Source organism: Acinetobacter sp. TY1 (assembly GCF_048551395.1).
Classification (GTDB): Bacteria; Pseudomonadota; Gammaproteobacteria; order Pseudomonadales; family Moraxellaceae; genus Acinetobacter.
In genome coordinates this window covers 115343-173013 of record NZ_JBLYZK010000004.1, presented here as the reverse complement: position 1 = coordinate 173013, position 57671 = coordinate 115343, and the positions used below count along the sequence as shown (strand labels likewise).

Annotated in this window: 59 protein-coding genes (1 of these 59 cut by a window edge); 30 read left to right on the top strand and 29 right to left on the bottom strand. The window is 38.0% G+C overall.

Going from position 1 to position 57671, the window contains the following annotated elements:
* Positions 1 to 188: 188 nt before the first annotated feature.
* From ahr to ACK2M2_RS04380, 8 genes are all read right to left on the bottom strand, one after another.
* Positions 189 to 1211: an NADPH-dependent aldehyde reductase Ahr gene (gene ahr, locus ACK2M2_RS04415; RefSeq protein ID WP_409510614.1), complete on the bottom strand. Its 1023-nt coding sequence runs from the start codon at positions 1209 to 1211 to the stop codon at positions 189 to 191.
* Positions 1212 to 1259: 48 nt separating this feature from the next.
* The gene (locus tag ACK2M2_RS04410; RefSeq protein WP_409510615.1) at positions 1260 to 1814 is read right to left on the bottom strand and encodes a DNA-3-methyladenine glycosylase I; all 555 of its coding nucleotides are present in this window, start codon (positions 1812 to 1814) and stop codon (positions 1260 to 1262) included.
* A gap of 33 nt (positions 1815 to 1847) precedes the next feature.
* Positions 1848 to 2093, bottom strand: a complete 246-nt coding sequence (locus tag ACK2M2_RS04405; RefSeq protein ID WP_409510616.1) for a hypothetical protein — start codon at positions 2091 to 2093, stop codon at positions 1848 to 1850.
* Between the two features lie 26 nt (positions 2094 to 2119).
* Complete coding sequence (locus ACK2M2_RS04400) at positions 2120 to 2662, bottom strand: M23 family metallopeptidase (RefSeq protein ID WP_419346252.1); 543 nt, start codon at positions 2660 to 2662, stop codon at positions 2120 to 2122.
* A gap of 92 nt (positions 2663 to 2754) precedes the next feature.
* Entirely contained in the window at positions 2755 to 3789 is a 1035-nt protein-coding gene (gene mutY / locus ACK2M2_RS04395) for an A/G-specific adenine glycosylase (RefSeq protein WP_419346250.1), read from the bottom strand.
* A gap of 127 nt (positions 3790 to 3916) precedes the next feature.
* On the bottom strand, positions 3917 to 4279 hold the full coding sequence (locus ACK2M2_RS04390) for an HIT family protein (RefSeq protein ID WP_409510619.1): 363 nt from the start codon (positions 4277 to 4279) through the stop codon (positions 3917 to 3919).
* A gap of 87 nt (positions 4280 to 4366) precedes the next feature.
* Positions 4367 to 5104 carry a dienelactone hydrolase family protein gene (locus ACK2M2_RS04385; protein ID WP_419346248.1) on the bottom strand — a complete coding sequence of 246 codons (738 nt, stop codon included), beginning with the start codon at positions 5102 to 5104 and terminating at the stop codon, positions 4367 to 4369.
* Between the two features lie 218 nt (positions 5105 to 5322).
* Positions 5323 to 5481, bottom strand: a complete 159-nt coding sequence (locus ACK2M2_RS04380) for a DUF1328 domain-containing protein (RefSeq protein WP_409510621.1) — start codon at positions 5479 to 5481, stop codon at positions 5323 to 5325.
* A 192-nt stretch (positions 5482 to 5673) separates the two neighbouring features.
* On the opposite strand from ACK2M2_RS04380, the gene ACK2M2_RS04375 reads away from it, so the two are divergent.
* The 3 genes from ACK2M2_RS04375 (at position 5674) to ACK2M2_RS04365 (ending at position 10017) form a co-directional block, all read left to right on the top strand.
* Positions 5674 to 6126 (top strand): YcgN family cysteine cluster protein, encoded by a 453-nt coding sequence (locus ACK2M2_RS04375; protein WP_419346246.1) that lies wholly within the window; start codon positions 5674 to 5676, stop codon positions 6124 to 6126.
* Positions 6127 to 6231: 105 nt separating this feature from the next.
* Positions 6232 to 7506 carry a replication-associated recombination protein A gene (locus tag ACK2M2_RS04370; protein ID WP_419346244.1) on the top strand — a complete coding sequence of 425 codons (1275 nt, stop codon included), beginning with the start codon at positions 6232 to 6234 and terminating at the stop codon, positions 7504 to 7506.
* A gap of 138 nt (positions 7507 to 7644) precedes the next feature.
* A complete protein-coding gene (locus tag ACK2M2_RS04365; RefSeq protein ID WP_419346242.1) occupies positions 7645 to 10017 on the top strand; it encodes a glycerophosphodiester phosphodiesterase family protein in 2373 nt (790 codons plus the stop codon).
* 74 nt (positions 10018 to 10091) lie between these two features.
* Here the strand turns inward: ACK2M2_RS04365 and purC are convergent, their stop codons facing one another.
* From purC to dapA, 3 genes are read right to left on the bottom strand one after another with little or no spacing between them, the layout of a single operon-like run.
* Positions 10092 to 10811, bottom strand: coding sequence for a phosphoribosylaminoimidazolesuccinocarboxamide synthase (gene purC, locus ACK2M2_RS04360; RefSeq protein ID WP_409510625.1), 720 nt, complete (start codon positions 10809 to 10811; stop codon positions 10092 to 10094).
* Positions 10812 to 10847: 36 nt separating this feature from the next.
* Entirely contained in the window at positions 10848 to 11453 is a 606-nt protein-coding gene (locus ACK2M2_RS04355; RefSeq protein WP_409510626.1) for a lipoprotein-34 precursor (NlpB), read from the bottom strand.
* Between the two features lie 15 nt (positions 11454 to 11468).
* On the bottom strand, positions 11469 to 12365 hold the full coding sequence (dapA, locus tag ACK2M2_RS04350) for a 4-hydroxy-tetrahydrodipicolinate synthase (protein WP_409510627.1): 897 nt from the start codon (positions 12363 to 12365) through the stop codon (positions 11469 to 11471).
* Positions 12366 to 13059: 694 nt separating this feature from the next.
* On the opposite strand from dapA, the gene mhpT reads away from it, so the two are divergent.
* From mhpT to ACK2M2_RS04330, 4 genes are all read left to right on the top strand, one after another.
* Positions 13060 to 14271 carry a 3-(3-hydroxy-phenyl)propionate transporter MhpT gene (gene mhpT, locus ACK2M2_RS04345; RefSeq protein WP_419346290.1) on the top strand — a complete coding sequence of 404 codons (1212 nt, stop codon included), beginning with the start codon at positions 13060 to 13062 and terminating at the stop codon, positions 14269 to 14271.
* Between the two features lie 465 nt (positions 14272 to 14736).
* Positions 14737 to 15369: a bifunctional nicotinamidase/pyrazinamidase gene (gene pncA, locus ACK2M2_RS04340; protein ID WP_409510628.1), complete on the top strand. Its 633-nt coding sequence runs from the start codon at positions 14737 to 14739 to the stop codon at positions 15367 to 15369.
* Positions 15369 to 16322: a bile acid:sodium symporter family protein gene (locus tag ACK2M2_RS04335; RefSeq protein WP_419346240.1), complete on the top strand. Its 954-nt coding sequence runs from the start codon at positions 15369 to 15371 to the stop codon at positions 16320 to 16322. Before pncA ends, ACK2M2_RS04335 begins: the two co-directional genes overlap by 1 nt.
* 144 nt (positions 16323 to 16466) lie before the next feature.
* On the top strand, positions 16467 to 16748 hold the full coding sequence (locus tag ACK2M2_RS04330; protein WP_409510630.1) for a DUF4031 domain-containing protein: 282 nt from the start codon (positions 16467 to 16469) through the stop codon (positions 16746 to 16748).
* A gap of 92 nt (positions 16749 to 16840) precedes the next feature.
* Here the strand turns inward: ACK2M2_RS04330 and glmS are convergent, their stop codons facing one another.
* The 8 genes from glmS to ACK2M2_RS04290 form a co-directional block, all read right to left on the bottom strand.
* Positions 16841 to 18679 (bottom strand): glutamine--fructose-6-phosphate transaminase (isomerizing), encoded by a 1839-nt coding sequence (gene glmS, locus ACK2M2_RS04325; protein ID WP_419346238.1) that lies wholly within the window; start codon positions 18677 to 18679, stop codon positions 16841 to 16843.
* Between the two features lie 12 nt (positions 18680 to 18691).
* Entirely contained in the window at positions 18692 to 20056 is a 1365-nt protein-coding gene (gene glmU, locus ACK2M2_RS04320) for a bifunctional UDP-N-acetylglucosamine diphosphorylase/glucosamine-1-phosphate N-acetyltransferase GlmU (RefSeq protein WP_419346236.1), read from the bottom strand.
* A gap of 21 nt (positions 20057 to 20077) precedes the next feature.
* Entirely contained in the window at positions 20078 to 20599 is a 522-nt protein-coding gene (locus tag ACK2M2_RS04315; RefSeq protein WP_409510633.1) for a phosphatidylglycerophosphatase A, read from the bottom strand.
* On the bottom strand, positions 20577 to 21494 hold the full coding sequence (gene thiL / locus ACK2M2_RS04310) for a thiamine-phosphate kinase (RefSeq protein ID WP_409510634.1): 918 nt from the start codon (positions 21492 to 21494) through the stop codon (positions 20577 to 20579). The genes ACK2M2_RS04315 and thiL overlap by 23 nt, the downstream gene beginning before the upstream one ends.
* Positions 21495 to 21512: 18 nt before the next feature.
* Entirely contained in the window at positions 21513 to 21962 is a 450-nt protein-coding gene (nusB, locus tag ACK2M2_RS04305) for a transcription antitermination factor NusB (RefSeq protein WP_409510635.1), read from the bottom strand.
* Between the two features lie 3 nt (positions 21963 to 21965).
* Complete coding sequence (gene ribE / locus ACK2M2_RS04300; protein ID WP_409510636.1) at positions 21966 to 22436, bottom strand: 6,7-dimethyl-8-ribityllumazine synthase; 471 nt, start codon at positions 22434 to 22436, stop codon at positions 21966 to 21968.
* A 119-nt stretch (positions 22437 to 22555) separates the two neighbouring features.
* On the bottom strand, positions 22556 to 23674 hold the full coding sequence (gene ribBA / locus ACK2M2_RS04295; RefSeq protein ID WP_419346234.1) for a bifunctional 3,4-dihydroxy-2-butanone-4-phosphate synthase/GTP cyclohydrolase II: 1119 nt from the start codon (positions 23672 to 23674) through the stop codon (positions 22556 to 22558).
* A gap of 302 nt (positions 23675 to 23976) precedes the next feature.
* Positions 23977 to 25266 (bottom strand): hypothetical protein, encoded by a 1290-nt coding sequence (locus ACK2M2_RS04290; protein WP_419346288.1) that lies wholly within the window; start codon positions 25264 to 25266, stop codon positions 23977 to 23979.
* 53 nt (positions 25267 to 25319) lie between these two features.
* Between ACK2M2_RS04290 and serB the strand changes: the two genes are divergently transcribed.
* The 3 genes from serB to ACK2M2_RS04275 all read left to right on the top strand — a co-directional run bounded on the left by serB (position 25320) and on the right by ACK2M2_RS04275 (position 28013).
* Positions 25320 to 26540, top strand: coding sequence for a phosphoserine phosphatase SerB (gene serB / locus ACK2M2_RS04285; protein WP_409510639.1), 1221 nt, complete (start codon positions 25320 to 25322; stop codon positions 26538 to 26540).
* 415 nt (positions 26541 to 26955) lie between these two features.
* Positions 26956 to 27270, top strand: a complete 315-nt coding sequence (gene aciT / locus ACK2M2_RS04280) for an AciT family ciprofloxacin tolerance protein (protein ID WP_409510640.1) — start codon at positions 26956 to 26958, stop codon at positions 27268 to 27270.
* Positions 27271 to 27533: 263 nt separating this feature from the next.
* Positions 27534 to 28013, top strand: coding sequence for an SCP-2 sterol transfer family protein (locus tag ACK2M2_RS04275; protein ID WP_409510641.1), 480 nt, complete (start codon positions 27534 to 27536; stop codon positions 28011 to 28013).
* A gap of 63 nt (positions 28014 to 28076) precedes the next feature.
* On the opposite strand, the gene dtd is transcribed toward ACK2M2_RS04275, so the two are convergent.
* Complete coding sequence (gene dtd / locus ACK2M2_RS04270) at positions 28077 to 28517, bottom strand: D-aminoacyl-tRNA deacylase (RefSeq protein ID WP_419346231.1); 441 nt, start codon at positions 28515 to 28517, stop codon at positions 28077 to 28079.
* Between the two features lie 325 nt (positions 28518 to 28842).
* Between dtd and ACK2M2_RS04265 the strand changes: the two genes are divergently transcribed.
* Positions 28843 to 29022, top strand: a complete 180-nt coding sequence (locus ACK2M2_RS04265) for a CopG family transcriptional regulator (RefSeq protein ID WP_409510643.1) — start codon at positions 28843 to 28845, stop codon at positions 29020 to 29022.
* 90 nt (positions 29023 to 29112) lie between these two features.
* Here ACK2M2_RS04265 and ACK2M2_RS04260 read toward each other — a convergent pair whose 3' ends face one another.
* Positions 29113 to 29469, bottom strand: coding sequence for a roadblock/LC7 domain-containing protein (locus tag ACK2M2_RS04260; RefSeq protein ID WP_409510644.1), 357 nt, complete (start codon positions 29467 to 29469; stop codon positions 29113 to 29115).
* A gap of 355 nt (positions 29470 to 29824) precedes the next feature.
* On the opposite strand from ACK2M2_RS04260, the gene pncB reads away from it, so the two are divergent.
* The 3 genes from pncB (at position 29825) to asd (ending at position 32868) form a co-directional block, all read left to right on the top strand.
* Entirely contained in the window at positions 29825 to 31039 is a 1215-nt protein-coding gene (gene pncB / locus ACK2M2_RS04255; RefSeq protein ID WP_409510645.1) for a nicotinate phosphoribosyltransferase, read from the top strand.
* A gap of 126 nt (positions 31040 to 31165) precedes the next feature.
* Positions 31166 to 32014: a sulfurtransferase gene (locus tag ACK2M2_RS04250; RefSeq protein WP_419346229.1), complete on the top strand. Its 849-nt coding sequence runs from the start codon at positions 31166 to 31168 to the stop codon at positions 32012 to 32014.
* Positions 32011 to 32868 (top strand): archaetidylserine decarboxylase, encoded by an 858-nt coding sequence (asd, locus tag ACK2M2_RS04245; protein WP_409510647.1) that lies wholly within the window; start codon positions 32011 to 32013, stop codon positions 32866 to 32868. Before ACK2M2_RS04250 ends, asd begins: the two co-directional genes overlap by 4 nt.
* A gap of 88 nt (positions 32869 to 32956) precedes the next feature.
* Here the strand turns inward: asd and phoR are convergent, their stop codons facing one another.
* The 3 genes from phoR to ACK2M2_RS04230 form a co-directional block, all read right to left on the bottom strand.
* A complete protein-coding gene (gene phoR, locus ACK2M2_RS04240; RefSeq protein WP_409510648.1) occupies positions 32957 to 34315 on the bottom strand; it encodes a phosphate regulon sensor histidine kinase PhoR in 1359 nt (452 codons plus the stop codon).
* Between the two features lie 25 nt (positions 34316 to 34340).
* Positions 34341 to 35051, bottom strand: a complete 711-nt coding sequence (phoB, locus tag ACK2M2_RS04235) for a phosphate regulon transcriptional regulator PhoB (RefSeq protein WP_409510649.1) — start codon at positions 35049 to 35051, stop codon at positions 34341 to 34343.
* Between the two features lie 232 nt (positions 35052 to 35283).
* Positions 35284 to 35979: a TetR/AcrR family transcriptional regulator gene (locus tag ACK2M2_RS04230; protein WP_409510650.1), complete on the bottom strand. Its 696-nt coding sequence runs from the start codon at positions 35977 to 35979 to the stop codon at positions 35284 to 35286.
* Positions 35980 to 36175: 196 nt separating this feature from the next.
* Between ACK2M2_RS04230 and ACK2M2_RS04225 the strand changes: the two genes are divergently transcribed.
* The 9 genes from ACK2M2_RS04225 (at position 36176) to ACK2M2_RS04185 (ending at position 44451) form a co-directional block, all read left to right on the top strand.
* Positions 36176 to 37021, top strand: coding sequence for an SDR family NAD(P)-dependent oxidoreductase (locus ACK2M2_RS04225; protein WP_409510651.1), 846 nt, complete (start codon positions 36176 to 36178; stop codon positions 37019 to 37021).
* 204 nt (positions 37022 to 37225) lie between these two features.
* Positions 37226 to 38164, top strand: coding sequence for a TauD/TfdA dioxygenase family protein (locus ACK2M2_RS04220; protein WP_409510652.1), 939 nt, complete (start codon positions 37226 to 37228; stop codon positions 38162 to 38164).
* A 123-nt stretch (positions 38165 to 38287) separates the two neighbouring features.
* Complete coding sequence (locus ACK2M2_RS04215; RefSeq protein WP_419346225.1) at positions 38288 to 38992, top strand: Crp/Fnr family transcriptional regulator; 705 nt, start codon at positions 38288 to 38290, stop codon at positions 38990 to 38992.
* A gap of 105 nt (positions 38993 to 39097) precedes the next feature.
* Positions 39098 to 39313, top strand: a complete 216-nt coding sequence (locus ACK2M2_RS04210) for a TOBE domain-containing protein (protein ID WP_409510654.1) — start codon at positions 39098 to 39100, stop codon at positions 39311 to 39313.
* Between the two features lie 12 nt (positions 39314 to 39325).
* The gene (locus ACK2M2_RS04205) at positions 39326 to 40849 is read left to right on the top strand and encodes a hypothetical protein (RefSeq protein ID WP_419346224.1); all 1524 of its coding nucleotides are present in this window, start codon (positions 39326 to 39328) and stop codon (positions 40847 to 40849) included.
* A 30-nt stretch (positions 40850 to 40879) separates the two neighbouring features.
* Entirely contained in the window at positions 40880 to 41932 is a 1053-nt protein-coding gene (locus tag ACK2M2_RS04200; protein ID WP_409510656.1) for an ABC transporter substrate-binding protein, read from the top strand.
* Between the two features lie 27 nt (positions 41933 to 41959).
* Entirely contained in the window at positions 41960 to 42808 is an 849-nt protein-coding gene (locus tag ACK2M2_RS04195; RefSeq protein ID WP_419346222.1) for an ABC transporter permease, read from the top strand.
* Between the two features lie 11 nt (positions 42809 to 42819).
* Positions 42820 to 43581: an ABC transporter permease gene (locus ACK2M2_RS04190; protein ID WP_419346220.1), complete on the top strand. Its 762-nt coding sequence runs from the start codon at positions 42820 to 42822 to the stop codon at positions 43579 to 43581.
* A 51-nt stretch (positions 43582 to 43632) separates the two neighbouring features.
* Positions 43633 to 44451, top strand: a complete 819-nt coding sequence (locus ACK2M2_RS04185; protein WP_409510659.1) for an ABC transporter ATP-binding protein — start codon at positions 43633 to 43635, stop codon at positions 44449 to 44451.
* Positions 44452 to 44522: 71 nt separating this feature from the next.
* Here the strand turns inward: ACK2M2_RS04185 and ACK2M2_RS04180 are convergent, their stop codons facing one another.
* A complete protein-coding gene (locus ACK2M2_RS04180; protein WP_409510660.1) occupies positions 44523 to 45890 on the bottom strand; it encodes an MATE family efflux transporter in 1368 nt (455 codons plus the stop codon).
* A 128-nt stretch (positions 45891 to 46018) separates the two neighbouring features.
* The gene (locus ACK2M2_RS04175; RefSeq protein ID WP_419346218.1) at positions 46019 to 47173 is read right to left on the bottom strand and encodes a methionine aminotransferase; all 1155 of its coding nucleotides are present in this window, start codon (positions 47171 to 47173) and stop codon (positions 46019 to 46021) included.
* 270 nt (positions 47174 to 47443) lie between these two features.
* On the opposite strand from ACK2M2_RS04175, the gene ACK2M2_RS04170 reads away from it, so the two are divergent.
* The 3 genes from ACK2M2_RS04170 to ACK2M2_RS04160 all read left to right on the top strand — a co-directional run bounded on the left by ACK2M2_RS04170 (position 47444) and on the right by ACK2M2_RS04160 (position 49131).
* Entirely contained in the window at positions 47444 to 48205 is a 762-nt protein-coding gene (locus ACK2M2_RS04170) for a substrate-binding domain-containing protein (protein WP_419346216.1), read from the top strand.
* Between the two features lie 375 nt (positions 48206 to 48580).
* Positions 48581 to 48796: a cold-shock protein gene (locus ACK2M2_RS04165; protein WP_409510663.1), complete on the top strand. Its 216-nt coding sequence runs from the start codon at positions 48581 to 48583 to the stop codon at positions 48794 to 48796.
* Between the two features lie 107 nt (positions 48797 to 48903).
* A complete protein-coding gene (locus ACK2M2_RS04160) occupies positions 48904 to 49131 on the top strand; it encodes a hypothetical protein (protein WP_409510664.1) in 228 nt (75 codons plus the stop codon).
* A gap of 252 nt (positions 49132 to 49383) precedes the next feature.
* Here ACK2M2_RS04160 and ACK2M2_RS04155 read toward each other — a convergent pair whose 3' ends face one another.
* Together ACK2M2_RS04155 and ACK2M2_RS04150 are read right to left on the bottom strand one after the other, a co-directional pair.
* Positions 49384 to 50691, bottom strand: a complete 1308-nt coding sequence (locus tag ACK2M2_RS04155; RefSeq protein WP_419346214.1) for a DUF445 domain-containing protein — start codon at positions 50689 to 50691, stop codon at positions 49384 to 49386.
* A 37-nt stretch (positions 50692 to 50728) separates the two neighbouring features.
* Positions 50729 to 51286, bottom strand: coding sequence for a CC0125/CC1285 family lipoprotein (locus ACK2M2_RS04150; RefSeq protein WP_419346213.1), 558 nt, complete (start codon positions 51284 to 51286; stop codon positions 50729 to 50731).
* A 458-nt stretch (positions 51287 to 51744) separates the two neighbouring features.
* Between ACK2M2_RS04150 and gshA the strand changes: the two genes are divergently transcribed.
* Both gshA and ACK2M2_RS04140 read left to right on the top strand, forming a co-directional pair.
* Positions 51745 to 53322 (top strand): glutamate--cysteine ligase, encoded by a 1578-nt coding sequence (gshA, locus tag ACK2M2_RS04145; protein WP_419346212.1) that lies wholly within the window; start codon positions 51745 to 51747, stop codon positions 53320 to 53322.
* A gap of 42 nt (positions 53323 to 53364) precedes the next feature.
* On the top strand, positions 53365 to 53865 hold the full coding sequence (locus ACK2M2_RS04140; RefSeq protein WP_419346210.1) for a disulfide bond formation protein B: 501 nt from the start codon (positions 53365 to 53367) through the stop codon (positions 53863 to 53865).
* Between the two features lie 54 nt (positions 53866 to 53919).
* Here ACK2M2_RS04140 and ACK2M2_RS04135 read toward each other — a convergent pair whose 3' ends face one another.
* The gene (locus ACK2M2_RS04135) at positions 53920 to 55251 is read right to left on the bottom strand and encodes a hypothetical protein (RefSeq protein WP_409510669.1); all 1332 of its coding nucleotides are present in this window, start codon (positions 55249 to 55251) and stop codon (positions 53920 to 53922) included.
* 246 nt (positions 55252 to 55497) lie between these two features.
* Here ACK2M2_RS04135 and ACK2M2_RS04130 point away from each other — a divergent pair, with 246 nt between their 5' ends.
* Both ACK2M2_RS04130 and parE read left to right on the top strand, forming a co-directional pair.
* Positions 55498 to 56079 (top strand): YqiA/YcfP family alpha/beta fold hydrolase, encoded by a 582-nt coding sequence (locus ACK2M2_RS04130; RefSeq protein WP_419346207.1) that lies wholly within the window; start codon positions 55498 to 55500, stop codon positions 56077 to 56079.
* Positions 56080 to 56095: 16 nt separating this feature from the next.
* Positions 56096 to 57671, top strand: partial view of a DNA topoisomerase IV subunit B gene (gene parE / locus ACK2M2_RS04125; protein ID WP_419346205.1) — the 5' portion only. 302 nt of this gene lie beyond the right edge of the window; 1576 of the gene's 1878 nt are visible here — the first part of the coding sequence; its start codon is at positions 56096 to 56098; its stop codon lies beyond the right edge, outside the window.

Genomic DNA, 57671 nt, shown 5'->3' with positions numbered 1-57671 from the left:
AGATTTTCCTTCTTGCGTAGCTTTGCTACTCATCTTTAAAAAGAGGGGAATATTACGAATCTGTTTAATATTAGATTAGGACATCTCCTCCCTTTTTTAAAGGGAGGTTGGGATGGATTCTATTGAACAGAAAAAGTAAGTAAAAAATTATCGCTTCCGATAGCGATTAAAGAGATTAGTACGGTTTATTAAAAATCAGCTTTTAACACAATTCGATAACGTGCCTGACCTGAATGTAGACGTTCCAAGGCATCATTAATTTTTGACATCGGATACAGCTCAATTTGTGGTGCGATATTTTTACGTGCTGCAAATTGTAAAAGTTGACGTAGTGCAAATGGAGAGCCAGTAGGAGAGCCCGTAACTGATTTTGCACCACTAATTAGTGTTCCTGCAGGAATTGCTAACGGTTCAAGCACCATACCGAGCATGTGAATAGTACCATTTGGTGCTAGGGTATTTAAATACGATTTCCAATCTAAAGTCACGTTCACGGTACACAGCAATAAATCAAATTTGCCACGTTGAGATTTTAATGCGCTTGCATCACGGCTATTGACGACATGGTCTGCCCCCATAGCTTTGAGTTCATCGGTCTTGTCTAGGCTTGAAGTAAATGCAGTAATTTCACAGCCCCATGCTTTAAGTAGTTTAATCGCCATATGACCTAAACCACCAATGCCAATTACACCGACATGGTGAATGGCTGAAATTTGATGTTTTAAAATAGGGTCAAATACGGTGATTCCGCCACATAGTAATGGGCCAGCACTTTCAGGATCTAAGTCATTAGGAAGAGGAATAATCCATTGCCAACCTGCACGAACTTTATCTGCAAAACCACCTGCATGACCTACAATAGTCGCTTTCTTCTCTCCTGTACAAAGTACTTGCTGACCACTGACACATGGGTCACAGTACTGACAACTTTCCGCAGTCCAACCAATTCCAACGCGTTGCCCAACTTTCAAACCTTTCGCTTCTGACCCTAGTTGAGTGATGATACCGATAATTTCATGACCGCCAACAACTGGATAAACTGCATTGCCCCATTCATTATTAATTACTGAAACATCAGAATGGCAAAGTCCACAGTATTCAACCTCGACTTCAACTTGATGAGCTTGTAATTCGCCAGCATCAAATTGGTAAGGAACAAGTTCTGCGCCTGCACTGTGTGCTGCATAAGCATTGATTGTATTGTTTGTCATTGTGTCATTCCTTATAGAAGAAAGATTTTATCGTTTTTGAATGGGTGATTAGCGAAATGTACAGCTATTTTCATGGTCATTAACCATACCTACGGCTTGCATAAAAGCATAACAGGTTGTTGGTCCGACAAATTTAAAGCCATTTTTTTTCAGTGTTTTGGATAGCTTTTGACTTATTTCAGTTTGTGCAGGCGCTTGTTTATAATTGGGGACATCATTAAGTTTTGGTGCACTTTCTACAAAACTCCATAACCAATCGACCATATTAATACCTTGAGCTTTCATATTTTCCCAAGCAATGGCATTATCCCGAATGGCTTTGAGTTTACCAATATGCCTGATAATACCTGCATCCTGTAATTTATATTCAAGGTGTTGATCGGTCAGTTGGGCAATGTGTAGAATCGAATGCTGAAAGAAATGTTCACGATAACGCTCACGTTTTTTTAGTACAGTAATCCAAGAAAGTCCAGCTTGTTGCCCCTCAAGACATAGCATTTCAAATAGATGTTGTTCATTATGATTTGGGATACCCCATTCATAATCATGGTAAGCGATATAGAGTGGATCATCGGAGCACCATCCACAGCGTTGGGTTGTCATGAAGTATACTCCGCTATAAGTTGGGCAGAGTATTTAGATTTTGAAATCTGCCCATTGATCTGTTTGATTATCCCAATAGGATAATTGTGCTTGTTCTAAATCTGTGAATTTAATCCAAATATCTTTACCTGTTTTATCTGCAAATCCTGTACTGATCAAGAGGGAATCTTCAGAAATTTCCATAATCCAACCTTGATGCGTTTGATCATTCAGTACAATTTTTTGCTGATTGCCTGATTCTGCAAATGTAACCATGCGCTCAATGAAAGCTTCTGACATGAAATGTAATTCCTGATTTTAAAAAATTAACGTAAATAGAGATAGGGATTAACCGCACCACGCCCTTTACCCTCTAAGTATAATCCATAGTGCAAATGAGGGGCAGTGTGTCTTGCATTTCCTGTATTACCGACATAACCAATCAATGCGCCTTTTTTAACATAGTCACCTTCTTTTAGACCCCGTTTGTGTCCATCGAGATGCGCATAATAATGATATGTCCCCGCAGGTCCCATCATCCAAATGACTATGCCACCCAAATTATTGCTTTTCAAACTTGTGATTATGCCATTGGTGCTACTCAACACTTTTGTTCCACGTGGAGCCATAATGTCAATACCTTCATGGCTACGTCCCTGACTGCGTGATGCTCCCCAAGTATCACTGAGTTGGCTGGTTTTAATGCCATCGACAGGAATAGGTAGCTTCTTTGGCATAGGACTCGCTTTAAGCTGTAACACTGTTTCTGTCGGTAATGTTATTGGAATTTGTTTTTTAGGTGCTGTGGTACAGGCACTAAGTAGGGTGAGCATAAAACCAAGCAGGCTCAAGGACAATAAGCGGGACACAGGTAATCCTATTATTAAAAATGATGAGATCATTTAATCAAGTGAATTTGACGTTATAAGTATGAGTTATTTTTAGCTCGTATCCGACTATGTCATAGATCAACAGCAGAGATCAATTTTTTCATCGCTGTAGGAATGCCCATTTGTGTAGCTTTTTGTGGCGATAACCATTCGCCATCCAATTCACTTAATAAATACTCTTTTTCCTCTGCTTCAACTTTGAATATTTGTGCCGTGAGAATCCACGTAAAATGGGTGAAGCTATGTGAAATTTGCATAGATTTTGTTTTAGAAATGAGTTTTAAGCTTTGGCAAATTTGATCAAACTCAATGTCATTTTCAATAATAGGCAAACTCCATAAACCACCCCATAAGCCACTACTCGGACGTTGCTGCCATAACCATTGTCCTTCTGACTCGATCAATAAAACTTTAGCATATCTGATAGGTACAGGCTTTTTAGCTTTTTTAAACGGTAATTCAGTTTCGAGTCCTTGTGCATGTGCTTTGCAATGCTGTTGCATTGGGCAGTATAGACACAGTGGTTTTTTCGGTGTGCAAATGGTTGCACCTAAATCCATAATCGCCTGAGTATAGTCATGGTTACGCTCAGTTGGGCAAAGACTTTCTGCAAGTTGCCACATTGCACGTTCATGTATTGGCTTACTCAAATCATCTTCAATGGCATGAAAACGGGCAAGTACTCGTTTTACATTACCATCCATAATTACACCATATTTCCGTAGTCCGAGTGACATTAGTGCCCCACCTGTGGAAGGTCCTACGCCAGGTAATGCGATCCACTCTTCTAATGTCTTTGGAAAACTTCCTGTTTGATGCACAATACCTGCGGATTTGTGTAAATTTCGAGCACGAGCATAGTAACCAAGCCCTGCCCAATAGGGAGCGACATCATCCCATGATGCTTTACCAAGATCATCGACTGTTGGAAAACGATCTATAAATTTTTGGAAATATTGTAAAACTGTTTTGACTTGAGTCTGCTGTAACATAATTTCTGAAACCCAAACTTTGTAAGGATCATCTGCCACTTGCCATGGTAAATCATGGCGTCCATGTACATCGAACCATGTTAAGAGCGCATCAGAAAAAGAAAATGAAGACATAGGACTCAGAAGAATTAAAGATGGGAAAAGACGAGAGCAGTATAGCGAAGAATAGCACTGAAAGAGGATGCAATATGATGGATAATAAAAAAGACGCCGAAACGTCTTTATCATTTCAAAATAAACGTTAAGCTGTAATACCCCAACGTTGATCCAATTTTAATGGTTCGTTTTTATAGCGTGGAATAATGTGAATGTGGAAGTGCTCAGCTTGATCATCACCAAAGACATTGCCATCATTAAATGCAATATGGAAACCTTCAGGTTGATGACGGATTTTCAATTCATTGCGTGCAAGCTCAAGAAGTGAAGATAGACTTTTACGTTCTTTCTCAGTAACTTCAAAAAAAGAATCGACATGGCGTAGTGGAATAATAACTGAATGTCCTTTCGAGATTGGACTCAGTTCAGGCAAAATAACGCCATACTCATTTTTCGCAATGATGTCATATTCATCAAATTCGCAATAAGGGCATTTTTTGTCAGTCATGATATTTTCCTCTAAGTATTAATGCCATCTTGAATGGCTTTACCGTATGTCGTAAAGCTAAAAAGATGATCTTTTCGTTCATTTATTTTAAGCAAGTTTACGTTGTAGTAGAGCATACATTTCTTGCAAACTTTGCTTTTCCGCTGCCGCGTTATAACCCAAATCGACATTATTGGCTTGAGCACGTTCATCAGCAAGTGGATTACTGAAACCATGTTTCGCATCTTTTAAAATAGTGACACGATGAGTCACTTCAGCTTGAGTCATTTCTTGTTTAAATCCTTCTACATCATTTAAAGACACCATGCTGTCTTGTTCGCCGTGTAATACTAAAATTTCAGCTTGAACTTTGCCTTTTTCAGCAGGAGATTGAGCGCTCAAATTTGCATGGAATGTGGCAACAGCTTTTAGCGGTGCACCTGAACGTGCAAGATCTAAAATGACTTTACCACCATAGCAAAAGCCAATCGCCGCCACACGATTTGAATCGACTTCAGGCTGTGCTGCCAATATTTCGAGTGCAGCAGTTGCACGATCAACAATAGTATTGGCGTTTTTAAATGTATCCATCATCCATGCATAGGCTTGAGATGCATCTGTTGTGACTTTTTTATCACCATACATATCAATCGCAATGGCTGCATAACCATGTTCTGCAAGTTCACGTGCACGTTGTTCGGTATATTCATTGCGGCCCCACCACTCAGGTGAAACAAGTACGCCTGCAACAGCTTGTGCATTTTCAGGTGCAGCGAAATAACCGATCAGTTGATGACCATCTTTGTCTTGATAAACCACTTCACGTGTTTGGATGGCAAGAGTCATGCATTAAATCCTTATAAAGATGAGGGAATAGCTCGATTAAATCATAAAAATATACTTTTAAAATGACTTTGTTGCCAATATTAACAATTGAAATGTGAGAAATTATATTTCTTAAGCACCCTGATAACTATTGAGCTATATATTTGAAATTAAAAAAGAAGGCATATAGCCTTCTTCTTATATAAACTAAGTTATTGTATGTTTAGCACATAATTTTTTTAGGCACGACCCTTAAATAAAAATCCAACTATGGCTAAAATGACAGCAATAACCAATAAAATGACAGCAAAGTCTTTCGACATACCTGCGACACCACCGAAGCCAAATAGACTCGCAACAAGTGCAATAATGGCGAAAATAATAGCCCAACGGAACATACTCTTCTCCTTCTTTTTTATCGATTAAATTTAGTATAGGTGTGATGTAATTTTAAGCGTGTGAATTTATGTTGTACTCATGTGAGCAAGCTGTAGAAGTGTAACAAGAGTATTTGAAGTTGATATTTGTAAGATCAAATTCAAAGCTTAGAACTGTTATAATTGATCTAAAGGCTTGGAAAATCAATTGAAATGAGCAATGAATTGCGCACAGAGTTTTGGAAAAACTATACGCTTGAGCAGCTGACACAAGTGGAATGGGAGGCTTTGTGTGATGGTTGTGGGCAATGTTGCTTAATCAAATTGGAAGATGATGAAACTAATGAGATTGCCTATACCAAAGTGGCGTGTAAATTACTTGATTGCACAACAGGGCATTGTTCAGATTATCCAAACCGTATGCAGCATGTTCCTGACTGTATTCAATTGACATCTGAAAAATTACAAAATATTCATTGGCTACCAAATAGTTGTGCATATCGTAGAGTCAATGAGGGTAAGAGTTTACCAACTTGGCATCATCTCATTACAGGTTCACGCCATAACGTCATTAAAGCTCGAAAATCGGTTGCAGGGCGCTGTATTTCAGAGGCTGAGATTGATCCTGAAGAGATTGATGAATACATTGTAAAATGGGTACGTTGAGCATTATTTTAATAATCCACTTATTTAAAAATATTGGCTTTTATATGTTGTTTGAGGCTTTCCATAGTAGACTAAGAACAGCCTCAATTTATAATCATAAGTCTTATGTCTGATACACAAATTCCACTTCCTGAACGACTGCGTCCCCGTGATTTGTCCGAAATTATCGGGCAGGATCATTTATTGGGTGATCAGGCACCTTTACGTCAAATGATTGATCAAGGGCATTTACCTTCGATTATTTTTTGGGGGTCGCCAGGCGTAGGTAAAACCACCATTGCCTTGCTCTTGGCTCAAGCGGTTGATCGACCTTTTGTCAGCCTTTCTGCACTTAATACTGGTGTAAAAGAGCTACGTGAAATTATTGCAGAAAGTGGTGACCTACTCACGCCTGTAGTATTTATTGATGAAATTCATCGCTTTAATAAATCACAACAAGATGCGTTACTGAATGCAGTAGAAAAGGGCAAAATCACCCTAATTGGTGCAACGACAGAAAATCCATCCTTTGAAGTCAACAGTGCATTATTATCACGCTGTCAGGTGTATAGCTTGAATGCTTTGAGCAATGATGCGATTCAAGATTTACTCACCCGAGCGATTCAACAAGACAAGTTTTTACAAGAAAAATTTGTGCAGTTTGAAGAGTTTGATGCCATTGTGCAATTTGCAGCAGGTGATGCACGTAAGGCTTTAAATTTACTCGATTTGATTGCAAGTACTTTTGAGCCTGATGTTGAAAATATCATCACCAATGCCAAAGTCGTTAAAGTCGCACAGCAAAATATTGCCCGCTATGATAAGTCAGGTGAACAGCACTATGATTTGGTATCGGCATTGATTAAATCCATTCGAGGCAGTGACCCTGATGCAGCGTTGTATTGGATGGCACGTATGCTTAAAGGTGGTGAAGATCCTGTCTTTATTGCACGTCGTATGTTAGTAGCGGCATCAGAAGATATTGGTAATTCAAATCCAAATGCATTGTTACTTGCAGGTGAATGCTTCCGCTCAGTACAAGCGATTGGTATGCCTGAATGTCGAATTATTTTAGGGCAATGTGCAGTCTATTTGGCGACGAGTGCTAAAAGTAACAGTACCTATTTGGCAATCAATAAAGCGATGGAACTTGCTGAACGTACAGCAAATTTACCTGTACCTTTGCATTTAAGAAATGCACCAACCAAGCTGATGAAAGATCAGGGGTATGGTGTTGATTATCTTTATCCGCATAATTATTCTGAAAATTTTGTTACGCAAGAATATTTACCGCCTGAACTTAAAGGTACCAAGTTATATGAATCGGCACGTAATAAACGTGAAGTCGAAGGTGAAAAATTACAACAGCGTAGATGGCAGCAAAGTCAGCAACAACAATAATTTGATCGGCTAAAATGCAATTCTAAATCTTTTAATTGGATGTGAGTTCACTGAAAAAGGTTTAGAATATGCATATTCTTTCTATCGCTAGATCATTGTGCCATGTCGTAAAAATCATGCTGCAATGAACATAAAATTATGAAAATTTCATTACTCTCATCTGCATTATTTGGCTGTATTTTCTTTTTTTCTCCATTTAGCCAAGCAGTAGAAATTCATAAAAATAGATCATTAGAACAAACTGAAAATCTTACAGAGAATACAACAAAAATATTGTATCAAGTTGATTTTGTTCAGCAACAGACTTTGCCACAGCAGTGGCGTATTCCAGGTAATAATCCTGGAAATATCAGTATTCAAAATGGTGTTTTACAAATTGATGGTCGAGCGAATGACATACAACCGACTTCAATTTTGTTGCCATCTAGTTTAGAGCAACAACAGAACTACCGTATCGATGTTGAGTTTAGTCTTGATCAGCCATTAAACAGCTCTCGTTGGGGTAGTGTGATGTACGATGTTGTGACGACTCAAGGCATTATCCCAAATACTTACTATCAATTTACAGTACGTAGCGATGTAACTGCAAAAAATGGTACGGAGTTTGGTAATCGTAAAAGTAACGGGCAATGGAATGTTATTGAGGCGAAATCAGGTCAAACACTTAAAGAAGGGCAGAGCTATCAAGCCAGTATTGTGGTACATGGTAATCGAGTACAACATTATCTAAATGGTCAGTTGATGCAAGATGTCGAAATTGATCAGCAGCATTTACGAGGGGATATTGGTTTATCTGCTACGGGCATTATCATGAAGATTCGTAAAATTAGCATCTCTGAGCAAAATGCTGCACTTTCAGAACTGAAAACCAGTGCATCCGCCATTCAAAATACAGCATTTCAATTGTCAGCACCGCCAACACTTATTCAAAGTGGTATAGGCGATGTAAAGGCAACATCAGCATCATTCACACAAGCAAATCAATACTATTATCAACTTGATAACAAATTACGTGTTTTAGATGCTACAGGTAAAGTAATTGGTGATCTTAAATCACTTTTAGAAACAAGACCCAAAAATAAAATCTTTGCATTCGATATTGCTGATATACGAACAATTGATGCTTTAAAACAATTTGTACCAGAAGATGATTTATCTGATATCACTTTGATTTCAAAAGACGCACAGATTTTAGTAGAAGCACATCAAAAGCTACCTGCTCTGCGTACCGCACTTGATTTAAGTCAGTATCGTTCATCTAAAAAACGTCCTGAAAATTTAGCGGAACTTGTAGTGAAAACCAATGCAGCATATAGCAAAATTATGATCTTACCTGCACAGGGGCTTGATAAACCGAGTGTGAGTTATTTGCAACGTCGGTTAATGACCGTATGGACGAAGCAAAATGTCACAGATCATGTACAGGCTGCCACAATTTTAACTACAGGCGTTAATGGTATTTTGAGCCAAAACAGCAATATTTATGCTGAAGTTTTAAAAAAATTTCCTAAAAATACTTTATTACGCCGACCTTTGATTATTGGGCATCGTGGTGTACCGAGTCTTGAGGATGAAAATACACTTGAAAGTGCTACACATGCTGTGACGTTGGGTGCAGATATTATTGAAAATGATATTTATCTGACCAAAGATCAACATCTTGTAGTGATGCATGATAATACGGTGAACCGTACGACCAAAGGTACAGGGAAAATTGAAGAAATGACGCTTGCTGAAGTTCAGCAATTACGAACCTCACATAAAAATTATCACGTACCGACTTTAGCAGAATATTTTATTTGGCTGAAAAAAAATAAAAATACTGTGTTGATGATTGAAATTAAGAGTAGTCAACCGACATTGGTTCAAGCTTTAAAGGCTGAAATTACAAAATATGATGTGGTCGATCAAGTGGTCACAACATCATTTAATCGCGATCAAATTCAGCAAGTCAAAACCAATATGAATCATGTATCGGCAGGGGTTTTAGTCGGTAGTCTACCAAATGCAGCGAATAAATCGGCCAATGTGAAGTATTTGCTCGCCGATGCTCAAAAATATGTTGCATCGTATCATCCATCGTATCGTGCAGATTTGGTCAATATTTTTAATGAAGCACAGCAGCGTGGTGTAAGTTTTTGGCCATGGAATTTAAATGATACGACTTTTAAACAGTTGTATATTGCTGGTTTAAACGGCGTAACCACCAATGATATTCACAAGTATTCAAATTGGATTGTTGATGTTCAGGCGAATACTCAAATGAATATGAAAGTCGGGCAGGCGAGTGCGATTCCATTGAGTTTAAAAGCACAGAATGGTGCAATGTTGAAAGCACTGGCAACACATTTTATTGTACTAAAAGGTTCACCAAATCATAAAGTTGAAAATGGTCAACTCATTTTTACAGATAAAGGTACAGCTTATGTTGTAGCGGGTTATTCATATCAAATAGATGCGCAGAATACGTATTATTTATATAGTCAGCCGATTAAAATGATTGTGAACTAAATATACTTCAACAAAAAACCGAGCTATTTAGCTCGGTTTTTTAGGAGTTTCAGTATCTAATTTCTATAAATAAATTATATATCTGAAAGATCTACACCAATACGTGTAGCAACTTCTTCATAAGCTTCAACAACACCACCTAAACCTTGACGGAAACGGTCTTTGTCGAGTTTTTTCTTGGTATCTTTATCCCATAAACGGCAACCGTCTGGAGAGAATTCATCACCCAAAACGATACGGTCATGGAACACACCAAATTCAAGTTTGAAGTCTACAAGAAGCATGTTGCCTTGAGCAAATAAGTCTTTAAGTACAACATTAACTTTTTGAGTTAATTCTTTCATTTGAGCCAATTGCTCAGCATTTGCCCAGCCAAGTGCAATCGCTTGAGATTCATTCACCATAGGATCGCCTAAAGCATCATCCTTGAAGAATAATTCAAATGTTGGAGGTGTAAGCTCTAAACCTTCTTCAACACCTAAGCGACGGCACAATGAACCTGCAGCGTAGTTACGCATTACACATTCAACAGGAATCATTGCTAACTTCTTCACTAACACTTCTGTTGGCGAAAGCAGTTTCTCAAAATGAGTTTCAATACCTGCTGCTGCCAATTTTTCCATAATAAAGGCGTTAAAACGGTTATTCACCTTACCTTTACGATCCAGTTGCTCTATTTTTTCACCGTTGAATGCTGAAGCATCATCACGGAAAACCAAAATAAGATGATCTGCGCTATCAGTTTCATAAACAGATTTCGCTTTACCAGTATAGAGCAAGGTTTGTTTTAACATGGGGGAACCTTTTGCAAAAAAAATTGCCTAGAACGACTAGGCTGGCCAGTTTTGGTAAATCTGGGTTAACAATTCTACAGCGACTTCTTTGTCGGCAAAACTGTTATCGGTATTGAACACCGCAAGGTTATTGCTAGCGCCCACTGAAGTGAGTTTGAGGACATACGTTTTTTTGTCGACTTTGACAGTTGCTTCATAAGCATTTTTGCTTTGGCCAACAACGGTATGATTCAAGCTGCTGAGTGTGGCAAGTGTGTACTGCCAAATTGTAGCAGAATTTCCATCAATTTTGATCAACGGATTTGCATTTCCATCAGTTAAAATTTGAGGGCGACCTGCTTCTGCAGAGCTTTCACTGCTTTGAGCAACTACTTTTACACTTGCATCGTCTGGACGTGGCACTTCAAAGCGGTTACCACGTTTATTTTCGAACTTTGGTGCATTATCAATCGCCATTTGCTCAACAATAGGTGCTGGATACAAAGGCGTTGCAGGTCTAACCATTGAACCTTCAGGATATTTAAGCGGTGCTAAAGTGGTTGTATCTTTATAATCTAAAGAGCCATTTTTGATGCCAATTGAACTACAACCCGCTAAACTTAAAGCTGAAAGGGCAAGGGTTAAACCAAAACGTAATTGCATAATGCTAAGCTCTTATTAAATGATACCAGCTGCTTTGAGTTCTTCACGCAAAGGCGTACGGTATTGTTCTGCAAGCGGAGTTAATGGTAGACGAATGCCTGTGCCAATTAATTCCATTTCGTGAAGTGCCCATTTGACGGGAATTGGGTTCGATTCACAAAATAGAATATTGTTTAATTTTGCAACTTGCTGATCATATTGAACAGCAAGTTCATGGTTGCCTTCTAATGCTGCCGCACATAAATCACTCATGATTTTAGGCGCAATATTTGCTGTAACTGAAATGTTGCCTTTTGCACCAAGCTCAATCAGTTCACGTGCAGTTGCATCATCACCCGAATAAACAATCATGTCTGTACCTTTTAAACCCTCAAGGAGCTCTTGACCACGAGGTACATCACCTGTTGCATCTTTGATGCCGACAATATGAGGAACACTTGCTAGACGAATGACAGTTTCGTTGAGCATGTCAACACCTGTGCGACCTGGTACATTATATAAAATAATAGGTAAATCGACAGCTTCAGCAATTGCTTTATAGTGTTGGAACAGACCTTCTTGGGTCGGTTTATTATAATAAGGCGTTACAAGAAGCGCTGCATCTGCACCAAGTTCTTTTGCTTCTTTGGTCAGTTCAATCGCTTCATGTGTTGAGTTTGCACCCGTACCTGCAATAATCGGAATACGCTTATTGGCAACACGAATCACTTCTTTAATGACTTGTGTGTGTTCTGCCATATTGAGTGTTGATGCTTCACCCGTTGTGCCTACAGCAACAATGCTGTTTGTGCCTTGTGCAATGTGCCACTCAACGAGCTTTTCTAGACCCTTCCAATCTACGCTGCCATCTTCAAACATAGGGGTGACGAGTGCGACAATTGAGCCTTGAATAATCTGTGCTTGCTGAGTCATTTTGAAAAAAATCCTATTTGACCATCCACTGAGTGTTCAGTCACCGAGCAGGAATGGTTGCAGTTTTTTGATTTGGGCGTAAATCAATCGACATTGATTGAATAATGCTTATGCAAATTATGACTGATTCAGTCTTTTAGAACAATATGCTTTAGTCAAAGCATGAAAAAACTTTATAAAAAGCAACAAATAGTTTTCATAAAGAAGTATTCAAAATTTAAAACATGCTATTTACGCGCTACATTGAGTCCTGAAAAGTCTCGTTCAATATCTATGCAAGCCTATTTTTGAATTGCTTCATAGAAGGTATCACCATTTATCTAAAAAAGTGTAGAAAATAAGAGCTTAAAAAGATGATGCAATACACAAAGGCTATTAAAATTTAAACAAAGGCAAGGGCTTTTAATAGGTTATTGATCGTTTTAAATGATATAAGCCATCGTTGAATCTTCTTATAGATTGAGAATAGACTCTGATAAACATATATATTTCTGAGTGTTTTACTCAAGTTTTACATTTAGTTATTGGTTTTTTGGCTAAATAATGAGGCACTTTAGATTAGGCAGTAAAATTTTTAAACGATAAAACTCATTTTTTCTAACACTTTTTGATAGTTATTTGTCGCTAAAGAGTAAGCGATGATGCGTTGCTATTTTCCGGCTATATCAAAAGGATTTTTAGGATGAATGAAACCCTGACTTCAAGCGATAAAAAACACGCCACGACTACCGTGTTGATTTGTTTTTTAATTGCAGTTATCGAAGGAATCGATATTCAAGCGGCAGGGGTTGCGGCAGCAGGAATTAAAGAATATTTTGCATTAGATGCTTCACAGCTCGGACTATTTTTTAGTGCGGGTATTTTAGGATTACTGCCAGGTGCATTGATTGGTGGTCGTTATGCCGACCAGATTGGTCGTAAAAAAGTACTGATTGCTTCAGTGACAATTTTCGCTTTTTTTACCTTATGTACGGTTTGGGTGAATAGTTTCTATTCATTATTATTGGTGCGCTTTTTAGCTGGTGCAGGATTGGGTGCGGCAATGCCGAATCTGATCGCACTTGCATCAGAATCGGTATCGGTGAAAAATCGAGGTCGTGCAGTGGGTTTGATGTATTGCGGTATGCCTGTAGGTGCCATTATTGTCTCGCTACTTGCAGCACAGCTTGCATCATCAGATATGGCGAGCAGTTGGAAAACGATTTTTTATGTGGGCGGTCTTGTGCCATTGATCGTGGTACCGTTAATGATCAAGTTTTTGCCGGAATCTCGTGAATTTTTAAAAGTACAAAAAGAAGCATCGATAGAGAAAAAAGAATTATCGTACAAAGACTTATTCAGCCGTGAATATGCACCACGTACATTGTTACTTTGGGTGAGCTATTTCTTCACTTTGATGGTGGTTTACATCATGCTGAGTTGGTTACCATCACTCTTCACCGAGCTAGGATTTACACGTAAAGACGGCAGTATGGCAATGGTATATTTCCAAATTGGTGCTGCAATCGGTACAGTGACATTAGGTATGCTAATTGACCGTTGGAAGAAAGCCTATGTGATTATTTTAATGTATGTGGGTATTTTAATTGGTTTATTTAGTTTAAATGGCGCATCAACATTAAACATGATGTTTGTTGCAGCAGCCATTATGGGTACATTCACCATTGGTGGACAGGGTGTACTTTATGCATTTGGTAGCTTTGTTTACCCGACTCATTTACGTGGTCAAGGTGTGGGTGCAGCATCAGCAGTAGGTCGTATTGGTGCGATGATGGGACCTGCAATTGCTGGGCAACTTTTAGCAATGGGTAGCGGGGCTGCTGGTGTGGTTTCAGCAGCCATTCCATGTATTGTGATTTCAGCGATTATTATGGTGTTGTTAACCCGCCGTTTAGAAGCTGATTAATATGATCTAAATATACAATATCAAAAAAAGGGAGCCTGCAATTGCAGGCTTTTTAATGTTGATTTTTTTTTGCGACAAATATTGTTGTTACAATCAATGATTGAATGTGACATATAGATAAGTTCTTTATAATTACTTGCAAAAAGGTTTTAATCACATACGAACAATAAGAATAAGGCTTCACTTGAGGAGAGATGTATTGAGCCCAAAAAAGTTGATTGCTAAGTTTAATATGCAAGATCAACAACTACGTTACATTCAAAAATAAATTAAGTTACTTTTTTTATGCATCAATAGCATGAAAAGCTCGGATTTATTCTCGTTTTTCAGCACGACTCATTCAAGATTTGCCTAACTATTATTTTGTTATGAAAATCAGTCATTTTATTTTTTTGCAAAGGCTTAGATACTGAGTGTCAATATATAGTATGTTCAAAGACGAAGATTGAAAAAAGGACGATAAAAATGCAATGCAATAGCGCTTTAATTGTGGTGGATGTACAGAACGGATTTACACCTGGAGGTCATTTGGCTGTGGCTCATGCCGATCAAATTATTCCAAAGATTAATCAGCTTGCAACGCATTTCGATAATATTGTTCTGACACAAGATTGGCATCCTGAAAACCATATTTCTTTTGCAGAAAATCATGCTGGGAAAGATCCATTTGATACTGTTGAATTGAATTATGGAACACAAGTTTTGTGGCCATCGCACTGTGTACAAGGCACACATGATGCTGATTTTCATCCTGATTTGAATATTCCTCGTGCGCAATTGATTATTCGTAAAGGTTTTCATTCTGAAATTGACAGTTATTCGGCATTTATGGAAGCCGATCATCAAACATCAACAGGTTTGGCTGGGTATTTAAAAGAACGAGGGGTTGATACGGTTTATATTGTTGGGATTGCAACTGATTTTTGTGTGGCATGGACAGCAATAGACGCAGCAAAAAAGGGCTTTAAATCTTATGTGATTGCAGATGCAACCAAAGCCATTGATTTACAAGGTTCATTGCAACATGCATGGCAAAACATGTTGGCATCTGGCGTGAAACGCGTGGTTGCACAAGATATTTTTGCAGCGAGTCACTGATGTCGGTTATTTTAAAATTCAGTCAATTTATACAAAAAACCTTTGCACTTTGGGTCGTATTTTTTGCTTTTATTGCGTTGTGTTTTCCTTCAGCTTTTGTATGGATGAAAGCCTACATTCCTTGGGTACTTGGGATTATTATGCTTGGAATGGGTATGACCATGACAGTGGATGATTTTAAGGGCGTGCTGCAAAGTCCAAAGGCAGTTTTTATTGGCGTGGTGGCGCAGTTTGTGATTATGCCAGGGCTGGCTTATGCGCTATGTCAAATTTTCCAATTGCCTGCTGAAATTGCTGTCGGTGTACTTCTTGTCGGTTGTTGCCCAGGAGGTACAGCATCTAATGTGATTGCTTATATGGCAAAAGCCAATACCGCACTTTCTGTCGCCTGTACTTCTGTATCGACATTTCTTGCACCTGTATTAACACCCGCTATTTTCTATGTGTTGGCAAGTCAATGGATTCCGATTGATGCAGGTTCAATGTTTATTGATATTTTAAAAGTGGTGATTTTCCCGATTATTTTAGGGGTAATGCTCAGAACATTCTTTAAGCAAAAAACAGAACAATATATTCAGGTAATGCCACTGATTTCAGTGATTGCGATTGTTTTAATTGTGGCTGCAATTATTGCGGCAAGTAAAGCTTCTATTTTGCAATCAGGCTTACTAATTTTAGGCGTAGTGATGTTGCACAATGGCTTGGGTTTTCTACTTGGTTATTGGGCAAGTCGTTTGTTTAAACTACCTTATGCCGATGCCAAAGCCGTTTCGATTGAAGTCGGTATGCAAAATTCAGGTTTAGGTGTGACGCTTGCAGCATTGCATTTTGCCACATCTCCCGTGACGGCTGTACCGAGTGCAATTTTTAGTTTATGGCACAATATTTCAGGGCCTGCTTTGGCAACTTATTGGGCAGCGAAAGCGGATAATATGAAGGAAGATCAATCTTAAAAATTTGAATCATTAAAAGAGCTACGGCTCTCTTTTTTGTATGCGATGATTCCAATTTACAACAAGGATTCAATATTGATTAGTTGCATTTAGGATTTAAAATATTGATGATTCAAGCATTTTACATTTTAAGGAAATCTTTTTGTGGCAGTTTATGTAGATCGTGCCCGTGTACAGTTTAAAGAGAAGCTGTGGTGTCATTTGATGGCAGATACACTTGAAGAATTACATATCTTTGCACAGAATATGAATATTGATGCTCGATTATTTCATCGCAATGCATCCTATCCACATTATGATATTACTCTAGAGATGAGGGAAATGGCACTGTTATATGGCGCTTTGGATTCGGATCGTCAAACGATTATTGCTGTAGGGAAAATTTTAAAAGTACAGCTTAAACAGCGTCAATCAGATTCTGATTGACTGATTTTGAAATAAAAATAGCCAACGCTAAGGTTGACTATTTTTAACTAGGGTAGCGTGATTATATGCTACACATCTTATTAAGCATTTGATTACTCAACAGTTACAGATTTTGCCAAGTTACGTGGTTGATCCACATCAGTACCACGAAGAACCGCAACATGGTAAGACAAAAGCTGAACAGGAATACTGTACACAATTGGCGCTAACCAATTATCGACAGTTGGGATATTGACCATATGCTGACGATCTTTTTCCTTGATTCCGCTATTTTCATCTGCAAAAACAAATAGTTCACCACCACGAGCTTGAACTTCTTCCATGTTCGATTTTAATTTTTCGAGCATGTCATCATTTGGTGCAAGAATCACCACAGGCATGTCATTGTCAACCAATGCCAATGGACCGTGTTTCAATTCACCTGCTGCATAACCTTCTGCATGAATATATGAAATTTCTTTCAGTTTCAATGCACCTTCCAAAGCAATTGGGAACTGTGTACCACGACCTAAAAATAAGCAATGTTGCTTTTCTTTGAACAGTTCAGATAAACGTAAAATGTCTTTATCTTGCTGTAAAGTATCCAAAATTACTTTTGGTGTATGCCACAAAGCTGCTGCAATATCTGTTAAATGCTCAGTCGAAATACTTTGCTTTACTTGACCAATTTTCAATGCCAATAACATCAGCGCTGCAAGCTGAGTGGTGAATGCTTTAGTCGATGCAACACCAATTTCAGGACCTGCAAGTGTCAATAAGTGGTGATCAGTTTCACGAATCATTGACGAAGTTGCTACGTTACAAATTGCCATGGTGCTGATCGATAGATTCTTTTCAGCGGCACGTTTTTGCGTATCACGGAGTGCTGCAAGGGTATCGGCCGTTTCACCAGATTGAGAAATACATAGATATAATGTATTTGCCACAATCACAGGTGAGCGATAACGGAATTCACTTGCAATTTCTACTTGGCAAGGTAGATTAATGAGTTGTTCTAGCCAATATTTTGCAATCATGCCTGAATGATAACTTGTACCACAGGCTAAAATTTGTACTTGTTGAATATTGGTAAAATCAATTTCAGCATTTTTCAAGAAATCATCACGTAGAGCATTACCATTGAGTGCTTGAGAGATGGTTTGCTGAATTGCTTCAGGTTGCTCGTAAATTTCTTTGAGCATGTAATGCTTATATTCACCTTTTGAAGCATTGCTGACAGTAGCATCTAATTCTTTAATTGGACGTTCAACCGCTTGACCGTTGACATAAACATCAATACTTGAACGAGTAATACGTGCAATATCACCTTCTTCAAGGTATATAAAACGGTTGGTTACAGGCAATAAAGCCAATTGATCGGAACTAATAAAGTTCTCACCAATACCCACACCAATCACAAGTGGTGAACCTTCACGTACAGCAATGAGTTCATCAGGATGATTTGTATGCACAATACCGAGTGCATAAGCACCTTTAAGTTGTGGAACAACTTGTTCAACAGCTTTCATTAAATCAGGTGTTGTTTTCAGTGCATCATTAACTAAATGTGCAACAACTTCTGTATCAGTTTGTGATGTGAATACATAACCAAGCGCTTCAAGGTCATCTTTGAGTTCTTGATAATTTTCAATAATACCGTTATGAACGACAGCTACAGTACCTGAAATATGCGGATGGGCATTATTTTCAGTCGGTTTCCCGTGAGTCGCCCAACGGGTATGTGCAATACCAAGTGAACCTACAATTTTTGATTCAGACACTGCATTTGCCAAATTGGCAACTTTACCGACACGGCGTTCACGTAAAATGTGACCTTGATCGACCAATGCAACGCCTGCTGAATCGTAACCACGGTATTCAAGACGCTTTAAACCTTCAATTAAAATATCTGTAATGCTACGTTCAGCAATGCCACCAACAATTCCGCACATATTTATATCCTTTTATTTCGCAATCTTTTGAGGGCGTTGATAATTTTCTTTTGAAATTTGTTTTGCACGTTCAAATGCAAGGCTATTATCCGCAACATTTTGAGTAATGACTGAGCCTGCACCTGTGGTTGCGCCGTTGCCAATGGTAATTGGTGCGACAAGAGAGTTGTTCGTACCAACAAAAGCGTTGTCACCAATAATGGTTTTATGTTTATTTGCACCGTCATAGTTACAGGTAATGGTTCCCGCACCAATATTTGAGCCTGCGCCAATTTCTGCATCACCCAAATAAGTGAAGTGATTGGCTTTAGAGCCTACACCAACAGTCGTATTTTTTACTTCTACAAAGTTACCAATGTGGACTTCATTCGCGAGTTCAGCGCCAGGACGTAAGCGAGCAAAAGGACCAATTTGGACATTTTCACCGACAATTGCATTGTCAAATACGCTATACGGTTGAACCTTGGTTCCTGCTGCAATGGTGGTATTTTTAATGATACAACCTGCGCCAATTTCAACATTGTCACCAAAAGTACATTCACCTTCAATGATCACGTTGATGTCAATACACACATCTTGTCCTGCATGCAACTGACCACGTAAGTCAAAACGATGCGGATCAATAATATGCACGCCTTGTTGCATCAATAATTTAGCTTGATGGTTTTGGAATTCACCCTCTAAAGCAGCAAGTTGAATACGGTCATTAATCCCTTCAACTTCAAAAGCCAATTCAGGTTGAATTGAGGCGATTTCCATACCATCAGCCAAAGCCATTGCTACGATATCTGTTAGGTAATATTCACCTTGGGCATTGTCATTGCTCAGTTTTGGCAACCATTCATGCAATTTGGAATTACTGACGCAGTAAATACCAGTGTTAATTTCTTTAATTTGACGCTGCTCTTCAGACGCATCTTTATGTTCAACAATGGCTTGAATTTTTCCATCCTTACGTACAATCCGACCATAGCCTGTAGAATCAGCAAGGGTTAACGTTACTAAACCAATTCCTGTTGCTGTTGATACATCTAACAAACGTTGTAGTGTACTTTGTTGAACACAAGGCACATCGCCTGACAGAATGAGTGAGACTCCATCTTTTGGCAATACAGGTAAAGTCACTTTGACTGCATGACCCGTACCGAGCTGTTCAGCTTGTTCAACCCATTGAATATTTTCATGTGAAAAAGCTTTTTGTACTGTGTCACCGCCATGACCAAAAATTGTAATAATATTTTTAGCTTGTAGTTTTTTTGCTGTTTCAATTACATGACCCAATAATGGTTTTCCTGCTAAGGGCTGTAGCACTTTAGGTAATTGGGAGCGCATACGTGTTCCTTTACCTGCAGCAAGAATAATTACTGTTGTTGACATAAAACACCCTATTATTTTGGCTTAAGCCATTCTAAAATATAGATAAATTATAATACATAACGCAGCCCAAAGTCCTGCAATAATGTCATCAAACATAATACCAAAGCCACCATCAATTTTTTGATCGATGACACGTATAGGCCATGGTTTCCACACATCAAATAAGCGGAAGAGTCCAAATCCGACCAAGACCCAAATCCAGTTTATTTGACCTAAATAAATTAAGGGCAAAAATGTAATAGATTGTCCTGCAAATTCATCCCAAACAATACGTCCGTCATCATGTACATGAATAATTTCGGCGGTTTTACCACAAATCCAAATGCCAATCAGTGACATAATTGTTATGGTTAAGATAGAGCCATAAAAACCCATTGCAAGCCACAGAGGCACAAATAATAAAGCAAATGCAGAACCAAACGTTCCAGGTGCTTTCGGTGCAAGTCCTGAACCAAAACCAACACCACAAAATACAATGATGCGTTCAGACCAAGTCATATTTTTAAAGACAATAGGCGGTTTATGCAAAGTGTTGATATCCATTAAATTGAAGAGAGTGATCTAAGCCATCTTTTTCAAAAGTGAGTCCATATTGCTGTTTTACTGTCCCGATGATTGTTGTTTTTACATTGGGTTGTAATTGCAAAAGTTTTTCGTAATTTTGGCGGCTTATTGTAAAACATAACTCATAATCATCACCACCTGCGAGTGCGTATTGCAATTGCTGCGATTCAGGAAGGCTTTTAAGTGCAGGGCTGATAGGTAGTTCATTCAGGTTAAGAATAGCACCAACCTGTGATGCTTTGAGAATATGCCCGAGATCTTGTGCTAATCCATCAGAGATATCAATCATGCTGTGAGCTAAACCTCTGAGCAAATGACCGAGCTCACAACGTGGCGTTGGATAATCAAGACGTTGTTGTAAGGGATGCCCTAAGTGTTGTAATCCAAATGCAGCATCACCGATTGTACCACTGACGACCACCAAATCATCGACTTGAGCGCCTGAACGTGTGACGGCTTGACCTGTTTCAATCCATCCCATTGCGGTGACAGAAAGGGTGAGATGAGGACTTTGTGTGGTATCACCACCAATTAAGCGCACACCAAATTGATCACAACAATCATATAGTCCTTGGCTAAAACCTTTGAGCCAAGCATGATCAATTTGGGGTAAGCTCAGTGCAAGCAAAATACTATGAGGTTTAGCACCCATTGCTGCAATGTCAGATAAATTAACAGCGACACTTTTCCAACCAATGGCATGTGGTGAAGTATCGTAAGGGAAATGTCGACCAGCAACCAAGGTATCTGCACAGATGACCAACTGGTGACCGGGAGGGGGAGTGACTAAGGCTGAGTCATCGCCGACACCTAAATCGTCATCAGAAAGTTTCTGACGATTAAAATAAGTGTCAATAATAGAAAACTCAGCCATGTCAAATACAACGAAGGCTTATTTAGCCTGTTGCTTTTCTGCTTCGCGCAGACTATTTGCAAGACGGTCTAATACACCATTGATGTATTTGTGACTGTCTGCACCACCAAAGTGTTTTGCCAATTCAATCGCTTCATCTAGCACAACACGATATGGAATTTCGATGTGATCTTTGAGCTCATAAGCGCCTAAACGCAAAGTCGCCAATTCCACGCCATCAAGTGCTTTGATTTCACGATCTAGAACGGGTAAAAGTAAAGCATCCAATGCTTCATGGTTTGCGATCACTTCAGTGAGCAACTCATGATAATAGCCGAGATCCACTTTGTGCATGGCATTGTCTACACGAGTACGTGCTTCAATTTCATGGACTGGGTTGTGGCTCATTTGCCATTCATAAATCCCTTGTACAGCAAAGCGACGTGCTTTACGTTTTGCTGCATAAGTAGCTTGGAGTGTTTGCGACATGCTTTAAATTGCCTTTAACAGGTTAACCATTTCAATAGCAGTAAGGGCAGCTTCACCACCTTTATTACCTGCTTTTGTACCAGAGCGTTCAATCGCCTGTTCAATACTGTCCGTAGTCAATACACCATTGATCACAGGTAAGCCAGTATCTAAACCAACTACACCTAAACCTTTGGCACATTCGCCAGCAACGAAGTCAAAATGCGGTGTGCTACCACGAATCACTGCGCCAAGTGCGATAACAGCATCAAATTTGCCTGACTCTGCTAATTTTTTAGCGACAACAGGAAGTTCCCATGCGCCAGGTGCATGAACGACAGTGATATTATCATCGCTAACGCCATGACGATGCAACGTATCAATTGCACCTTCAAGTAAATGTTCAACAACAAAGCTGTTAAAACGACCAACTAAAATTGCGTAACGGTCTTCGCTCGCAAGATGTAATAAACCTTCAATTCGGCGAATCGCCATAGCAACCTCGATGATTTCACAAGAGTTTTTAATAGATTTCTTTTATCTGGTGCATCCATTTTGTATTTTTAAAAAATTCAAAAGGCGGTGATAGAAAAAAGAAATCTGTTTACAAATTATTAGTTTTTAGTTTGATTTGCAGAACAATATTCTACAACTTCAAGGTTAAAACCAGATAATGCGTTGAAACGTAATGGTGAGCTGAGCAGTTTCATTTTCTCAACGCCGAGATCACGTAATATTTGTGCACCCACACCAATGGTTTGATATTGTTGTGAAAGTGCAGAATTTGATTTGGTTGGTTTTGGTTTACCAAGTTCTTCTAAGGCAGGGCCTAAATCCGATAAATGGCGCTGACCGATCCAAACTAAAACACCACGATCACTGTCTGCAATGGTTTTGAGTGCTTTATCTAAGTTCCAAGCAGGCTCACCATCTTTTTTGTTTAGCTTGAGCAAGTCACGTGCAGGGTTGAAACCATGTACACGAACAGTCGTGATGCCATCTTTAGGCTCACCTTTAACTAAAGCGATATGAATGTCAGGGTTTCCGAGTTCACGGTAGCGGTACAAATCAAAAGTTCCATATTCAGTATCAATGCTTTGCTGATCAATACGTTCAACTGTTTGTTCATTGGTCATACGGTAATGAATTAGGTCAGCAATCGTGCCTATTTTCAAGCCATACTTTTCAGCAAAAACTTCTAAATCAGGGCGGCGTGCCATCGTGCCATCTTCATTGATGATTTCACAAATCACAGAGGCAGGTTCAAGACCCGCTAGACGTGAAAGATCACAACCTGCTTCTGTATGACCTGCACGGTGCAATACGCCACCTGGCTGTGCCATCAAAGGGAAAATATGTCCTGGTTGTACAATATCCGCAGGTTTTGCATGTGCCGCAACTGCTGTTTGAATCGTATGCGCACGTTCAGCAGGGGAAATACCTGTTGAAATACCGTTCGCGGCTTCAATTGAAAGCGTAAAATTTGTTCCATGTTGAGCACCATTCGCATCGACCATTAAAGGCAAATTTAGCTGTGCACAACGGTCACGACTCAGTGTTAAACAAACCAAGCCTCGAGCATGGGTGATCATAAAGTTGATGTCTTCAGCGCGAACGTGAGTCGCGGCAATCACCAGATCACCCTCATTTTCACGGTCTTCATCATCCATGAGGATGACCATTTTGCCTGCACGGATATCTGCTACAAGCTCTTCAACGGTATTGAGCGGCATCAACCTTCACCTTTTTGTTCTGTCTGTCGGACATTTTGATTGAATTCATTGCGCTATAGTCTAACGTGTTTTTACATGTTTTGCCTATGCTTATCATGTGGCGTTGCCGTACATAGTTATACACAAGCTTGTAGGGGAATGAAAAGGGAGGAAAAATTGAAAGGTGATTGTTTTAGTTTAAACATTGAACATTCAGTTTGCAGATTTTATTTAGTCCTTATCTATATTTTGGGCAAGATAAAAAAATCCCCGTACAACATCTGTTATACAGGGATTTTTAAAGCTTGGCTTAGAAGATGAAATTATTCAGATTCAAGTTGCGCTGCTTTTTTCTTACTTTGTAAAATTTCAGTACGAATGGCTTGGGCAAGTTCAGCCGATTCGCTATTCATGCCATTAATCATATACGCATGGCGTGTTAGTACATTACTTGGATTTGGCAATGCGACCAACTGATAATGATCAGTAATGACTTTTAAGTGTTGGCTGTCCAAGTATAGTGCCATTTCACGAGCAATTAGATGCTGTGATAGACGTTCTGCAGCTTGTGCTGAATTGATTTTCATATCTTCGACTTGCGAGGCAACAGCACTACGAGTTTGTAGGACAAAACGTTTTTCTTCACGATAGCGTTTGTAGAGGACTTCAGATAACAGTTGGAACACTGAACCAATCATCAGTAAACATGCTGCTGCATCAGGGCGATCAGCTGCAATACTAATGGTTGCACCATTTTTGTTAAATTCTTGCTCTCGGATAAAATCGTTTGAAGACAATTTATAATGTTGTGCACACAGGACAATACTTTTATTTAAGAAAATTTGGCACAAATTAAAATACGGTTTAGATACAGAGCTGTTAATAGTATTGATTAACTGTTTTGGATCGTAAAATTGAATGTTGAGTGCTAAAACATTTTTCATTTCAGAAGGATTTGTTTGCGCGACTTCGACTTTTGCTACTTCAGATTTTTGCGCTGCAACCGCATGACTTAAACTTTGTGCAGATTTTTCTGCTGCAAGTGCTTCAGTCAATTGAATAATTTCATGTTTTAAACGTGACTCATGGTTTACACGTGCCAAATATTCACTACGTGTTGGTCGAGCAATTGCACGATATGCTAACCATAATAAGCCATGAATAATGAGTGAAACTAAAATGGCTAACCATTGTGTACGTAAAATTTCACCAATGCTTGGTTTAATCAGCGTAATTTCAATGCTACCGACTTTCTTTTCATTTTGTAGCGCATCACGGACAAAAACTTCACCCTGACGAGTTTTTGCCATGCCACTCGTTGCTAGCACTTGATTTTTAGCATCGAGAATGCGAATAGATGCCACACTTGGATTGGTCGCATAACGATTGGCAAGTAAAGCTAAGGACACCGTATTGGCAGGTTCAAGCTCAGCAACGCTGTCTGTGACGAGCTGACTTGTCATCAGTTGTCCCTGACTCGCACGGTTTTCGTTCAGTTGGTGAGTGGTTGCGATTACCAATAAAAATGTGTGTAATGCAAAACTTACGGTAAGTAGGCTAGCAAAAAGCCCTTGTCTTGGTGCATTCAACGTAAACTTCCAAAGAAAAAATATTCGATTTCGATTATGATTCTAACAATAGTTGTAGCTCAGACCCGAGTCAATTCATGCAAGAAATCATTCTTATATCCTTTTTAGGACCTGACCAGCCGAATCAGTTTACTCGGTTAATGCAGGTACTTTCCGTACATTCTTTGCAAATACTCGATGTCGGTCAGGCGGTTATTCATAATCAATTGACTTTAGGCATTGTTGTTTCGTCAGATGATCAGACTGCGACTGCACTTGCAATGAAAGATATCCTTATTTTAGCACATGATATCGGTTTAACAGTTCGATTTAAACCAATCACAGGCACAGATTACGATCAATGGGTTAGTGAAGGTGGACGTACACGTTATATCGTGACGGCACTTGCACCCGAACTGACTGCGGAGCATTTAAAGCAAGTGACGCAGATCGTATCGAATCAAGGCTTTAACATCGAAACGGTGACACGTTTGTCAGGTCGTCCTGAGCGTGATGGACAACAAGATATTTTGCAACGCTCATGTGTTGAGTTTGGTTTAAAAGGGCAAATGCTTGATGCACAAGCCATGCGAGCAGCATGTTTACGTCTTTCTGCTGAGTTAAGCATTGATGTCGCTGTACAAGAAGACAATGCGTATCGCCGTAATCGCCGTTTGGTTTGTTTTGATATGGACTCAACCCTCATTGAGCAAGAAGTGATTGATGAGCTTGCGATTGAAGCAGGGGTAGGTGAGCAAGTTGCTGAAATTACTGAGCGTGCTATGCAAGGTGAGCTTGATTTTCAACAAAGTTTCCGTGCACGTGTTGCCTTACTCAAAGGTATGGATGCCTCTGTTCTTCCTAAAATTGCTGAACGCTTAACAGTGACAGAAGGAGCGGAGCGTTTAATTTCAACCTTAAAAGCACTCGGTTACCGAACAGTAATTCTATCAGGTGGTTTCCAATATTTTGCTGAATATTTACAAGCAAAATTAGGCATTGATGAAGTGCATGCCAATATTTTAGATGTTGAAAATGGCATGGTTACAGGCGAAGTCAAAGGTCATATTGTGGATGGCGCACGTAAAGCCTTTTTATTACAGAAAATTGCCAATGAAATGAATATTTCACCTGAGCAAGCAATTGCAGTAGGTGATGGTGCGAATGATTTACCAATGCTTTCAATTGCAGGCTTAGGTGTTGCATTTCGTGCTAAACCTTTGGTTCGTCAAAATGCTAATCAAGCCATTTCAAGTGTAGGTTTAGATGGCGTGTTATATTTATTAGGCGTACACGACAAAGATTTGAATCACGAATAAATCTTACAGGTTGATGACAAAAAAGCGACTTTCGAGTCGCTTTTTTTACTTATAAATTAGATAGATTGATAGGCTTTTATTAGAGCGAAGAATAGATTGATCAAAGTAGAAACAAACGATAAAAAAGATTTTTCAGGCAAAAAATAAATGGTATTTTTTTGTAATGACACGCAAGAATTGATCCTGAATAGGCTCTCAGCAAAATGTTTAAAATAAAAATGTAATGACAAAGCAATGTTGCGTCATTGTGTGTCGTTATAGATCGAAACAAGACTTTCCTTCTTAAAAAAAATCTCCATAATGCATTTCAAGGCTCATGATAAGCATGCAAAAAAGATTAAATATAAGTGTGCTCGATTGTTGTGAAACAGGATTTAAATGTGATTCAGCATTTTTGGTTTTGACGGAGGTTTTTATGGTAACAGCGACTTTTGCATCGATGATTGGATTTGGTCTAATCGCAGTAGCGTTGATCACTGTTTTATTTTCCCCATACCGTCATTGGTTAGGGTTTATGCTTGCAGGGATGTTGTTTTGGGGAATTCTAGAAACGATCCGTTACGGCATTCAACATTTTTTAGACTTGTCTTTGGCGTTCAGCTATTTGGGCGCCATTAGCTTAGCAATGATCGGATTGACCGTATTTTTACTTGGTGCAGACAACCGAGCGCAAAAAGCTTTAGCGCGTCGTCAATATATTGAGCATACGCCTGTGTATGAAGATGAATAGTCATTTTTAGCTCAAACATCTTTAATATACACAGACATTACAGTTTAAACTGACTATTTTTACACTAAAAAAATTAATGTTAGACATATCAAGGTATATCAAAATGATATACCTTTTTTTATAGATAATTTGCTATTGAATAAAGTGACAAATGGGTCAAAACATTTGTAAATAACTACGGCTTAAAAATAGTAAGATATGCTAGGATGTGATCCAATTTCTGAATTCCACAGTTTTAAATTAAAACAACAGGCTTAAATGTCATGAAACTTTCTTCAATACCCGTTGTAAAGTTACCTATTGTTGATGCGAGTACAGACCCGCTTGACTTGATGGTACTTGGACTAGCATTACGTATGAAACAATTGGCTCGTACGAGTCCAAAATTTGTTGAATTGACACATGACCGTCAGTTCCGTATTCAAATCGGGACTGATCTTGGTGTTGCTCGTCAAATTTTAGTCAATAATGGTCAAATTGATACCGTTTCGGGTGATGAGCAAAAAGCAGATTTTATTTTGCAATTTGCAGATAGCGAGCAGGGTGTTAAAACCTTAATTAAGGGTGATCCATCTGCATTCATGACAGGCATGCAAAATGGTACGATCAAAATGGAAGGTGATTTCAGTCTACTCGTTTGGTTTAACCAAGTGGCGCGTTTGATTCCACCTAAGGTTCCAAAGTCGGTAAAAGACAAAATTAAAGTTGCACGTCAATTTTTAAAAGATAAAACTGGGCGTTAATACGATTTAAAAAATCCTCGAATTCGAGGATTTTTTTTGTCTTAGATATTTTGCTTTGACATTTTATTCTACTTCTAAATTGAAGGTTACTGGGCCATCATTGACCAAGTGTACTTTCATATCTGCACCAAAAATGCCTGTTTGTACATGCTCAAATTGTGCTTGTGCATAAGTAACAATTTGCTCGTATAAGGCTTGGGCATCGCTTGGTGGCATAGCAGGTCCAAAGTCGGGACGTAAGCCTTTTTGTGTTTGTGCCATGAGGGTAAACTGTGAAACAAGAAGTAAGCCACCATTGGCTTGACTGATATTCCAGCCCATTTTTCCTTGTTCATCATCAAAAAAACGATATTTTAAGATTTTATCAATCAGCTTTTTGCCTTTTTCGAAGTTATCTTCTTTACCAATCCCCAAAAAGACCAAAATTCCTGTGTCAATTTTGCCTGTAGTTTGACCATCGACAACAACTTTTGCCTCAAGAACTCTTTGTAATAGTGCGCGCATGTACTTCTTTAAAACGATGATGAATATAGCTTAGTGTAACAAGAGAGTGTATTGATTAGATACGAATAATATTGATGTTAAGAGGTTTGTAAAAATATGGCTTAGCTTGATTGAGTATATAAATAATTGACAATTATACCAACATTGCAAAATATACAATTCCATATAAAATATATGTGTTTTATTGCTTTTGCTGAAAATATGCATTCTGTTTAATACTTTATCGATTAAATATGTTGTCCTATAGATTGATGAAAAGAACTTGTGAAAAAATGATGATAATCATATTATCATTTAATGTTAACTGGGCTGTGGAATCTGCATTATGGAAAATAAGACGGCAAGGCTGACAATCTTGATTGATCCTGTAAAAAAGCAAGCTTTTGAAGATTTATGCAGTCAGCAAGATTTGAAACCTTCTCAGGTTGTACGCCAATTAATTCGAGAATATTTAAATACCCATGGCGTTGAATATGCAACGAAAATGAATATAGAAAAGAAGTAGAATTATTTTGCAAAAAATTATAATTAATATGAAATATTTTTTGATTAAAAAAGCTGGCATTGCCAGCTTTTTTTGTATAACTAAACCAAATTAAGAAAAATCTAGACCTTTTTCAAATGCTTTCAACTCGTGACGAGCCATTGCAAGATTTGATTTTTGACGGTCAAGTACAAGGTAAAGGAATAATTCGTCATTACGATCAAGCGGACGAAGTAAGTGGTATTGCTTACCAAGTGTAATTAAAATATCTTCAATTTTATCATTTAAATTCAATGCTTTTGCAACTTTACGCTTTGCACGAATTACTTCTGTATTGCCTGCAGCAGCAAGTTCTAAATCAAGGCCTGAACCAAGAGCAGCCATTGCTAGACCACTTGCGCTGTCTACAAGTGCCGCAGCTACGAAGCCATCAATTTGATTTAATTCATCTAAGTTAAATTTAGCCATACTTAATTTTCCATTTATTGGTTGGGGGTAAATGTGTAATTATTTCTATTAGGTAAAGAAATGTAATTTTATTAATACATAGATGTTAATTAAGTATGCTTGATATTTCAACAATTATGCATAAAAAAATATTAAATTCTCATTTTATTAACATATTATTATAATGAATGTTTGTTAAAAGCTCATCTAAAGCTGTATCGAGTTAAACGATTCGTCTACTTACTACATTGAATTCGATAAAAAAACAAAGTATTGGTGTGAGTTATTTAAAATTTCTTAAATTTAGTCAGAACATGGCTTCTTTGCGAAAAAAATATGCTTTAATGAAATAAGCATAGCGAAATCAAAAATAGATATGGCTCCAATTATCCAATCCCTGCTCGATACTGATTTGTACAAATTCACCATGTTACAAGTCGTGTTACATAAATTCCCTCAAGCCGATAGTGTTTACCATTTTCGTTGTCGAAATCTTGATGATACCGTTTATCCCTTGGTCGATATTTTGGCGGATCTCAACGAACAACTTGACCATCTATGTAACTTAAAATTTGCCGAAGATGAACTGATTTATTTACGGAAATTACGTTTTATCAAAAGCGATTTTGTTGATTATTTGGAGTTATTCCAACTGAAACGACGCTTTATTAAAGCTGGAATTGACAGTGAAGGGCGTTTGGATATTTGGGTCGAAGGTCCAATGGTTCAAGCCATGATGTTTGAAATTTTTGTCCTTGCGATAGTCAATGAGCTTTACTTTAGCCGTATTCGTTCAGATGATGTACTGGTTGAAGGTGAACGTCGTTTACAAGCTAAAGTTGCACAATTAAAACAATATTCAAAAGAACAAAATCCAAATGATCCACCATTCTTGGTTTCAGATTTTGGTACTCGTCGCCGTTATAGCCTAGATTGGCAAAAGCATGTCATTCAAACATTCCATGAAGCTGTGCCTGCGGTTTTCCGTGGAACGAGTAACGTCATGATTGCACGTGAATTGGGTATTTACCCAATTGGAACGATGGCGCATGAATTTTTACAAGCATTCCAAGCTCTTGATGTTCGTTTGCGCGATTTCCAAAAATCTGCGCTTGAAACATGGGTGCAAGAATATCGGGGTGATTTGGGTATTGCTCTGACCGATGTGGTTGGTATGGATGCATTCTTACGTGATTTCGATTTGTATTTTGCTAAGCTATTTGATGGTTTACGTCATGACAGTGGTGACCCATTTATATGGGGTGATAAGGCTTATCAACATTATAAAAAGTTGAAAATTGATACACGTACCAAAATGCTAACCTTTAGTGATGGTTTAGATGTTGAACGTGCTTGGGCTTTGCATCAATACTTTAAAGATCGTTTCCAAGTGAGTTTTGGTATTGGCACAAATTTGACCAATGATATGGGACAAACACCGCTCAATATCGTATTGAAACTCGTGGAATGTAATGGTCAGTCTGTTGCCAAAATCTCAGATAGTCCGGGTAAAACTATGACCGATAACGATACTTTCTTGGCCTATTTACGGCAGGTTTTTGATATTTCTGATGAAGAAAAATCGGCTTAAAATCATTTGAAAATATTGGTTTTTTGATATTTGAATTTCAGCTAAGAATCCCTGAAATTCAGCATTATCGCCAAACGTGCTGTGATAAGATCAATTGTAATGATGAACTAAAATTCGAAAAATCTTATGACAGCACCTTTGTTTAATTTTGGATTATTGGTCAATGCCGACCAACTTTTACCCCATCTTGGACATACGTTTCTGCGTATTGTCGACTTAAGCCGAAGCTCGGTTTTTGAACAACTTCATATTCCACATGCCATCCATGTCAAACCTGGGCAATTGGTTCAGCTTGAAGAAACTGCTACAGGGCTTTTACCTAAAGAAGCAGACTTACAAGCCTTGGTTGATTATTTAAAAATTTCACCTGATCATCATGTGGTGGTTTATGATGATGAGGGTGGAGCATGGGCAGGGCGATTGATTTGGAATTTACATTGTCTGGGTTTTGATCGAGTCAGTTTACTCAATGGTGGTATTCATGCATGGCTTGGTGCAGATTACCCAACATCATCAGATATTGAAGAATTTGACTCACTGTCCACATCGGTAAAAGTCGATTTGAGACAGGTTGAAAATTTTCGTATTCAATACGATGATTTACGCCAAAAGGTTGAACAGCAAGCAATTCAGCTATGGGATTGTCGTACAGAAGATGAATATACAGGGCTCAGAATGACAGCACGACGTGGTGGTCATATTCCGGGAGCAAGACATTTTGAATGGAGTACTGCAATTGCACGTCAAAATCATTTAAAATTGCATTCCCTAGAACGCACACAGCAACGACTTGAACAGTTAGGCTTTGATCTTAGTCAGCCTGTTGTTGTGTATTGCCAGTCGCATCACCGCTCAGGTCTGGCATATATTGTTGGAAAATTACTGAATTGGGATATTGTGGCGTATGACGGTGCATGGAGCGAATGGGGTAATCGTTCTGACAGTCCAATAATTACTGGAGAATCACCTGCGTGAGTCTTACTTCTGATTTAAAAAAACAAATTTTTATTCAAGCACAGCGTATTGTGCCACAACAACAATTGAGTCGTGTGGTGGGTAAAGTCGCTGCAAGTGAAAATCCTCTTGTTAAAAATGTGGTCATCCAAGCTTTTAAAGCGAAATATGGCATTGATATGTCTATTGCTGAACAAACTGATGCGCTGAAATATAAATCATTCAATGATTTTTTTACCCGTGCATTAAAAGATGGTATTCGTAGTGTTGATCCTGATCCACTGCATATTGTATGTCCTGCCGATGGTGCAATTTCTCAAATTGGTAAAGTTCGTGATGGCGATGTATTTCAAGCTAAAGGTCAAAGTTTTTCAGTTGAAAAATTGATTGGTGATCCACAACTTGCAGTACCTTTTAAACAAGGTGAATTTGTAACGGTGTATTTGTCACCAAAAGATTATCACCGTGTACACATGCCATTTGCAGGTAAACTAACAGAAACTTTATATATTCCAGGTGAATTATTCTCTGTAAACCAAACGACTGCGGAAAATATTCCGGGTTTATTTGCACGTAATGAGCGTATGGTATGTTTGTTTGATACTGAACTTGGTCGTATGGCAGTGGTTCTAGTCGGTGCAATGATTGTGGCTGGTATTGAAACTGTTGCGACAGGTAAAGTGAAACCTACAGGTCGTGTGGAGTTGAATCATCACGAGATGCAACTTGAAAAAGGTGCGGAACTTGGACGTTTTTACTTAGGGTCGACTGCGATTGTATTGTTTGAAAAAGATAAAATTGTTTGGGATGACTATTTAAAAGCCAACTCTGATGTCATCATGGGTGAAGCTTTAGGGAAGGTAAAATCGGCTTAAGATTTTTGCTGAGAATAGATTAAAAAAATCCCGCAAAATTTTAGCGGGATTTTTTATTAACTATATGATATTTATTTTTTAAATTTTGTTATTCGTGCATATATAAACGTTCTTTGGGAAAAACCACACGGAAAGTTGAACCTTTGTTTTCTTCAGAATCAATTTCCAAATAAGCATTGTGTTGCATTAGAACGTGTTTCACAATTGCGAGCCCTAAGCCTGTTCCACCTGTTTGACGACTACGAGCGCTATCGACACGATAAAAACGCTCAGTCAATCGTGGTAAATGTTTAGGATCAATACCGATGCCAGTATCTTCTACTGTAAAGTAGCCATGCTCACCATCATCATGCCATCCGATTGTCACTGTACCGCCTTTAGGCGTGTATTTAATCGCATTACTGATCAGATTGCTAAACGCACTTGCAAGCTCAATATCCGAACCAATTAAGTCACAATGGCTGTCAATATCCAAATTGAGCGTATGTCCATAATCAACATTGTATGCTTGTGCATCATCAAACAATTGATTCATTAAACTTGGCATTTCAATGATCTGATTTTTGGCAATTTGTTTATTACCTTCCAAGCGAGAAAGTAAAAGTAAATCATTGACCAAAGCATTCATACGCCGTGTTTGAGACTGCATTTGTTCAAATGCACGTTTCCAACGCGGGTTTAAATCTTCTTGATCGGTGAATGTTTCAATATAACCACTCAGTACAGTGAGTGGTGTGCGTAGTTCATGGGAAATATTGTCCACAAAGTCTTTACGCATTTGCTCAAGATTATGCATGCGTGTCACATCGTAGGCTACGACAAGGCGACTTTCACTGCCAAAACGAGTTAATTTAATTTGCACATAATGTTCATCAAACACGGATGATTTGATTTTAATGCCATCAGGTGATTGGTCGATATTGTTGAAATATTCAATAAAAATGGGTTGGCGAATAATGGTCAAAATATTGCGACCACGATCAATCGGTTGAATGCCGAGGAGTTTTTCCGCAGCAGGATTCCACCATTCAATTTGATGAAGTTCATCCGTCAGAACAACAGCTTCAGCAAGTGCAACTAAGGATGATTGCGCACGGTCAATAAGTCCGACCATTTCAGCTTGTACAATTCGTTCCTGACGCTGCGCTCGATATACATTGAACAGTAAAGCGCCCCAAATCCCGTTTAAATTGGGTGGAGAATCATAAGGGCGGTTGGAAATCCAATCATTGACTAAATATAAGGAATGCAATTGGATGGTAAAAAAGACTACAAATGCGAGGCTAATACAGATCCAAAAATACCCAGCACCTAATCCAATAAAACAGGCAATGACCAGTAAAAAGACCAGTAATTTTAAGTCCTGTTTTGCAAATGCCCATAAGCTACTATAACGAAACTTTTTATATTCATTTGCAAGATCAGGGACGGGGTAGGGTTCATACATAAAACAAAAAATTACCTGAAAAGTGTTAGCCTAAAGCGACATCGGCACGGGTCGAAAAACGGTAACCTGTGCCACGAACGGTCTGAACATAACGGTCTGCTGCAAAAGGTTCAAGCACTTTACGCAAACGACGAATATGAACATCAATGGTACGGTCTTCAATATACACATTGCCACCCCATACTTGGTCGAGCAATTGAGCACGAGTATAGGCACGTTCAGGATGGGTCATAAAAAAGGCAAGTAGACGGTATTCGGTTGGTCCCATCTCTAAAATATGATCACTAAAGCTGACACGTTGGCTGACAGGATCAAGAATCAATCCATTGGCATCAATGGTTTTTTCACCGCTAAGCGCATTGGCACGGCGTAGTACCGCTTTAATACGTGACACCAATTCACGGGTTGAAAATGGTTTGGTCATGTAGTCATCTGCACCTGCATCAAGACCTTGTACTTTATGGTCTTCTTCACCACGTGCAGTCAGCATGATCACAGGGATTTCTGCTAGATTTTCATCACGTTTAAGGCGACGACACAAGTCTACACCACTGACACCACCAGGCATCATCCAATCTAGCAGAATCAGAGATGGACGTTGATCGACAATCATTTGATGCGCTTGTTTTGCATCTTCAGCTTGTAAACACTGAAATCCAGCCATATCCAATGAGGTATGGATCATTTCCCTGATCGGAAGTTCGTCATCGACGATTAAAATATAGTCATCTTTCACAACGCAATACCCTATTAATGAAACGGTTGACCGTTTTTATTTATGACAGGCTTATTACAAGGTTTAATTGTGACAGTATCATTGCAAAAAAAATCATATCTGCATTTTTTAGCAAAGATTTGTGACAATTTTTTTACATCATCAATATAATCATATATTTATTAGATCAATAAAAAATACTTATTGATCTAATTTTTTTTGGAAAAAATACCTATTTTGTAAATTTTTTCAATTATTTACTCGAAAATGTATTTAATAATGACAAAAATACGGTTTCACATGCCATGACGACATCTTCAAGGGATTGTTTAAACCCTCCCATAACCCAGCGTACTGCAATTTGGGTGACATAGCCATTCAGTCCTGTGGCAACCCATGAAATCTCTTGTTCAGAACGAGAAATATTGGGCATCATCAAACTTACAAAAGCATGAATCATACGATCAAATTGAGTCATCGTTTCATGAATAGTTGCTTGGTTATGCAGTTCTTGAACGAGCATAGCATCGATATAAATAATACGTGCAGTGCGTGGATCATCTTTGAGCATTTTAAAGAGTGAGGTTAAACCTGAATGCACCATTTTTTCAGGATTAGGCGAGGCTTTCATTACGCCTGTAAGCAGTGTTTTTTGCATTTGATCAATCAATTTGAGAAAAATAGTTTGAAACAAATCTTCACTGCGTTTAAAGGATTCATAAAAATAGCGTTCAGTTAGCTTCGCTTCTATACAAATATCTTTAACAGTTACCGAAAAAAAGCCATGTGTGCCGTAGGCTTCAATGCCCGCTTCAATGAGTTTTTCACGACGTGCTTGTTTACGCTCAGTGAGTGACATGCCTTTAAACTGACGTTCTTTAATGATTTTTTTGACAGGTTTTGCCTGTGCGTCAGGGTGTATCTCTGTATTTGAGTCTACGTATGTCATAAGAATAGAAGCCAAGTTAACCGTGCAAAAGTGGATTTTACCAATAAACAGCATTGAAGCCGATGAATATATTTATATCGTTTTTGGGTATGAATCATCAGTATTGTATATTGACAATATGTATTGTCAAATTTATAGTAATAAACACGTACTACGCAGCTTCAAAATCTGTGTGGTTGACTAAAAAGGACAAAAAATGAAAAATTTTAAAAACAAAGTTGCGGCAATCACAGGTGCGGGCTCAGGTATGGGACAGCAGCTTGCTGTACTCTTGGCGAAAGCAGGCTGTCATGTATCGCTTAGTGATGTAAATGAAAAGGGTTTAGCTGAAACTGTAGAATTGGTGAAACCTTATAATGTTCGTGTAACGTCTAAAAAAGTCAATGTTGCTAAACTTGAAGAAGTGCGTACTTGGGCTGAAGAAACAGTACAAAATCATGGTTCTGTGAATATGATTTTTAACAATGCTGGTGTTGCATTGGGCTCAACAGTTGAAGGTTCAAATTATGAAGACCTTGAATGGATCATGGGTATTAACTACTGGGGCGTAGTGTACGGTACAAAAGAATTTCTTCCGTATTTGAAAAAAACAGGTGAAGGTCACATCATCAATACCTCAAGTTTATTTGGATTAACCGCTCAGCCAACTCAATCTGCATATAACTCAACTAAGTTTGCGGTGCGTGGTTTTACTGAATCTTTGCGTCAAGAATTAGACATTGAAAATAGTGGTGTGAGTGCGCTTAGTGTACATCCAGGAGGTATTCGTACCAATATTGCCAATGATGCACGTATGAGTGATAGCATCAAATCAATGGGCATGAATCCTGAAAAATCGGCTAAAGCATTCAATAAATTATTGCGTATGCCTGCTGAAGAAGCAGCACAACAAATTTTAGATGCAGTGTTGAAAAACAAACGTCGTTTGTTGATTGGTAATGATGCGAAAACACTCGATCTTATTCAACGTGTTTTACCAACGGGTTACCAACGTATTACTGCAATGGCAACCAAGTTAAGTAAAAGATTAGAGCCTAAATAATTTATATGTAATTAATTTTTTAAAATAAAAAACTCGCTTAAGCGGGTTTTTTTGTACTTATATTCTTTTTAATTTTTTCTTTATCAGAAATGCAGAAAAAAAATGTCAATTTTTTGACAGATTTGCATAAACAGATTCTTCATTATCAAATCATGGATATGCACTTTGACGCATAGAAGCAAAATGACAATTGAGGAATAAAAAATGAGTTATAACTATCAACACATTATAGTAAAACCGATTGGTGGGCGTATTGGCGCTGAAATTTCAGGAGTAGATTTATCATCGAATCTTGTTGAGGATGTGGTCAATGAAATCAATCAAGCGCTTTTACAATATAAAACGATTTTTTTTAAAGGTCAGCATCAGCTAGATGACATTGGACAAGAAGCCTTCGCTGCTCGTCTAGGGACACCATTGAATCACCCAACGGTACCCACTAAAAAGGGTTCAAACCATATTTTAGAATTGGACTCTCGTGGTGGTCGTGCAGATACGTGGCATACCGATATTACTTTTATTGAAAATTACCCTAAAGCTTCAATTTTACGTAGCGTCATTGCCCCTGAAGTCGGTGGTGATACGGTTTGGGCAAATACGACAGCTGCGTATGAACACTTACCTGAATCACTTAAAGTACTTGCTGATTCTTTAAGGGCAGTGCATAGCAATAGTTATGACTATGCAGCATCAGCAAGTATCACCACGGAACAACGTGAAAAATATCGTGAAATTTTTACAGCAACTGAGTATGAAACAGAGCATCCTTTGGTGCGTGTGCATCCTGAAACAGGTGAAAAAACCTTATTGTTAGGGCATTTCTTTAAAAGTTTTGTGGGCTATAACTCGACAGATTCACGTAAATTATTTGATTTATTTCAGAGTCATATTTTAAAACTTGAAAATATTGTACGTTGGCGTTGGGAAGCAGGTGATGTTGCTATTTGGGATAACCGTGCGACACAACATCGTGCTATCAATGATTATGGCGATCAACATCGTGTGGTGCGCCGTGTGACTTTAGAAGGTGATATTCCTGTAGGTGCTGACGGTCAACCGAGTAAAGCATTAAAGCAAGAGGTGAAACGTGATATTTCACATTTAAATTATGGTGAAGAAAGCTTTTATGAAAAAGTTTCGTAAAGTATATTTTTTATAAACAATATTTAAGGCTTTGCATAAAAATTGATATTTTATGAATAATAAATGATTCGAGTAATTTCCATATTCCATCTAATATTATATTGATAAATATAAGGTGGATTTATGGAATTTTATGATTTTTCATTAAATGATAATGTATGTGTTTTAAGGAATGTCTTTAAAAATATATCTAATAATCGATTGGATAATATAATAACCAAGTCGTATACTAAAAAACATCAAAAAGGAGAATTAATATTAAGTAAGGATAATTGCACAGATGCGTTGTATATCTTGATTGATGGAATTATTCAAATTGGCTATTTAAGCCCATTGGGGCGTTTTCATGCCTTTAATTATTATTCAGAACAGAACGTCATTAATCTATTGCCTTGTTTAAATCAGCAAAAAATTGATTACGATTATTATGCTTTTAATCTAGTTCGAGTTTTGGTTGTTCCTCGTCATATTATTCAGAACGAATTAAATAATAACAATATCTTATATCAAGATGTATTGCAGATACTCTCACAAAGGATGTATGCATTATTGCATGAAATTAAATTTTCACAGGTGGCAAATTTGCATCAAAAAGTTTGTCATGTCTTATGGAAACTTGTACAGCAGTATGGTGTTTCACATCCAGATGGTTTGGAAATAAAGCTCAAAATTTCACAACATGACCTTGCTGACTTATTATCTTCATCAAGGCAAACGATTAATAAAGAGATTAAAAAATTAGTTAATTTAAATGTCGTTTTTTGGCAGTATGAAAATATTATTATTCATGATTTAAAATATATAGAGAGTCGTATTTCTGAAGTCTAATTTTTTATTTTATAAAATAAGATATAAAAAGATGATTATATTATTTTTGATTATTATAAATTTTAGGCAGTATTAATTCTAAGTTATTTTATAGGAATTATTCAGTTGACTATCCAATCTATTAATGTGCGAAATCAGTTAAAAGGCACAATTCAAGAAATTATTAAAGGTGATGTTGTTTCTGAAGTCGATGTTGTTACGGCATCCGGTATTTTTACTTCAGTTATTACCACACGTTCAGTCGAACAATTGGACTTACAAATTGGCAGTCAGGTCATTGTGTTGATTAAATCAACCGATGTATCGCTTGCAAAACTGTAGGTGGTTCGATTCATGAAGCAACACATTCGACAAAGTCTAGCGACATTTTCATTACTAAGTGCCAGTATTGCATTGGCACATGCAGCACCAGATGTAAATCAGCTACAACAACAGGTTAGTCAGTTAGAAAAATCATTAAATCTGTTGAAAACTGAACTCAATCAACTCAAATCACAACAAGAAAATGGGCAGGTATCTGATACTCAAGTACGAAAGGGTACTGTTGAAGAAACGATTGTTTCAGAAAGTATTGATGGTGAACTTGCGCAAAATGTAGATGGTGAAGAGGGAAGTCAAGGTTTTGCGACTCAAGCTGATGTCCAAGGCTTACAAAGTGATCTTGAAAACTTTAAATATCAGGTACAACGTGAACGAGATACTAAAACAGCATTATCTGCACGCCAATTGCAAATAAATGGGGTTGTACAGACCAAGGCATCTTATCTTGATGAACCACAAACCACACCACCGACAGGTTTAAATACAGGTTCAGCGGTGAATCATCGTCGTTCATCCTTTGACTTAGGGGCAGTGCAAGTCGGCTTTACTGGGAATTTATTTAGAGATTATGAAGAGGGTAAAAACCTCGACTTTAATTTACGTTTTGGTACATCACCACAGTCTGGAACCAATAATAGTTATTTAAATTTACTCGATGCACAATTGATTTATAACGTTTTACCGACTTTAAGTCAGGATACGGGACGCTTATCGGTGACGCTTGGGCAACAGTTATTACCTTTTGGTCAGGAAGTTCAAGCAACAGAAGATTTAAAACCAACCATCAATAATGCACTGTTTAGTTTACCTGGATATGGTTACGGTTTAGCACTACGTGAAGTAGGTCTTGTGGTGCGTGGTGATGCATTTCCAACTGTGGATTATGGGTATAACTATCGTTCACCTTTATTGACTTATGCTTTTGGTGTAGTCAATGGTAATGGTGCAAATAAGTCTGATGACAACGATGATAAGAATTTTATTGGACGTCTGCGTTATACCGTGCCAGCAGAATATAACTCATGGTTACGCGAATTGAGCTTTGGTTTGTCTTGGTATCAAGGGAAAAGTAACTTATTTGATATCAATGGTAATAGTGCGGCATTTGCAGGTAAAGGCGATATTTTACGTCAAGGCTTTGATATTTATTATAACCATCATCCTTTTGGTGTGACGTACGAATATGTCAAAGGTGAAGATGATACTTATATTGGTCAGCAACAGACTCGTAACCGCAAAAGTGAGTCACAGACAGGAACATTGTTCTGGAATTTAGGTGAACAATTTGTCAAAGGTTTCCGAAATCAAGGGCGCTATGACGATTGGTGGCCGAAGTCTTATCAAGCATTTTATCGTTACGACACCATTGATCGAGATAAAGACTTAACGAATCAACAGATTGATATCCATTCATTGGGTTTAAATGCATTTTTTGCAGAAACTACCAAGTTCCAATTGAACTTAAACCATGTCAATAACGAAATTTTCAACCAAAAATATAATGAAGTTGTTGCGCAATTTCAGTTTGGATTTTAACCCTTATTTTATAATGTAGAGGAATTTTTGATGCGCTCTTTTACTCAAGTTTTTATCTCTGGCGTACTTTTAACAGCAACATGGATTCCATCTTTACAGACTGTTGCTGCTGAAGCAAAACCGACTGTGATTCGTTTAGCATCACCTTTGGTTGGAACAGGAAATCGTCCTGTGCCTTATGGTAATTATTATGCAACAACACAAACTTTAGGCTTACTTGAAAAGGAATTTCAAAAAGATGGCATTAAGGTGCAATGGAACAATTTTAAGGGTGCAGGGCCTGCAATTAATGAATCTTATGCCAATGGTTTAGTCGATATTACTTGGCTTGGAGACCTGCCTGCGTTAATTGGTAAAGCAAGCCGTTTAGATACGAAACTGATTGCCATTGGCGGAAGTGAAGATAATACCTACTTGGCTGTTCCAACAGGTTCAACAGCGAAGTCTTGGGCAGATCTTAAAGGGAAAAGGATTGGTTTCTTTAAAGGTACAAGTGTCCATTTAGCTATTAATAATGTCATTAAAAAGCATGGCTTTACTGAAAAGGATTTCCGTTTTGTCAATATGGATGGTCCTGTTGGTTATTCGGCATTGGCAAGTGGGGATATTGATGGTCTTTATACCAATCAATCCATTTTCCCAGTCGTTGATCGTGGTATTGCCAAAATTATTTATTCAACTAAGCAAGAACCAAACTTGTATCAAAGTTCGGGCTATATTCTGGTTAATTCAAAGTTTGAACAGAAGTATCCTGAAACTGTACAAAGAGTAGTGAATGTTTTGGTCAAGCAAGCTGCATGGGAGAGTAACCCTGCCAATAAAGATGCATTATTTAAGCTTTGGGCGAAGTCAGGACTACCGTATAACGCCTTTGTCAAAGCCAATACAGGTGTAGATTTAAAGCTTCATAGTGCACCTGTATTTAATCAGGCGAGTATCTCACTGATTAAACAAAAACTAAAAGCAGGTCAGGATTTAAAACTAATTCGTGGTGATTTTAATGTTGATCAGTGGGTCGAACCAAAATATGTCAATAATGCATTGAAAACACTGAACTTGCAGAATTTTTGGGCAACCAAATAAGCAGTGTGCTGAAAAGGGAGTGTGAGTATGTCAGAGGAGATTGCATTGAAGCCTATAGAAACTGTTGTAGGTTTAGATAGGCAAGCTAGAACGTTAGGCATTATTGATTTTTTAAAAACAAGCCAAGCAGTGAAATGGATTATTGGAGGGATTTTTCCATTAAGCATTTTATTACTTTGGTATGTTGCTGTCGAAAAAAGTTGGGTCAATCCACTTCTCCTCCCTGCGCCACAAGCGGTGTGGGTAGCACTACAAGATCTTTATAGCAGTGGAGAGTTGTGGAGCAATTTAAGCGTAAGTCTCGTTCGTATTCTTTATGGTTTTGGTGCAGGCATTACGATAGCTATATTTCTTGGCTTAGGTATGGGCTTATCGAAAACAATTGAAGCCTATGTATGGCCAATCTTTAAAATATTAAATCTTGTCCCTGTAGTGGGATGGGTTCCATTACTGGTTTTAGTGGTCGGAATTGATGAAGCCTTAAAGGTTATTTTGATTGCAAAAGCAGCGTTGTTACCCATGACAGTCAATATTTATAAAGGTGTACGCAATATTCCATCTTCACTGACAGAAGTAGCAGATGTCTATCAACTTAGTGTGTGGTCAAAGTTTAAAAATCTGATTTTCCCTGGTGCATTAATTAGCTTTATTGGCGGATTACGCTTATCGCTCGCGAGTGCTTGGGGAGCTTTGGTGGCTGTAGAGTTATTGGCATCAAGTGAGGGGATTGGTTACATCATGGTCTATGGTCGTCAAATTTTTCAACTTGATGTGGTGATGGCAACAGTGGTGATTATTGGGTTAGTGGGCTTTTTCTTTGATGTATTGATTAGCTTGTTACAACGTCCATTTAAGGCTTGGCATCTACAAAAGTAGGAGAATGAACGATGAAAAAAATAGATTATCGTGGTGCAGTCATTCCTATTATTTTATTGTTGGTTTGGAGTGTCTCGGCACAACAAAAATGGATTGATGCTGCATTTTTACCTCCACTTTCTACGGTCTGGGATGAGTTCGTTAAAGGGTGGCAGTCAGGTGAGCTGAGAGAAAATGTACTAGCAAGTTTGATTCGGAATTTGGCAGGTTTTATTGCAGGAGGATTAGTGGGAGTGAGTGCAGGACTAGTACTTGGATTAAACACTTGGGTAGACCGATTCTTTTCTCCAACGCTCAATGCCATTAAGCATGTTGCTGTATTTGCATGGATTCCATTGATGATTATGTGGTTCGGTCATGGCGAATTGTCTAAAGTTATTTTTATCGCGCTTGTGGTCTTTTATCCTGTCTTTTTCAATACCTACGACGGCATTAAAAATGTACCTCATCGCTTGTATGAAGTTGCCGATATTTTCCAATTGAGTGCCACACATCGGTTTTTTAAAGTGCTTTTACCTGCGGCAGCACCAAGTATTTTTGCCGGTTTAAATATTGCTTTGGTCTTTTCGTGGATGGCGACGGTTGGCGCAGAGTATTTTTTTGTATCAGATCTTGGTGTCGTCAACCCAATTTTAGATGGACAGAATGTATTTAAAATGGAAGTTGTGCTGTACGGCATGGTGGTGATTGCTGTTATTGGATTGATTTTATCCAAAGCCGCACAATTTTTTGAAAATTACAATTTACGTTGGCGTCAGCCTTCAGAAAAATAATGTGACCCAATTACTTGAGTGAATATGGGTAAAAGTGAGTAAATAGATCAAATGAATCAACACGTAAAAATAGCTGGGCATGTTCAAATTCAGCAATTGGACAAATATTTTCCGAACAAAGGCGAGCCGCTGAAAGTATTAGAACACATTAATTTAGATATTCAACCCGGTGAATTTATTAGTATTGTGGGTAATAGTGGCTGTGGGAAATCAACATTATTACGCCTTTTGGTTGGCTTAGATGGTGAATACAACGGCAAGATTAGTATTGATGGTCAAGCGATTCAGGGGACAAGTTTAGAACGAGGTATTGTTTTTCAAGATCACCGTTTATTTCCATGGCTGACGGTTGAAAAAAATGTTGCTTTGGCATTGGACAACAGCAAATTATCGAAAAAAGAAAAGCAGGAACTAATTGATTATCATCTTGAATTGGTACAACTCAGTGCATTTAAACAGGCGTATCCAAGTCAGTTATCTGGTGGGATGAGTCAACGTGTTGCAATTGCTCGTAGCCTTGTCAATCGACCACAAATATTATTACTCGATGAGCCTTTTGGTGCATTGGATGCCTTAACTCGTGCCAATTTACAGCAAGAGCTTCAGCGTATTTGGGCTTCAGAAAAAATCACCACAATTTTGGTTACACATGATGTAGAAGAAGCCGTTTTACTTGGAGATCGGGTTGTAGTAATGCAACCTCATCCAGGACGAATTAAGCGTATTATTAATGTTGATTTGGCTCGACCACGGCATAGAGAAGACTTTCGACTTTCCGCCATTAAAAATGATATTTTGCTCGACTTTAAAGATCAGTCAACAGTAGAAATTGAGGCACATGAGTTAGAGCGTTACCGTTTAGCATGGTAATTTAGACTTAATGTTTAGGCATAAAAAATGCGAGTTATGTGCTCGCATTTTTTATGTATTTATATTTGATATTAAATCAATTTTTCAACGGTTTTTTTCTTCCATACAAATTGATAGTACAGCCCCTGAGCAATACACATACTAAAGAATGTCAGCGCATAAGCATACCAAATGCCTTTTAAACCCCAGATGCTACTAAAATAATAAGCAAAAGGAACTTCAATCAATACAATCGCAAAAATATTGATCAGCATGGGCATTAAAACGGTGCCACTTGAACGCATAATCGATGCAAAAATGGCACTCGCACCAAAAAATAAAATTGACCACAGCACAAGAAAGAGCAACTGTTGTCCAAGTTCAATGACAGCAGGATCGGTAATGAACATTGCCATAAGATATTTTGAGAACAAATAAGCCAATGTAATCAGGCTACCTGTAATAATGATATTCATCCATAAAGCCGTTCGTGTTACTTTAGATAGAGAATCTGACTTACCTGCACCAATCGCTTGTGCTGCAAAAATAGAAGCAGCAATAGAGATAGATAGCGCAGGGAACTGAATATAATTTAAAACCTGATTGACTGCACCATATGCCGCTGTAGCGTGCGAGCCATATTGATTGATCAGACCAATAATCACTAGTGCAGCCACAGAGTTTGTGACCATTTGTACACCCGTTGGAATGCCTAATTTTAAAATTAAACGAGTCAGTTCAGGTTGATAGCGAATATTTTGAATCAATTCTGGACATAAGCGTAAAGGATGTTCTTTGCGCTTTAGATAATTGTATAAGAAAAATAGAACGCTCATAAAACCACATGTCGTGGCAATCGCAGGGCCAATAATGCCCAATTTTGGAAAACCAAAAAGCCCTTTAATCAGTACAGGTGTGATAATTAAACCAACAAAAATAGTCAACCCTGATGCAATTAAAGGAGTAGTACTATCGCCTACACCCCGCAAAATAGAGGTGTAAATAATGTAAATAAACAAGAATGGACTACCTGCCAACATCCATTGAACATAAGGCAAAGATAAATGCATAATATCAGGGTCAATACCGAGTAAAGCCAAGATATTTTGTGCAAATACCACACCAAGAAATGCGATCAGCGTTCCGCCAATTAGTGTCATAAATAAAGTTGCACCAACAATTTGACGGACTTTCGTGATGTCCTGTGCGCCCCATGCTTGACCCACTAAAACTGTTGCACCTGTAGATAGACCAATCACAAATGCCATCATTGCAAATAAAATAGGAAAAAATACCGAAATAGCCGCAATGGCATCGACACCGAGCATTTGTCCAACATAGATGGTATTAATTGTGCCCGATAGGTTTTGTAAAATATTGGTGACGATGAGCGGAACTAGAAAAATTAAAAAGGTTTTCCAAAATTTAGGTTGATGAATCATATCTGAGTGCGTTGGCATTGTTATTCTACTGAATATTCTGTTGTCTTTATCTAGTTCTCAATATAACAGACCTCATTGAAAAAGCCTGAGTATTTGGGTAACTCAGGCTTTATTTTTTGAACATTTTTTAATGTATGAAGGGCTATTTATACTTGATTCAAAATTTGACCTGCTTGAATGAGCGTTTCATTTTTTTTGGCGAAACAAAAACGAATGAGACGTAAATTTTCAGGTGCTTTTTGATAAAAAACGGAAACAGGAATAGCGACAATTTTATGTTCTTCAGCGAGATATTTGCACATGTCTACATCATTTAAATCAGGACGAATTGCACTATAGTCAACGTTTTGGAAAAATGTGCCTGAAGAAGGTAGTAGACTGAATTTAGATTGTTGAATACCTGAAATAAATAAATCACGTTTTTGTTGATAGAAACTCGATAAACCTGAGATATGTTCAGGGTGTTGTTGCATATACTGGGCAAGTGCAATTTGCACAGGGGTTACACCACAAAAATTGGCAAACTGATAAACCTGACGGAAGACTTTCATTAACTCGGGTGCTGCAACACAGTAGCCTGTTTTCCAACCTGTTACATGGAAGGTTTTACCAAAAGAGCCAACGACAAAACTACGATGGCGCAATTCAGGAAATGAAAGTGCTGAGTAATGTTTGTGACGATCAAAAATTAAATGTTCATAGACCTCATCTGACAACACAATAATATTTTTATCTTCAATCAGTTCAACTAGATTTAACCAATCTTGTTTTGACCAAATTGCTCCAGTTGGATTGTGTGGTGTATTAACAATGATCATGCGTGTTTTTGCAGAAATGGCATCTTTGACTTGATTCCAATCGACCGAAAACTCAGGTGCATTCAGTGCAATGTGAACGGCTTTAGCTCCGACCAATTGAACACTTGGCGAATAGCTGTCATAACTGGGGTCAAAAATAATGACTTCATCGCCTGGATGTACAATGGCTTGAATAGCACTAAAAATACCAATGGTTGCACCTGGGGTAATGGTGATTTCAGTGACAGGGTCAAACTTCAATTGGTCACGCTGAACAAAGAGCTTAGCGACTTCTTCACGTAAGCTGAGTAAACCATCACCTGGTGCATATTGGTTATATCCATCCAAAGTTGCTTGGCTGAGGGCTTGCAATAAATCTGGTGGAGCAGGGAAATCAGGAAAACCTTGAGAAAGATTGAGTGCATTTAAGCGTTGTGCCATTGCTGTCATGATGCTGAATATAGTCACGCCTTGTGCAGGTAGTTTGGAATGGATTTCGATCATGACGAACAAATTTGATTAAAAAGATTGCTTTGAGTGTAGCAGGTCATTTTTTAGAGCTAAATAGCCGAACTTCACTCATGTACAGTTTTACTCTAGACAGAAGTAATTTGTATAAATGTGACGAAGAAAATTACTCAGATATTGCGGATTAAAATAAGCGATAGAGTGGATACATATTTACATCAAATCGTTTAACCAATGGCATCAAATGAAAAAAGGCACATGAATGACGCGATTAAATTATTTTTAATCTACTTCAAGGAAATAGAAATGTTCAAAAAAATTCAATTTAATCGTTATGCATTATCTCTAGTACTTTGTTCTTTTGCGATGCCAACGTTGGCAGCATTACATGTTTATGGCCCCGGAGGTCCTGCTCCAGCCATGCAGGAAGCAGCTAAACAATTTCAGAATCAAACTGGGATAGAAGTTAAAGTTACGGCTGGGCCAACCAAACAATGGGTCGATCAAGCGAAAGTTGATGCAGATATTTTCTATAGCGGCTCTGAAGCCATGATGTCGGATTTAGAAATCACCTTTTTAGATCAAATTGTTAAGTTATCAATTGAGCCTTTATATTTACGTCCTGCTGCAATATTGGTGAGAGATGGTAATCCTAAGCATATAAAAGGCTTTAAAGATTTAGCGAACTCAAATATAAAAGTTTTAGTGACGCATGGTGCGGGGCAAGTCGGTATGTGGGAAGATATTGCTGGGAGGACGGGTACAATTCAATTAACCCAAGATTTCCGTAAAAATATTGCTTTATATGCACAAAATACAGGTTTAGCAAAAAAGGCTTGGGAAGAAGATAAAAGTTACGATGCTTGGCTAGTTTTTAATATTTGGGGTGTAAGTAATCCGAATATTGGTCAAATTGTTCCGATTGAACGTGATTTGGTAATTTATCGTGATATGGGGGTGGCATTGACGGAACGAGGCAAGAAAAACTCGGAAACACAGAAATTTATAGACTTTTTAAAGTCATCAGGAGGCTTGGTGATTTTTAAAAAATTTGGTTGGAGCAAATAGTTGTAGTTTATGAGCTGTATAAAAAGCCAGACATTTTATCTGGCTTTTCGTAAAGCTAAATATAGCTAAGATATTTGGAAAGAATATTTTTTCAACAATGTAAATATTTAAATTTACTTATATATCAATAGTTTTTGTGAGTAAGTTGGATTCAAAAGATAATATAGCTCATGGTTTGCTTGATTATTTGGTTTTTTTTGGTATAATACTTCTCGACTAGAAAAAAAAGTCTTGTTTCGGTAAATCTTCTTTAGTATCGCAGTTTTAGTTTATAATCCTTCGTTTTTTAGATTTTAAGTTCATGCTTTATTATTTTCAAAGTTATAACTAGCCCGTTAAACGGCTAAATTTATTAAAAATTAGTAGGATTTTACTATGTCAAATGCAACTGTTGTTAAAGGTACTGTTAAGTGGTTCAACGAAACTAAAGGTTTCGGTTTTATTCAACAAGAATCAGGTCCAGACGTTTTTGCTCATTTCAGCGAAATCGCTAGCTCAGGTTTCAAAACTTTGGCTGAAGGCCAACAAGTTGAATTCAGCATTACTCAAGGTCCTAAAGGTCCAAATGCTGTAAACATCGTTGCAGTATAAGTTGTAAGATGCTTTAAAAAAGCACTTTTTAGTGCTTTTTTATCGTCTGGAATTTAATGTTCAAGCCATTTCCATGTTGGAAAGGCATTAAAAAAATAGGATATACGTTGTTAGAAAAAAATAGTTTAGTTGCAAAATCTAAAAATGGTACGGAAATAATCGTTTCTTTAATTCCCTTAAATAAAATGCAAAATACACGTCAAGGTTCAAAAGAAGTTGAAGTAGGCAAAAGAATTCTTTTGCAGTCAGGAATTGAAGTAGACCTCAATTTAGATGGTCGCACATTTTATACATCTTTAAATCAATTGTTTAAATTAGATCAAAAAGTCATTTAAGTTCAATCATAAAAAGATTTAACGTAAATTTAAAATACATCATCCATTATTCTTGATTGAAAAATCAAAATGATGCTGCCTAATATCTGTATAAACATTTGATGTGAAATCAAATTTTAGTATTTTAAAATCCATATTTCATTTTGAATCATAAGTTTACATCTAAAGCTCATTATTGCAAGAATGAGCTTTTTAATGTATTTCAGTTTAGCAATGAATTATCAGTTTATGTTAGATGGAAAGGATTTTTACTTAAATTACAAAATCAATAATGGCACGAATCACACCGAGCGTTAAACCAATAAATGCGCCAACAACCACACCATTGACACGAATCATGTGTAAGTCACCACCGACTTCATTTTCAATTTTATCAATCATTTCACGAGAGTCCCATTCGTGAATACGCTCACTAATAAAACGAATGACTTTTTCGCTATATTGATCACTTAAATTGATTGCAATACCGCTCATACGGTCATTGAGCAGGTCGCGAACAGATTGATTGAGCAACAGATTTTCACCCACTTGCTGTATAGCAACACGCAAATTCATAGCAATGCCTGAATCAGATTTTTCTAAATCGGACTTAATACCATCACATAAAATTACGACAGCACCTGTCATAAAATTTAGTACAGACTCACTGTCCAAAAGTGCATTTTTTGTTTCGTTTAACCGTAGGCTTGCAGGGCTGTTGTAATCTGCAAGCTGGTTTTTGAGTTCATTGGCAATATCTTCAATGTGCTGGCGCATTGGATGCTCAGGGTCAGCAAGCATTGACTCGACTTTGGTAAGTAAAGAATCAATGGTACGTTGCTCAACATCAATCCCAATCCAACTTGCACCTTTAGCAAGGCGAGAAACGCCAAGTTCTTTAAATAGCTTTTGAGTCAATTCACGAGTTTTCTCAGGGTGATTCATCATCCATTCGTGGGCAACATCAAGTCCACGCTGTAATACATCTTGGTGAAAATCATTTTCTAAAACAGCACGTAACATTTCACTTGCAAGATGATTGACACGCGTATTACGAATCCATTGCACACTGTTGTTTTGAATAAAACGACCAATTTGTTCTTGACCAATAAATTCAAAAATTTTCGGTACTGTTTGTTGAATAACATCAACAATTTGAGTGTTGTTTTTCGGATTAGCGAGCCATTTCCCGATAGCAAGACTCAAGTCAGTATTATTTAGACTTCTTTCGACCACTTGTGGAGAGAGAAAATTTTCTTGTACAAACTTACCCATCGATTCGGCAATACGGGCTTTGTTACGTGGAATAATTTCGGTGTGATCACGTAAAAACCTCGGAATTGGAATTTTCCCGAAAGGATTACGAAACAGAACGGTAATAGCATACCAATCGGCAAGGCCGCCAACCACACCCGCTTCTGCACCGAGCATGAAAATATGAATGAGCCATATATATTCAGGGAGAAGTTTGGCGGAAATGATTAACGCAATCCAAACCAATACAGCCACAATCAGCGCAATGGTTGCAAGGCGTTTACTGCGGTTTAGGCTCGGGATATCTGTAGTTTCAGTTCCGCTCATTGATCGTCCTGTATCGTTGTTTTGAAATTAATTATGTCTACTTCGATGTTACCGTAGTTGGTTCAGGTTGTATGACCTGTCCTGTCGGACTAAGTCCATATTTTTGTCCTAAAGATTGTAAAATCAGACGAGCATCAAAAGCATCATCAGGGGCAGATTTTTTATCTTTAAAACAATCAATGGTATATGCTACTTGTACTGGATCAAGTGTGACAACTTGAGGCATGTCATAAAATGGATCATTCCAATACGGACGACGGTAACCCCATCCATAAGGATAATAGCTTGGCGTTGGGTAAACCACAGCTTTACGTGGTGGTTGTTGGCTGCGGTTACTTGGATCATCTTGTACTTTGAAATAATTAAAACCATTGAGCAGGGCGACTTGAGCAGATTTTAATAGCGTAATTTCTTCTGCTGTACCAAAGCTCATATTGCTGTTGCCCTGAAAGCTGACTCGATAACTGTGATCATTTAGGGGAACTGTAGTGTACTGTCCTAATTGATCAAATGTACGAGGCTTACTGAGTGTTGTCGCACAGCCTGATAGTGTTAGAACGGTCATGAGCGTTAGACCGATTAGTGTTTTTTTCATATCTCGTTCCTCTTAAAAAAGTGGATGGATGATGGGGAGATGATGTACTGCTTGAATGATCAAGCTTTTACGGTGTTTTAGAAACAATTCGATTTTAGACTGCCCTACATTCTAAAATGATAGATTTAGTCTAAATTTCAAGCTGATTTTTGTTAAATCAGTAACTTATCATCGTGCTTATATCGCAAGCTTGATGCCTTAATTTCAATATTTCAGCATAAATAAAAGATCAATGAATACTCATAATTTTGAATTAGATCTTGTTTTGTCATCATTTATAAAGCAAATCACAAATTTCAGATGTCTTATCGGTAGACTTTGTGATAAATAATTGCCGTAATGGATTAAGAATATTCAACCTGAATTTATTATTGTCATGATTTTGTATCGTAAAAACACGATATAATGCAGTTGAATCATTTGATTTGAAAATGTTCTTTAAGATAAGAGAGTAAGCAATGAGTCAACCAGAAGCCAACACTCAAGCCATTTTACCGACTTGGGCAGATGCTGCACTATTTAAAGGCATGCTGCGTGGTATCGAGCGTGAAAGTCTGCGTATGCAAGGCAACGGCTTTTTATCTCAGACCAATCATCCTGAGACATTGGGTTCAGCATTGACTCATCCGCATATTACGACAGATTATTCTGAAGCTTTAATGGAATTTATTACACCACCTAAAGCAAATATTCCTGAAGCATTGAATTTTTTAAAAGATATTCATGCGGTGGTGAATCGTCATTTACTTGAAGATGAAAAACTATGGCCATTGTCCATGCCATGTATGCTTGATGACGAAGAAGAAAATATTCGTCTAGCGCAGTATGGTTCATCTAATATTGGTAAATTTAAAACACTTTATCGTCGTGGTTTAGGTGTGCGTTATGGTCGCCGTATGCAGACCATTTCAGGCGTACATTACAATATTTCATTTCCGGATGAAGTGTTTGAAGCATTACAACAACATGAAGTAGATGACCGCTTAAAAGCTTTGAGTTTGCAGGATTATCGTAGTCATCGTTATTTGGGATTAGTACGTAACTTTATCCGCTTAACACCACTTGTCACCTATTTGATTGGGGCGAGTCCATCTGTTTGTAAGTGTTTTATGACAGGGCGTGAGCATCAGTTATTACCTTTGATTAAAGGTACATTATATTTACCGTATGCAACGGCACTCCGTATGGGGCGATTTGGTTATCAAAACTCAGCGCAGAAACAATTGGGTATTCATTATAATAACTTAAAAGATTATGTGGCGGATTTACAAAAAGCAGTTTATACGCCTTACCCACCTTTTAGTCGTTTAGGTTTAGACGATGCCAATGGCGAACCGATTCAGATCAATGATCACGTTTTACAAATTGAAAACGAATATTACAGTTTAGTTCGACCAAAACAGATACCTGAGGCAGGTGAGACCCCATCACAAGCTTTGGCAAACCGTGGTATAGCTTATGTCGAATTACGTGCGGTTGATGTCAATCCGTATAGTGATATTGGGATTAATGAAGATACCGCAGCGTTCTTAGAAGTGATAGCGCTGTATTGTTTACTCAAAGATAGTCCTGATTTACCTGAAAGTGAACAAGATTTGATTGATCAAAATCAGGCAGAAGTGGTCAACCGTGGTCGAGCGCCGAATGCTAAAATTTTGGAGCCGAATGCTGAGTATTTGCTAGTAGATTGGTTGAATTTACATATAACGGCAATGTTACCTTTGGCTGATTTACTCAATCAAACCTACGCAACGGACATCTACAGTAATTCAATGCAGTTGATGAAAACACGTATTGATCATGTCGAAAAAACTCTATCTGCTCAAGTGATTGCAGATACATTGAAACATGGTGGTACATGGAGTTTTGGTAGTTTTATGGCTTTAACACATGTAAAAAATTACCAAGAACATGTATTAAGTGATGAACTTTTAACGTATTTTGAACAGCTTGCAGTGTCATCTAAAGACAAGCAACAACAACTTGAGCAAGATACAACAGTAAGTTTTGAACATTATTTGAAACAATTTAGATAAACGTTAAATGATGTATTGAAATAAAAAATAAGAGGAATAGCCATGCAGTGGCGTAGTTATCGTGTTGTCAGTGGTTTTTTATTTGTTGCTAGCGTTGTAGGCATGGCTTTTGCGCTGTATCTCGAACACTTTCAGGGACTTGAGCCTTGTCCACTTTGTGTGTTCCAGCGTATTGGCTTAATTGGGCTTGGGTTGATTTCGCTAATTGCATTTCTACATAATCCAAAATCTACAGGATTGAAACGTGGTTATGCTTTTTTAGGTACGCTTGCGATTGGATGGTCGACAGGTGTAGCCGCACGTCATGTTTGGCTGCAAAACTTACCAGCTGATCAAGTGCCTAGCTGTGGTCCAGGTTTGGATTATTGGGTTGATACTTTGCCATTGAAGTCAGTCTTTGAAAATGTACTCAAAGGCTCAGGCGAATGTGCGATGGTTGATTGGACCTTCTTAGGTCAGTCATTACCTGTATGGTCATTTGCATTTTTTGCTGTTTTGATTTTGGTGAGTTTGTGGCAACTAGTTAGAAAATATCCTGCTTAATTTTCTTGTAAATTTGATTCAAGAAAAGCCCGTTGAAACGGGCTTTTCTTATTTTTAGGTTTCTACAATACCTTGTAGATTTTCAAGTTGGATTAAGTATTTACGGATTTGTTCTTCTGCAATTTCGTCATGGTGCGGATAAAACCATTTTGCAACTTGCTCTGCAACTTCAGCGTGAAATTGAATTTCAAAATGATTCAAACCATAAAATACAGCTTTATGCGATTCAGGTAGTTTTAGTTGATAGCGAGGATTTGGATGTTCACCTAAAGCACTTTTTACACTCACCAAATAATCACCAATCACTTTAAGCGTGCGATTTTTACGATTTTCAAATTCAAGTGTTCCTGCAACCAAGAAAGTATTGATATGTGAAGGAAGCGGTGCGGGTTTACGATTATCATCAACCTGACCAATACGTGCAGCGTTATGTTCCCAATCATCATCACGCACACTACCATAACGTAAATCTAAAATACCGTTACTGCGAATATTGACAATGTGACTAATCAATTTAATCAAAGGGAAACGTCCTACTTTATCTTGTAGCGCAAAACCAAAACGTTCTAATACTGCACCATGATGGGGTGAACCAAGACAGACTAAATTTTCAACCATATGTAACCATTGATGCATATTTTGCTTGCCGTAAAACAAAGCACTACGTGAGACTAGTCCCCCCATACTATGTCCAATTAGGTCAATACTTGTAATGCGTGGATTACGTTTCACTAAATCTTCGAGTATATTGGCAAGAGAACGACCATTGGCTGAAATACGTCGACCTGTATTGTAGTGTAAATACAACATGGTGTTGTTATCACGTTGAGCCAATAGTTTTTCACCTATGCCACCATTACCACGACTTGTCCAATCCTGATGATTCATACATAAGCCATGTGAAAAAATCACCACACGACCAGCTAAATCTCCTTGCTGTAAAGCACCATAGTGATCGTATAAATTACTCGTAATCGCAAGTGGGTTATGTGTGGCAAGTAAGTAATCTCCCAATACACCATTTAATACACTGATTAAAAAGTTCAGCGTGTAGGTCAGTGGTTTTTCATGCAGATTAGGAAACTGCTCAATGATTTTACGCAAAGCTGGCGCAAGCAAATGATTGCTATAAGTTTGCAGACTATTAAATCCGAGCGTATAAATTTTTTCGACGATAGGAGAATTTTGAAAACGTTTAGCTTTTTGTTTACTTAGTCCAAATAGGCTCAATAAAACTTCACGTTGGATAGAGCGAATTAGATCTTGTGCAACACTACTGACAGGTGCGCTTAGCAACTGTGCTAAACCCTCCAATACATCTGCCTGACTTGGCGGAGAACGATCCCATTTACAATAGGTTTCGTGCAGTGGTGTTAAACTAGTCATATGCCATTATCCTCAATTATCTTGATACGCATTCCAATGCTTTCTTTTTGATGAGGATCAAGGTATAAATCCTCAAATCATTGTATTAACGTGTTCATCCTGAACATCTCTAAAATACTGATGATTACGTTAAAGTTTTAATTTTTTGTCGGACAATTTAGTCATACATACAAATTAAAACAAAAATGTGATTTTGGTCACACTAATAATTAGAGCGTTTATTAAACAAAAGCAAATTTTTTAGATATGAATATTCTCTATTTACATGGTTTTCAAAGTAGCGCGTTATCGATCAAAGGACAACAACTAAAAGACTACTGTACACTTTATACATCGTATACAGTACATCTACCTGATTTAAATATGCCTCCATTGCAAGTCATAGAAACAATATCTGATTTGATTAGGCAATTGGATGATGTGGTATTGGTCGGAAGTAGCTTAGGTGGATTCTATGCGACACAATTGGTCGCAAAGCATAGTGTACCTGCTGTTTTGATTAATCCTGCTATGCGACCATGGCTTTTGTTTCAGGAGCATATTGGTTCGCAGTTACCTTATAAGGTCAGTGAAAATTGGATACTTGATCAGCAACAGCTCGATGACCTTGAGCAATTAGCTGTACCATTTGTTCAGGATGCAGACAAACTCTTGGTTTTGTTGCAACAAGGCGATGAAATTTTGGATTATCGCGATGCTGAAAGGTATTATAGTGCAACATCTCATACATCAATGATCATGACAGAAATGCATGGCAATCATGCGATGGAAAATTTTGCAGATAAAATTCCAATGCTGTTGGAATTTTTATCCTACTCCGTAAAATAAAAGGAAAAATATTAACGTGTCTTATACAGCCCAATCTCTTGAGGTTTTATCTGGTTTAGATCCTGTTCGACGTCGTCCAGGGATGTATACCGATACCACTCGTCCAAACCATTTGGCGCAAGAAGTGATTGATAATGCTGTCGATGAGGCACTTGCAGGTCACGCCAATAAAATTACAGTAAAAGTCTATAAAGATGGTTCATTGTCCGTAGAAGACAATGGTCGTGGTATGCCAGTCGATATTCATCCTGAATATGGTCAAAGTGGTATTGAAATTATTCTGACTAAACTACATGCAGGCGGTAAATTCAGCACAGATAATTACCAATTTTCAGGTGGTTTACATGGTGTCGGGATTTCTGTGGTCAATGCTTTGTCAGATCGTGTGGAAGTTGAAGTACAGCGTCAAGGTAACCTTTACAAAATGGTATTTGAGCATGGTGAACCTGTTGCACCACTCGAAGTTTTAGAAGGTAAAGCACCTAAACGTGCCACAGGAACAACTGTCCGTTTTTGGCCAGAAGAAAAATATTTTGATTCACCGAAATTTGCCTTAAAAGCACTGAAACATAATTTAAAAGCCAAAGCTGTCTTAGCTGCAGGTTTAAAAATTACGTTTATTGATGAAATTAATAGGGAAACAATAGAGTGGCAATTTGAGAATGGTCTTGTCGATTATTTGATGGATGAACTGGAAGATCGGGAAATTGTACCTGATCCTGCTTATGTTGCTACAGGTGAAGGTGAGCGTGCAAGTGCTGAATTTGCTATTTGTTGGAATGCTGAGGGTGGTGAACAGGTTCAAGAAAGTTATGTGAACCTTATTCCAACCGCACAAGGCGGTACGCATGTGAATGGCTTGCGTTCAGGTATGACTGATGCAATGCGTGAGTTTTGTGAACTGCGTAACTTGTTGCCACGTAATATGAAACTCTCTGCGGAAGATGTGTGGGATGGCGTAAATTATATTTTGTCACTCAAGTTTCAAGAACCACAATTTTCAGGGCAAACCAAAGAACGTCTTTCAAGCCGTGAAGCATCGAATATTATGCTCAATATTGCTAAAGATGCTTTTGCTTTATGGCTCAATCAAAACTCAGACGTTGCCATGCAACTTGCTGAAATGATGATTGCTAAAGCAGGTCGCCGTTTAAAAGCCGCAAAAAAAGTTGAGCGTAAAAAAATTGTTGCAGGTCCAACTTTACCTGGAAAATTATCAGATTGCGTTGGGCATACGCTTGAAGAATCTGAATTATTTATTGTAGAGGGTGATTCTGCTGGTGGTTCAGCTAAGCAAGCCCGAGATAAAAACTTCCAAGCGATCATGCCAATTCGTGGGAAAATTTTGAATACTTGGGAAGTCTCTTCCGATGAAGTACTGGCATCTCAAGAAGTTCATAATATTGCCATAGCCATCGGTGTCGATCCAGGCAGTGATGATCTGTCAGAATTACGTTATGGCAAAGTCTGTATTCTTGCCGATGCGGACTCAGATGGTTTACATATTGCGACATTGCTTTGTGCTTTGTTTGTGAAGCATTTTCCAACTTTGGTGGAAGAAGGACACCTATATGTTGCAATGCCGCCGTTGT

What these genes read in the sequence shown, in the direction of transcription:
- ACK2M2_RS04355 (WP_409510626.1), bottom strand. Translation starts at nt 11,453, where the DNA reads ATGCAATTACGTTTTGGTTTAACCCTTGCCCTTTCAGCTTTAAGTTTA.
- ACK2M2_RS04195 (WP_419346222.1), top strand. Translation starts at nt 41,960, where the DNA reads ATGTCAGAGGAGATTGCATTGAAGCCTATAGAAACTGTTGTAGGTTTA.
- ACK2M2_RS04225 (WP_409510651.1), top strand. Translation starts at nt 36,176, where the DNA reads ATGAAAAATTTTAAAAACAAAGTTGCGGCAATCACAGGTGCGGGCTCA.
- glmU (WP_419346236.1), bottom strand. Translation starts at nt 20,056, where the DNA reads ATGTCAACAACAGTAATTATTCTTGCTGCAGGTAAAGGAACACGTATG.
- ACK2M2_RS04375 (WP_419346246.1), top strand. Translation starts at nt 5,674, where the DNA reads ATGAGCAATGAATTGCGCACAGAGTTTTGGAAAAACTATACGCTTGAG.
- ACK2M2_RS04275 (WP_409510641.1), top strand. Translation starts at nt 27,534, where the DNA reads ATGAAACTTTCTTCAATACCCGTTGTAAAGTTACCTATTGTTGATGCG.
- ACK2M2_RS04180 (WP_409510660.1), bottom strand. Translation starts at nt 45,890, where the DNA reads ATGCCAACGCACTCAGATATGATTCATCAACCTAAATTTTGGAAAACC.
- thiL (WP_409510634.1), bottom strand. Translation starts at nt 21,494, where the DNA reads ATGGCTGAGTTTTCTATTATTGACACTTATTTTAATCGTCAGAAACTT.
- ACK2M2_RS04385 (WP_419346248.1), bottom strand. Translation starts at nt 5,104, where the DNA reads ATGACTCTTGCCATCCAAACACGTGAAGTGGTTTATCAAGACAAAGAT.
- ACK2M2_RS04165 (WP_409510663.1), top strand. Translation starts at nt 48,581, where the DNA reads ATGTCAAATGCAACTGTTGTTAAAGGTACTGTTAAGTGGTTCAACGAA.
- glmS (WP_419346238.1), bottom strand. Translation starts at nt 18,679, where the DNA reads ATGTGCGGAATTGTTGGTGGCATTGCTGAACGTAGCATTACAGATATT.
- ACK2M2_RS04370 (WP_419346244.1), top strand. Translation starts at nt 6,232, where the DNA reads ATGTCTGATACACAAATTCCACTTCCTGAACGACTGCGTCCCCGTGAT.
- mutY (WP_419346250.1), bottom strand. Translation starts at nt 3,789, where the DNA reads ATGTCTTCATTTTCTTTTTCTGATGCGCTCTTAACATGGTTCGATGTA.
- phoR (WP_409510648.1), bottom strand. Translation starts at nt 34,315, where the DNA reads ATGTATGAACCCTACCCCGTCCCTGATCTTGCAAATGAATATAAAAAG.
- ACK2M2_RS04260 (WP_409510644.1), bottom strand. Translation starts at nt 29,469, where the DNA reads ATGGCTAAATTTAACTTAGATGAATTAAATCAAATTGATGGCTTCGTA.
- ACK2M2_RS04155 (WP_419346214.1), bottom strand. Translation starts at nt 50,691, where the DNA reads ATGAGCGGAACTGAAACTACAGATATCCCGAGCCTAAACCGCAGTAAA.
- ACK2M2_RS04215 (WP_419346225.1), top strand. Translation starts at nt 38,288, where the DNA reads ATGGAATTTTATGATTTTTCATTAAATGATAATGTATGTGTTTTAAGG.
- ACK2M2_RS04315 (WP_409510633.1), bottom strand. Translation starts at nt 20,599, where the DNA reads ATGGATATCAACACTTTGCATAAACCGCCTATTGTCTTTAAAAATATG.
- ACK2M2_RS04130 (WP_419346207.1), top strand. Translation starts at nt 55,498, where the DNA reads ATGAATATTCTCTATTTACATGGTTTTCAAAGTAGCGCGTTATCGATC.
- ACK2M2_RS04250 (WP_419346229.1), top strand. Translation starts at nt 31,166, where the DNA reads ATGACAGCACCTTTGTTTAATTTTGGATTATTGGTCAATGCCGACCAA.
- ACK2M2_RS04380 (WP_409510621.1), bottom strand. Translation starts at nt 5,481, where the DNA reads ATGTTCCGTTGGGCTATTATTTTCGCCATTATTGCACTTGTTGCGAGT.
- ACK2M2_RS04135 (WP_409510669.1), bottom strand. Translation starts at nt 55,251, where the DNA reads ATGACTAGTTTAACACCACTGCACGAAACCTATTGTAAATGGGATCGT.
- ribBA (WP_419346234.1), bottom strand. Translation starts at nt 23,674, where the DNA reads ATGCCGCTCAATACCGTTGAAGAGCTTGTAGCAGATATCCGTGCAGGC.
- pncB (WP_409510645.1), top strand. Translation starts at nt 29,825, where the DNA reads ATGGCTCCAATTATCCAATCCCTGCTCGATACTGATTTGTACAAATTC.
- ACK2M2_RS04390 (WP_409510619.1), bottom strand. Translation starts at nt 4,279, where the DNA reads ATGACTGACAAAAAATGCCCTTATTGCGAATTTGATGAATATGACATC.
- ACK2M2_RS04200 (WP_409510656.1), top strand. Translation starts at nt 40,880, where the DNA reads ATGCGCTCTTTTACTCAAGTTTTTATCTCTGGCGTACTTTTAACAGCA.
- ACK2M2_RS04230 (WP_409510650.1), bottom strand. Translation starts at nt 35,979, where the DNA reads ATGACATACGTAGACTCAAATACAGAGATACACCCTGACGCACAGGCA.
- nusB (WP_409510635.1), bottom strand. Translation starts at nt 21,962, where the DNA reads ATGTCGCAAACACTCCAAGCTACTTATGCAGCAAAACGTAAAGCACGT.
- ACK2M2_RS04185 (WP_409510659.1), top strand. Translation starts at nt 43,633, where the DNA reads ATGAATCAACACGTAAAAATAGCTGGGCATGTTCAAATTCAGCAATTG.
- pncA (WP_409510628.1), top strand. Translation starts at nt 14,737, where the DNA reads ATGCAATGCAATAGCGCTTTAATTGTGGTGGATGTACAGAACGGATTT.
- ACK2M2_RS04220 (WP_409510652.1), top strand. Translation starts at nt 37,226, where the DNA reads ATGAGTTATAACTATCAACACATTATAGTAAAACCGATTGGTGGGCGT.
- gshA (WP_419346212.1), top strand. Translation starts at nt 51,745, where the DNA reads ATGAGTCAACCAGAAGCCAACACTCAAGCCATTTTACCGACTTGGGCA.
- ACK2M2_RS04405 (WP_409510616.1), bottom strand. Translation starts at nt 2,093, where the DNA reads ATGTCAGAAGCTTTCATTGAGCGCATGGTTACATTTGCAGAATCAGGC.
- serB (WP_409510639.1), top strand. Translation starts at nt 25,320, where the DNA reads ATGCAAGAAATCATTCTTATATCCTTTTTAGGACCTGACCAGCCGAAT.
- aciT (WP_409510640.1), top strand. Translation starts at nt 26,956, where the DNA reads ATGGTAACAGCGACTTTTGCATCGATGATTGGATTTGGTCTAATCGCA.
- ACK2M2_RS04365 (WP_419346242.1), top strand. Translation starts at nt 7,645, where the DNA reads ATGAAAATTTCATTACTCTCATCTGCATTATTTGGCTGTATTTTCTTT.
- ACK2M2_RS04335 (WP_419346240.1), top strand. Translation starts at nt 15,369, where the DNA reads ATGTCGGTTATTTTAAAATTCAGTCAATTTATACAAAAAACCTTTGCA.
- purC (WP_409510625.1), bottom strand. Translation starts at nt 10,811, where the DNA reads ATGTTAAAACAAACCTTGCTCTATACTGGTAAAGCGAAATCTGTTTAT.
- ACK2M2_RS04170 (WP_419346216.1), top strand. Translation starts at nt 47,444, where the DNA reads ATGTTCAAAAAAATTCAATTTAATCGTTATGCATTATCTCTAGTACTT.
- ACK2M2_RS04205 (WP_419346224.1), top strand. Translation starts at nt 39,326, where the DNA reads ATGAAGCAACACATTCGACAAAGTCTAGCGACATTTTCATTACTAAGT.
- ACK2M2_RS04190 (WP_419346220.1), top strand. Translation starts at nt 42,820, where the DNA reads ATGAAAAAAATAGATTATCGTGGTGCAGTCATTCCTATTATTTTATTG.
- ACK2M2_RS04150 (WP_419346213.1), bottom strand. Translation starts at nt 51,286, where the DNA reads ATGAAAAAAACACTAATCGGTCTAACGCTCATGACCGTTCTAACACTA.
- ACK2M2_RS04265 (WP_409510643.1), top strand. Translation starts at nt 28,843, where the DNA reads ATGGAAAATAAGACGGCAAGGCTGACAATCTTGATTGATCCTGTAAAA.
- ahr (WP_409510614.1), bottom strand. Translation starts at nt 1,211, where the DNA reads ATGACAAACAATACAATCAATGCTTATGCAGCACACAGTGCAGGCGCA.
- dapA (WP_409510627.1), bottom strand. Translation starts at nt 12,365, where the DNA reads ATGACTCAGCAAGCACAGATTATTCAAGGCTCAATTGTCGCACTCGTC.
- ACK2M2_RS04140 (WP_419346210.1), top strand. Translation starts at nt 53,365, where the DNA reads ATGCAGTGGCGTAGTTATCGTGTTGTCAGTGGTTTTTTATTTGTTGCT.
- ACK2M2_RS04410 (WP_409510615.1), bottom strand. Translation starts at nt 1,814, where the DNA reads ATGACAACCCAACGCTGTGGATGGTGCTCCGATGATCCACTCTATATC.
- ACK2M2_RS04175 (WP_419346218.1), bottom strand. Translation starts at nt 47,173, where the DNA reads ATGATCGAAATCCATTCCAAACTACCTGCACAAGGCGTGACTATATTC.
- dtd (WP_419346231.1), bottom strand. Translation starts at nt 28,517, where the DNA reads ATGCGCGCACTATTACAAAGAGTTCTTGAGGCAAAAGTTGTTGTCGAT.
- ribE (WP_409510636.1), bottom strand. Translation starts at nt 22,436, where the DNA reads ATGGCGATTCGCCGAATTGAAGGTTTATTACATCTTGCGAGCGAAGAC.